General features: G+C 44.4%; 51 protein-coding genes (2 of these 51 cut by a window edge). 20 read left to right on the top strand and 31 right to left on the bottom strand.

What is annotated here, in order from left to right; all coding sequences use genetic code 11:
* Positions 1-2,817: the 5' portion of an FAD-binding and (Fe-S)-binding domain-containing protein gene (locus L1D60_RS08765; RefSeq protein ID WP_239840737.1), read on the bottom strand. 219 nt of this gene lie to the left of the window's left edge; 2,817 of the gene's 3,036 nt are visible here — the first part of the coding sequence; its start codon is at positions 2,815-2,817; its stop codon lies beyond the left edge, outside the window.
* Positions 2,818-3,037: 220 nt separating this feature from the next.
* Here L1D60_RS08765 and L1D60_RS08760 point away from each other — a divergent pair, with 220 nt between their 5' ends.
* The 7 genes from L1D60_RS08760 to L1D60_RS08730 all read left to right on the top strand — a co-directional run bounded on the left by L1D60_RS08760 (position 3,038) and on the right by L1D60_RS08730 (position 9,025).
* Positions 3,038-3,721, top strand: coding sequence for a DUF3334 family protein (locus L1D60_RS08760; protein WP_239840736.1), 684 nt, complete (start codon positions 3,038-3,040; stop codon positions 3,719-3,721).
* 178 nt (positions 3,722-3,899) lie between these two features.
* Positions 3,900-4,589: a DUF2786 domain-containing protein gene (locus L1D60_RS08755; RefSeq protein WP_032549226.1), complete on the top strand. Its 690-nt coding sequence runs from the start codon at positions 3,900-3,902 to the stop codon at positions 4,587-4,589.
* A gap of 118 nt (positions 4,590-4,707) precedes the next feature.
* Positions 4,708-5,376, top strand: a complete 669-nt coding sequence (locus L1D60_RS08750) for an OmpA family protein (protein WP_239840735.1) — start codon at positions 4,708-4,710, stop codon at positions 5,374-5,376.
* 63 nt (positions 5,377-5,439) lie between these two features.
* The gene (locus L1D60_RS08745) at positions 5,440-6,474 is read left to right on the top strand and encodes a hypothetical protein (protein WP_239840734.1); all 1,035 of its coding nucleotides are present in this window, start codon (positions 5,440-5,442) and stop codon (positions 6,472-6,474) included.
* A gap of 165 nt (positions 6,475-6,639) precedes the next feature.
* Entirely contained in the window at positions 6,640-6,828 is a 189-nt protein-coding gene (locus tag L1D60_RS08740; protein ID WP_032549228.1) for a hypothetical protein, read from the top strand.
* Positions 6,829-7,250: 422 nt separating this feature from the next.
* Complete coding sequence (locus L1D60_RS08735; RefSeq protein WP_239840733.1) at positions 7,251-7,673, top strand: SulA-like leucine-rich domain-containing protein; 423 nt, start codon at positions 7,251-7,253, stop codon at positions 7,671-7,673.
* 248 nt (positions 7,674-7,921) lie between these two features.
* On the top strand, positions 7,922-9,025 hold the full coding sequence (locus L1D60_RS08730) for a phosphoribosylaminoimidazolesuccinocarboxamide synthase (RefSeq protein WP_239840732.1): 1,104 nt from the start codon (positions 7,922-7,924) through the stop codon (positions 9,023-9,025).
* A gap of 154 nt (positions 9,026-9,179) precedes the next feature.
* On the opposite strand, the gene L1D60_RS08725 is transcribed toward L1D60_RS08730, so the two are convergent.
* Both L1D60_RS08725 and L1D60_RS08720 read right to left on the bottom strand, forming a co-directional pair.
* Positions 9,180-9,557, bottom strand: a complete 378-nt coding sequence (locus L1D60_RS08725; RefSeq protein WP_239840731.1) for a transporter — start codon at positions 9,555-9,557, stop codon at positions 9,180-9,182.
* 206 nt (positions 9,558-9,763) lie between these two features.
* Positions 9,764-12,154 (bottom strand): helicase-related protein, encoded by a 2,391-nt coding sequence (locus tag L1D60_RS08720; protein WP_239840730.1) that lies wholly within the window; start codon positions 12,152-12,154, stop codon positions 9,764-9,766.
* A gap of 185 nt (positions 12,155-12,339) precedes the next feature.
* Between L1D60_RS08720 and L1D60_RS08715 the strand changes: the two genes are divergently transcribed.
* From L1D60_RS08715 to L1D60_RS08705, 3 genes are all read left to right on the top strand, one after another.
* Positions 12,340-14,028 carry an NAD-dependent malic enzyme gene (locus L1D60_RS08715; RefSeq protein WP_239840729.1) on the top strand — a complete coding sequence of 563 codons (1,689 nt, stop codon included), beginning with the start codon at positions 12,340-12,342 and terminating at the stop codon, positions 14,026-14,028.
* A 146-nt stretch (positions 14,029-14,174) separates the two neighbouring features.
* The gene (locus tag L1D60_RS08710) at positions 14,175-14,903 is read left to right on the top strand and encodes an ElyC/SanA/YdcF family protein (RefSeq protein WP_239840728.1); all 729 of its coding nucleotides are present in this window, start codon (positions 14,175-14,177) and stop codon (positions 14,901-14,903) included.
* Between the two features lie 198 nt (positions 14,904-15,101).
* On the top strand, positions 15,102-16,472 hold the full coding sequence (locus tag L1D60_RS08705) for a DASS family sodium-coupled anion symporter (protein ID WP_239840727.1): 1,371 nt from the start codon (positions 15,102-15,104) through the stop codon (positions 16,470-16,472).
* Between the two features lie 195 nt (positions 16,473-16,667).
* Here the strand turns inward: L1D60_RS08705 and L1D60_RS08700 are convergent, their stop codons facing one another.
* A complete protein-coding gene (locus tag L1D60_RS08700; protein WP_239840726.1) occupies positions 16,668-17,963 on the bottom strand; it encodes a GGDEF domain-containing protein in 1,296 nt (431 codons plus the stop codon).
* Between the two features lie 279 nt (positions 17,964-18,242).
* Here L1D60_RS08700 and L1D60_RS08695 point away from each other — a divergent pair, with 279 nt between their 5' ends.
* Positions 18,243-19,070 (top strand): DUF2797 domain-containing protein, encoded by an 828-nt coding sequence (locus tag L1D60_RS08695; protein WP_239840725.1) that lies wholly within the window; start codon positions 18,243-18,245, stop codon positions 19,068-19,070.
* Positions 19,071-19,134: 64 nt separating this feature from the next.
* On the opposite strand, the gene L1D60_RS08690 is transcribed toward L1D60_RS08695, so the two are convergent.
* Together L1D60_RS08690 and L1D60_RS08685 are read right to left on the bottom strand one after the other, a co-directional pair.
* Positions 19,135-19,434 carry a DUF3861 domain-containing protein gene (locus tag L1D60_RS08690; protein WP_239840724.1) on the bottom strand — a complete coding sequence of 100 codons (300 nt, stop codon included), beginning with the start codon at positions 19,432-19,434 and terminating at the stop codon, positions 19,135-19,137.
* A gap of 63 nt (positions 19,435-19,497) precedes the next feature.
* Positions 19,498-19,989 (bottom strand): DUF2798 domain-containing protein, encoded by a 492-nt coding sequence (locus L1D60_RS08685; RefSeq protein WP_239840723.1) that lies wholly within the window; start codon positions 19,987-19,989, stop codon positions 19,498-19,500.
* 99 nt (positions 19,990-20,088) lie between these two features.
* Here L1D60_RS08685 and L1D60_RS08680 point away from each other — a divergent pair, with 99 nt between their 5' ends.
* Positions 20,089-20,520, top strand: coding sequence for a MarR family transcriptional regulator (locus L1D60_RS08680; protein WP_239840722.1), 432 nt, complete (start codon positions 20,089-20,091; stop codon positions 20,518-20,520).
* A 56-nt stretch (positions 20,521-20,576) separates the two neighbouring features.
* Here the strand turns inward: L1D60_RS08680 and L1D60_RS08675 are convergent, their stop codons facing one another.
* A complete protein-coding gene (locus L1D60_RS08675; protein WP_239840721.1) occupies positions 20,577-21,812 on the bottom strand; it encodes a cysteine desulfurase-like protein in 1,236 nt (411 codons plus the stop codon).
* Entirely contained in the window at positions 21,796-22,452 is a 657-nt protein-coding gene (locus L1D60_RS08670) for a 2OG-Fe dioxygenase family protein (protein WP_239840720.1), read from the bottom strand. The genes L1D60_RS08675 and L1D60_RS08670 overlap by 17 nt, the downstream gene beginning before the upstream one ends.
* A 1,085-nt stretch (positions 22,453-23,537) precedes the next feature.
* Between L1D60_RS08670 and L1D60_RS23595 the strand changes: the two genes are divergently transcribed.
* From L1D60_RS23595 to azu, 7 genes are all read left to right on the top strand, one after another.
* Positions 23,538-24,185: an SEC-C domain-containing protein gene (locus L1D60_RS23595; RefSeq protein WP_239840719.1), complete on the top strand. Its 648-nt coding sequence runs from the start codon at positions 23,538-23,540 to the stop codon at positions 24,183-24,185.
* A 154-nt stretch (positions 24,186-24,339) separates the two neighbouring features.
* Positions 24,340-24,810, top strand: a complete 471-nt coding sequence (locus L1D60_RS08660) for a hypothetical protein (RefSeq protein WP_239840718.1) — start codon at positions 24,340-24,342, stop codon at positions 24,808-24,810.
* Between the two features lie 376 nt (positions 24,811-25,186).
* Positions 25,187-26,146 (top strand): thioredoxin-disulfide reductase, encoded by a 960-nt coding sequence (trxB, locus tag L1D60_RS08655; protein ID WP_032549248.1) that lies wholly within the window; start codon positions 25,187-25,189, stop codon positions 26,144-26,146.
* A gap of 154 nt (positions 26,147-26,300) precedes the next feature.
* On the top strand, positions 26,301-28,085 hold the full coding sequence (gene cydD / locus L1D60_RS08650; protein WP_239840717.1) for a cysteine/glutathione ABC transporter permease/ATP-binding protein CydD: 1,785 nt from the start codon (positions 26,301-26,303) through the stop codon (positions 28,083-28,085).
* Positions 28,078-29,799 (top strand): cysteine/glutathione ABC transporter ATP-binding protein/permease CydC, encoded by a 1,722-nt coding sequence (gene cydC / locus L1D60_RS08645; RefSeq protein ID WP_239840716.1) that lies wholly within the window; start codon positions 28,078-28,080, stop codon positions 29,797-29,799. Before cydD ends, cydC begins: the two co-directional genes overlap by 8 nt.
* A gap of 776 nt (positions 29,800-30,575) precedes the next feature.
* On the top strand, positions 30,576-31,268 hold the full coding sequence (locus L1D60_RS08640) for a redoxin family protein (RefSeq protein ID WP_239840715.1): 693 nt from the start codon (positions 30,576-30,578) through the stop codon (positions 31,266-31,268).
* A 336-nt stretch (positions 31,269-31,604) separates the two neighbouring features.
* Positions 31,605-32,054, top strand: a complete 450-nt coding sequence (gene azu, locus L1D60_RS08635; protein ID WP_032549254.1) for an azurin — start codon at positions 31,605-31,607, stop codon at positions 32,052-32,054.
* An 87-nt stretch (positions 32,055-32,141) separates the two neighbouring features.
* Here the strand turns inward: azu and L1D60_RS08630 are convergent, their stop codons facing one another.
* The 8 genes from L1D60_RS08630 to L1D60_RS08595 form a co-directional block, all read right to left on the bottom strand.
* A complete protein-coding gene (locus L1D60_RS08630) occupies positions 32,142-34,025 on the bottom strand; it encodes a methyl-accepting chemotaxis protein (protein ID WP_239840714.1) in 1,884 nt (627 codons plus the stop codon).
* A gap of 280 nt (positions 34,026-34,305) precedes the next feature.
* Positions 34,306-35,877, bottom strand: coding sequence for a BCCT family transporter (locus tag L1D60_RS08625; RefSeq protein ID WP_239840713.1), 1,572 nt, complete (start codon positions 35,875-35,877; stop codon positions 34,306-34,308).
* Between the two features lie 328 nt (positions 35,878-36,205).
* A complete protein-coding gene (locus L1D60_RS08620; RefSeq protein ID WP_239840712.1) occupies positions 36,206-36,844 on the bottom strand; it encodes a response regulator transcription factor in 639 nt (212 codons plus the stop codon).
* Positions 36,837-38,192 carry a cache domain-containing protein gene (locus L1D60_RS08615; RefSeq protein ID WP_239840711.1) on the bottom strand — a complete coding sequence of 452 codons (1,356 nt, stop codon included), beginning with the start codon at positions 38,190-38,192 and terminating at the stop codon, positions 36,837-36,839. Before L1D60_RS08615 ends, L1D60_RS08620 begins: the two co-directional genes overlap by 8 nt.
* Before the next feature lie 151 nt (positions 38,193-38,343).
* Positions 38,344-39,627, bottom strand: coding sequence for a TRAP transporter large permease subunit (locus tag L1D60_RS08610; protein ID WP_239840710.1), 1,284 nt, complete (start codon positions 39,625-39,627; stop codon positions 38,344-38,346).
* 10 nt (positions 39,628-39,637) lie between these two features.
* On the bottom strand, positions 39,638-40,171 hold the full coding sequence (locus L1D60_RS08605; RefSeq protein WP_239840709.1) for a TRAP transporter small permease subunit: 534 nt from the start codon (positions 40,169-40,171) through the stop codon (positions 39,638-39,640).
* A gap of 181 nt (positions 40,172-40,352) precedes the next feature.
* Positions 40,353-41,447, bottom strand: coding sequence for a TRAP transporter substrate-binding protein (locus L1D60_RS08600; RefSeq protein ID WP_239840708.1), 1,095 nt, complete (start codon positions 41,445-41,447; stop codon positions 40,353-40,355).
* Between the two features lie 513 nt (positions 41,448-41,960).
* A complete protein-coding gene (locus L1D60_RS08595) occupies positions 41,961-42,353 on the bottom strand; it encodes a MarR family transcriptional regulator (protein WP_239840707.1) in 393 nt (130 codons plus the stop codon).
* 220 nt (positions 42,354-42,573) lie between these two features.
* On the opposite strand from L1D60_RS08595, the gene L1D60_RS08590 reads away from it, so the two are divergent.
* The gene (locus L1D60_RS08590) at positions 42,574-43,332 is read left to right on the top strand and encodes a DUF2982 domain-containing protein (RefSeq protein ID WP_239840706.1); all 759 of its coding nucleotides are present in this window, start codon (positions 42,574-42,576) and stop codon (positions 43,330-43,332) included.
* A gap of 48 nt (positions 43,333-43,380) precedes the next feature.
* Here L1D60_RS08590 and L1D60_RS08585 read toward each other — a convergent pair whose 3' ends face one another.
* From L1D60_RS08585 to nrfB, 15 genes are all read right to left on the bottom strand, one after another.
* Positions 43,381-44,034, bottom strand: coding sequence for an MBL fold metallo-hydrolase (locus tag L1D60_RS08585; RefSeq protein WP_239840705.1), 654 nt, complete (start codon positions 44,032-44,034; stop codon positions 43,381-43,383).
* 148 nt (positions 44,035-44,182) lie between these two features.
* Positions 44,183-44,731 carry a YcbK family protein gene (locus L1D60_RS08580; protein WP_239840704.1) on the bottom strand — a complete coding sequence of 183 codons (549 nt, stop codon included), beginning with the start codon at positions 44,729-44,731 and terminating at the stop codon, positions 44,183-44,185.
* Between the two features lie 173 nt (positions 44,732-44,904).
* Positions 44,905-46,449, bottom strand: coding sequence for a L,D-transpeptidase family protein (locus L1D60_RS08575; RefSeq protein WP_239840703.1), 1,545 nt, complete (start codon positions 46,447-46,449; stop codon positions 44,905-44,907).
* Positions 46,450-46,530: 81 nt separating this feature from the next.
* The gene (locus L1D60_RS08570; protein ID WP_239840702.1) at positions 46,531-47,622 is read right to left on the bottom strand and encodes a DUF1513 domain-containing protein; all 1,092 of its coding nucleotides are present in this window, start codon (positions 47,620-47,622) and stop codon (positions 46,531-46,533) included.
* Positions 47,612-48,670 carry an imelysin family protein gene (locus L1D60_RS08565; protein WP_239840986.1) on the bottom strand — a complete coding sequence of 353 codons (1,059 nt, stop codon included), beginning with the start codon at positions 48,668-48,670 and terminating at the stop codon, positions 47,612-47,614. The genes L1D60_RS08570 and L1D60_RS08565 overlap by 11 nt, the downstream gene beginning before the upstream one ends.
* A 147-nt stretch (positions 48,671-48,817) precedes the next feature.
* The gene (locus L1D60_RS08560) at positions 48,818-50,206 is read right to left on the bottom strand and encodes a di-heme oxidoredictase family protein (protein WP_239840701.1); all 1,389 of its coding nucleotides are present in this window, start codon (positions 50,204-50,206) and stop codon (positions 48,818-48,820) included.
* Between the two features lie 211 nt (positions 50,207-50,417).
* Positions 50,418-51,677 (bottom strand): imelysin family protein, encoded by a 1,260-nt coding sequence (locus L1D60_RS08555; RefSeq protein ID WP_239840700.1) that lies wholly within the window; start codon positions 51,675-51,677, stop codon positions 50,418-50,420.
* Positions 51,678-51,849: 172 nt separating this feature from the next.
* Positions 51,850-52,449 carry a GTP cyclohydrolase II gene (ribA, locus tag L1D60_RS08550; protein WP_239840699.1) on the bottom strand — a complete coding sequence of 200 codons (600 nt, stop codon included), beginning with the start codon at positions 52,447-52,449 and terminating at the stop codon, positions 51,850-51,852.
* 227 nt (positions 52,450-52,676) lie between these two features.
* Positions 52,677-52,853 (bottom strand): hypothetical protein, encoded by a 177-nt coding sequence (locus tag L1D60_RS08545; protein WP_239840698.1) that lies wholly within the window; start codon positions 52,851-52,853, stop codon positions 52,677-52,679.
* Positions 52,854-52,943: 90 nt separating this feature from the next.
* Positions 52,944-53,378, bottom strand: a complete 435-nt coding sequence (gene nrfF, locus L1D60_RS08540) for a heme lyase NrfEFG subunit NrfF (protein ID WP_239840697.1) — start codon at positions 53,376-53,378, stop codon at positions 52,944-52,946.
* Positions 53,375-53,962 (bottom strand): DsbE family thiol:disulfide interchange protein, encoded by a 588-nt coding sequence (locus L1D60_RS08535; protein WP_239840696.1) that lies wholly within the window; start codon positions 53,960-53,962, stop codon positions 53,375-53,377. Before L1D60_RS08535 ends, nrfF begins: the two co-directional genes overlap by 4 nt.
* Positions 53,940-55,874 carry a heme lyase CcmF/NrfE family subunit gene (locus L1D60_RS08530; protein ID WP_239840695.1) on the bottom strand — a complete coding sequence of 645 codons (1,935 nt, stop codon included), beginning with the start codon at positions 55,872-55,874 and terminating at the stop codon, positions 53,940-53,942. The genes L1D60_RS08535 and L1D60_RS08530 overlap by 23 nt, the downstream gene beginning before the upstream one ends.
* Before the next feature lie 54 nt (positions 55,875-55,928).
* Positions 55,929-56,903, bottom strand: a complete 975-nt coding sequence (gene nrfD, locus L1D60_RS08525) for a cytochrome c nitrite reductase subunit NrfD (protein ID WP_239840694.1) — start codon at positions 56,901-56,903, stop codon at positions 55,929-55,931.
* Between the two features lie 2 nt (positions 56,904-56,905).
* On the bottom strand, positions 56,906-57,592 hold the full coding sequence (gene nrfC / locus L1D60_RS08520; RefSeq protein WP_239840693.1) for a cytochrome c nitrite reductase Fe-S protein: 687 nt from the start codon (positions 57,590-57,592) through the stop codon (positions 56,906-56,908).
* Positions 57,593-57,595: 3 nt separating this feature from the next.
* Positions 57,596-57,671, bottom strand: the final stretch of a protein-coding gene (nrfB, locus tag L1D60_RS08515) for a cytochrome c nitrite reductase pentaheme subunit (RefSeq protein WP_239840692.1). The gene runs 509 nt beyond the window's last position; the window shows 76 of its 585 coding nt (coding positions 510-585); its start codon lies beyond the right edge, outside the window; it ends in the stop codon at positions 57,596-57,598.

The following is a 57,671-nucleotide window of genomic DNA, read 5'->3' as shown; positions in this document are numbered from 1 at the left end:
CGTAGTTAACCCGGCACCAAAGTGAGCAAATATTGCACCCCACTCTTTCTCTGCGTTTGGCATTTTGGTCTTTTCAGTACAGTGAGCGAACAGATACCACATCTCTTGGTTAGATTCACGAGCAGTAAACTCCTCAAGACGTGGCAGCATCCACTCATGTACCGTGAGTACATCAAAATCACCACGCTTATCACCTAACACTTCTAAGTACTCATCTCGGTAACAGAGAACCAAAGCAGGATCGACACCCACCAGCGGGATACCGATATCAGCGATAAGTGATAGGAAATCTGCAGTCGATTTAGCGTTCTTAGCAAACTTACTTAGGAAGCCCTTAATATGCTGAGCCTTACCATTCGGTTTGAATGGTAGAACGACTGGTGTTTTCCCAAGCTTGATAAGTAGGGAAACAAAGTCTTCAACTACTTCTGCATCGTAGTAACTGGTAAATGGGTCTTGAACAATCAGAACGTGTTGTTGTTTTTGTTCATTCGACAAACCTTCCAAATACTGCAAGTCGAACGCCTTGAGCTGCTTCTCAGCCAGTCGCTTATCGAGCGTAGGCACTGACATGAGAGGCGCATCAACATAACCCACGGTCTTTGCTGTCGCGCTTTGCACCCACTTTTGAGACAGAGCGGCATTGACAACTTTTGGCGCTTTGGCCATTAACGGCAACATAGTTTCAATGTTTGCCACCAAGTAGTCTTTGGCTGGGCGTTGGTAACGAGAGTAGTAAATGTTTAAGAAACGAGAACGGAAGCTCGGAACGTCAACTTTAATCGGACACTGGCTCGCACACGCTTTACAGGCAAGACAGCCATTCATCGCTTCGTGCACTTCATGAGAGAAGTCGTATTCATGACGCTTGTTCAGAGAGTTACGAACACGCTCAATCATCGTTTTCACAGGTGTTGAATCGTTAAGAGCTTGCTGCTCCAAATCTAGAATATCGACACCTTGTTCAGTTAACTGGCGTAACCACTCACGCACTAAGCCCGCTCGACCCTTCGGAGAATGGCGACGGTCCGCCGTCACCTTCATTGATGGACACATCGGTGAGCTTGTGTCGTAATTAAAGCATAAGCCGTTACCGTTACATTCCATCGCTTGCTTGAAGCTATCACGGACTTGTACGTCAATCTGACGGTCGTAGTAACCGCGCTTAGTGTCGGTAACTTTAACCAGCTCTGCGTCACTATCCAGCGGGGTACAGATCTTGCCTGGGTTCATCTTGTTATGTGGGTCAAATGCCGCCTTAACTCGACGAAGCTCTGTGAACAGCTCCTGACCAAAGAAATCAGGTCCGTACTCAGAGCGGAAGCCCTTGCCGTGCTCCCCCCACATCAGGCCGCCATATTTGGCAACCAGCTTAACAACCTCGTCAGAAACTTCGTGCATTAAAGCTTCTTGCTGCGGATCGCAAAGATCCAGCGCTGGACGCACGTGTAGAACACCCGCATCAACGTGACCAAACATGCCATAGTTGAGAGATTTAGCATCAAGCAATTCGCGGAACTCAGCAATAAAGTCAGCCAAGTTTTCAGGCGGCACACAAGTATCTTCAGCGAACGCGACCGGCTTAGCGCGCCCTTTTGCTGCGCCAAGTAGGCCTACAGCTTTTTTACGCATGTTATAGATACGACCGATACTCGCTAAATCGCTGCACACCTGAAATCCGATGATGCCGGCTTCTTCCGCTTCAAGCATTTGACTCAAGCGTTCGGTTAAGGCGCTGACTTGCGCTTCTACTTCAGCTTCATCTTGACCTGCAAACTCAACCATATTAATGCCGAGCATCTCTTTATTCGGCACATCGGTCAGCAAGTCACTTACTGTGTGCCAGACAATATCTTGCTTAGCGAGATTCAATACACGTGAGTCAACGGTTTCGACAGATAGAGCATTCGCTTCCACCATAAACGGTGCATTACGCAATGCAGAGTCAAACGAATTGTACTTCACGTTGACCAGTGTTCGTGCTTTTGGAATAGGAGTCAGATTTAGCTTAGCTTCCGTAATAAAAGCCAATGACCCTTCAGCACCACACAGCACGCGAGTGATATCAAAACGATCGTTTTCTTCATTCAACGCGTTCTTTAGGTCGTAACCAGTAAGAAAACGGTTCAATGGTGGGAATTTTACTAGGATTTGTTGGCGCTTTTCACGACAAACAGATTCCGTTACCTCTAACGCTTCATGTGCGAACTCGCCAACGTTAGGTAACCCATTTGAAAGATCAGATTCCAGAACAGAACCGTCGGCAAACACCGCTTCCAGTGACAATACGTGGTCGGAAGTTTTGCCGTACTTCAATGAACCTTGACCTGAAGCATCCGTATTAATCATGCCGCCTAGGGTGGCGCGGTTACTGGTTGAAAGGTCTGGAGAGAAGAAATAGCCATAAGGGCGAACTGCATCGTTTAGCTGATCTTTAACGATACCGGCTTGAACACGAACCCAACCCTCCTTCTCATTTATCTCAATCACTTGATTCATGTAACGGGAGAGGTCAACAACCACACCTTTCGTCAAAGATTGACCATTAGTACCAGTGCCGCCACCACGAGGGGAAAAGGTTACCCTTTCATACGTGGATTTCGCGCTGATTTTTCCGACTAATGAAACATCGTGAGTGGTTTTAGGGAGTACCACCGCCTGTGGCAGCTGTTGATAAACACTGTTATCGGTCGCGACGGCTAAACGGCTTGAATAATGAGATTCGATGTCACCAGTAAAACCGGCCGCTTTTAACTCTTCTAAAAAGCGAACAACAACTGGATCGACATCAGCATTGAGTTGAAGTCTTGGTAACATTTGCTTCCTGCCCCTACTTCGCTGATCCTATCAGCAATGGGTTAAATTAGAATTTTAATAATTTTCTTTGAATTTCGTCACTTTACTACTAATAAGTTCATATAAAAAGGTGATCAAATAAGAATCTCAATGCAAGAATGCAATAATAGTCACTTTTCTATTCTTTCAGTAGTAACATACTGGATATCATTTTGTTAAAGATACCCATGAGCACAATATAATGAGAAAAAATAAAACAGTCACAACGGAAGACATTCTTCTAAAACTATGCCAATCGGTATCGAGTGTACTGACTTCTGCAACAGCTTCTTCTGTTCAATACTCAGCGATGGTCCAAAAGATCAGTAAGACCAGCCTTAAGCCAGATTTTGGTTGTTTTGTTCTATTCGACGGCGGTTTTTCTGGCCTAGTTGTTATCAACTTCACTTCAAAAGCGGCTCTAGAGATCTACACCAACTACATGCGCAACATGGGCATGCCAGAAGATGAGCTTGCTGTACTGCACACCTCTGATGAAGTGGGCGATGTTTTGGGTGAACTAATGAACCAACTGGTTGGCGATTTCACCAACAAAGTACGCAAAGAGCTGCAAACCAATATTACTCAGAACCAACCTAAAATGCTGGCGCTGAACAAACAAGTTAACCTGTCTGTCGACACCAACCTAGATCGCCCACAAGCGCGCCGTGTTACATTCTCTACTGAAAAGAACAACATTTTCTACCTAGAGCTGGCGATGGACAAAACTGAGTTTATTCAGCTTGAGGAATTTGAAATTTCTGAAGACGAATGCCCAGACAGCATCTTAGAAGCAACTCAAAAGAAAATGAACGATGAAAAATCAGACAACAAACCGTCTGACAACGACGCAGCCGCAGACCTACTTGACGAGCTAGGCATCTAAGCGAAATGTCATTTTCATACACTAAACACCATCATACATTTGATGGTGTTTTTCGTTTCTATCCCCCAAATCCATACTTCCCCTTCCAATTACTGACACGAGTTTTACTTTCTGTTACTCGCTAAAACGGGTAAAATGTCGGACTTTTAAAAAAATGTGGTAATGATTAAGTCAGTCGATGGATAAGAAAAGAGCCCTCAAAAAAATTGCCAAGTGCCTAGAGCTTGGAAACTCAGCCAACGTTAACGAAGCCGCTAACGCAATCAAAATGGCGCATAACTTGATGCTCAAATACGGCCTCGAGAAGGACGATATTGAATTCATCAAGATGGGGAAAACTCAATCAACACATCTGCTTCCGGCTAACATTAGCTCGACTCTTTTGCGTGTCATCCGTGGTATCAATACTAAATTTGGAGTAGAAGCCGTTCTACTTAACCACAAAGGTCTTAAACGCGCTGAATTCATCGGTGAAGCGGATCGTGCAATTTTCGCAGCTTTCGCCTTCGACATCATCTATCGTGAAATGAATGAGCATACTGGCCAATTCCGTAACAGTTTCGCAGGTTCTGGAACCAGTTCGACGGAAGTGACGCGCCGAGTAAACTCATTTGTTTCTGGCTGGGTTGAGGGTGCGCTTGAAAAACTACCTACGATCACACCCGATGACGAGTCAAATAACAAAATTAACAACTATATTGATAAAGAGTTTAAAAACATCGACCGCGAAACTTTTAAGCAGCAACTGAAAGAAGCAATGAAGAATCTCACTGCTGATTATGAAGTAGGCTTAAAGAAAGGTCGTAAGCTGTCTGTAAACCGCCCTGTAGCGGGTGCTCAGGCAGCAAAACGGATTACCAAATCCTAATACCGGCTTTACTTAACAGTAAATCGCTGATAAATATTTCCTTCGACGGATATACAGAACAATATGTTTGTCATACACATCGACTGTTATGACTGAAGTACAACATGGAGACAACACGTTGAAAAAAATCACATTAGCACTTGCGCTGACTATCGCTCTAACTGGCTGTCAGGCGACTCAGCGTCAAAACGCAACAACGGGTGAAACTGAAACAAACTCTGCGACACAAGGTGCACTTATTGGTGCTATCGCTGGTGCCGTAGCGGGCGCTGCAACGGGTGATGACTCTAAAGATCGTCGTAAGCGTGCACTGATTGGTGCAGCAGGTGGCGCGGCTGTCGGTGGTGGTATTGGCTACTACTTCGACCAGCAAGAAGCAGCTTTACGTCAAGAACTACTGAATTCAGGTGTTCAAGTAGAGCGTGTTGGCGAAAACCAACTGCTACTTCGCCTAGAGAACGGCATCGGTTTTGAATCTGGCTCTTACGCTCTTGAGTCAAGTATTCACAACACATTGCGTGGCGTTGCGCGTATCCTAGTTGAATACCCAGACACAAGCCTAGTGATCGATGGCCACACTGATAGCACAGGTAGCGAGTCTACTAACCAAATCCTATCTGAGCGTCGTGCTGAATCTGTACGTGCATTCTTGATCTCTCAAGATGTTGCTGCAGGCCGTGCAATTGCTCGTGGTAACGGTGAACGCTACCCAATCTGTGACAACGGTACATCTCAAGGTCGAGCATGTAACCGCCGCGTAGAGATTCAAATTCTACCGCTGAAATAATCTCGATTAAGCCCAGCCAAATCGCTGGGCTTTTTTATAGGAACAACCGAGAAAGATGGATGTATGTTGCATAAGCTCCCTTTAATCCCCCTACTTTTTTGTCTTTTTAGCCCCCAGTCATTTGCAGAGATTACACAGCAAGAGCTTATTCAGCTTCAAGAGAAAGCCAACCTAGGCAATTCAGAAGACGAATTTCGTTTAGCGGATAGCTACTTGGCTGAATCTAGCATCAGAAACGAAGAGGAAGCCTTCTATTGGTTTTCGCGTGCCGCAGAGCAAGGTCACCAACAAGCTCAACTGCAAACCGCTGATATGCTAGTCAAGGGACAAGGTACTCAAAAGGACATCAATGCAGCTGCACTTTGGTATACGCAACTGGCTATAGAAGGTAATTCTCACGCCGCATACAAGTTGGGAGAGCTCTACGAGCTAGAAACAGGGTCATTTGATGCACTTGACCAAGCAGAACTTTGGTACCGCTTAGCCAGCTCCCAGCTGCCTCAAGCACAACAGGCTTATGAGCGAGTTCTGCAAGCACAATTTAATAAGCGCCGCTCCGAGCAAGTCTCATCATTTAAGGCGCTTGATGAACAATATAGTGAGCAAACGACAACTCAAGCACCCGCTTCGTCTATCGTAACCACTACACTACCCTCACAAGCCACGCTTCAATCCGATCAAGAAAACAAAGTTTCTCAGAACATAATCATCGGCTTGGCGATTGTTATCATGCTACTGATTGGCTTCTCTGGCTTTCTAATCGCAAAGCTTCGTAAAGGTACTCAAACCAAGACTGAAGATATCAGCCGAGAACAGATCAAACTTAAAGATATCCAACTATCACAACAAAAACACCAAATCGCGACACTCTATAAGGAGTTGAAGAAGCGCCAAAACAGCAAGAGTAACCATAACCTACAATTGGCGTGTGCTGTATTTGGGTATAAAAGCTCGGCCATCCCTGAACAAAAACAGATCAAAATTCGTTATAAGCAACTGTCTAAAATCTATCACCCCGATGGCCAAGGAAGTGATGAAGAGATGAAAAGACTGAATGCTGCCCTGAAAACAATTTTACAAAATGTTACCAAAACGTAACAAATAAAATCTAGCAGGAACGACTTAGTGCACGGAAACCCATTTTTATTGGTGTCGCAAACGATCTCCCTCTCAAAAACAGGTAACAAACAATTAACTTTTTAGTCCTACTTGTGTCATAATCCACGCCGAAAATACACCTGACGATACAGGTGAGGAGAGAATATGTTCACAATTGAAGGCGTATGTGATTGGTGTAAAAAGCCAAGCCTAGTAAAAAAACATGACTACCTTGATGGTAAGTCTCATTGTTCATGTGAAGAATGCAATGACATTGCAACCATGGACGTTCGCCAGTTCAATATCGGCGAAATGGAAATGAGAGCAAAACTCTCCGAGGCAACAAGAAGATAATAGTTACCTCAACACGGAAGTAAAAAAGCGCCAATCGAGGCGCTTTTTTGATCGCCACGAATAACGCCTACCTAACCACTTTTTATTCGACAAGCGATTAGCAATAATCTCCTTTCCCCTTCAAAACACCCGTTACTTAGAATCCCCGGTCTATCTAAACCCACTTTCTCCCCTATACAGTACTTTTAGAAAACCACTGTATAAACCTGTATAGAAACAGTGCTGTAGATCTCAAACCTTCCTAATCATGAGAAATTTTGCGATTTCATTCAAATTTAAAAACACAAACAAAAACAATATCTTAACTGTAAGTATCAATTAAAATCAGGTTTTCTGTACATAATTCCCCCAAAAAATTGCTTGATCTTATGCACCACAAAAACTACTGTATACACATACAGCATGTATATAAGGACAGCAAAATGATTCCAGCTCACGTAAAAGCACAACACTCTAGCCCGCTAGTTCAATGCGCATTTTCTGCGGCATCGCATCTGCCGCAAAGCTCTAATCAATCTCGCCATCAAGCCGACTTGCTAGCGCGTATGGCTTTGCTGTCCAATCAAGAGCAATGGTTGCTATTCACAGCACAAACCCCTCGCCCTTCGGCAAAAGAACTCTCTCAGTTCAATATTTGTTGTGAGCGCATCATTCATATGAAGCCTTCTCGTCAAATGAGCGAAATGGAGACGGTAGAGAAAGCGATTCGCTCTCGAAACGCCAGTGCAATTGTCGCGAGTAACCAGATCGATGCATTTGGTCAACAGTACTTACGTGAGCTCGCTATTCAATATCAATGTGAAGTCTTCTTTGTTGAGTCCAGCACTACTCATCACATTCACTAATCGAACACTGCCTACCCCGCTCTTTTCTGTCGAAACCAACGACAGCATTGAGCGGGGTTTTATTTTTTGTAAAGAACGAGTAAGCGCAAAGAATATAGCGGATAGAAAAGAAACAGCGGATTAAAAAGAAATAGGCAAACGTTTGCTTTTTCTCTGGAAGCAGAATTTAGATTGGGTATAATGCCCACCTAATCGAGTGTGTTATGCACTTCTCTGTATGACGTTTGATAAAAGATAGGAATGTCTAAATGAGCCTCGCTGATCAAGTTCTAGCCGTAAATGATGATCTACCCATCCGTACTGATAAACCTGTCCATAGTGGCAAAGTTCGCTCAGTTTACTGGTTAACCGAAGAAGATAGTCAAAGACTAATTAAAGAGAAAGGCTACGATGTCGCACCTGATGCGCCGTTAGCAATCATGGTTATTAGTGACCGTATCTCTGCGTTTGACTGTATTTGGCATGGCAAAGGCGGCTTAAAAGGTGTTCCTGGTAAAGGCGCTGCACTCAACGCTATCTCTAACCACTGGTTTAAGCTGTTTAAAGATAACGGTCTGGCTGACAGTCACATTCTAGATATCCCTCACCCATTCGTTTGGATTGTACAAAAAGCACGTCCTGTGATGATTGAAGCGATTTGTCGCCAATACATTACTGGTTCAATGTGGCGTGCATACGCAAATGGTGAACGCGAGTTCTGTGGCATCGAAATGCCAGAAGGACTAGAGAAAGACAAGAAGCTTCCAGAGCTACTGATAACACCATCGACTAAGGGTATTCTTAAGGGCATTCCTGGCGTACCAGAAGCAGATGATGTCAACATCACTCGTCAGAACATCGAGCAGAACTTCGCAGCATTTAACTTCACAAAAGAGAGCGATATTGCTCACTACGAAAAGCTACTAAAAGAAGGCTTTGGCGTGATTAGTGAAGCATTGAACAAGGTTGATCAAACCTTCGTTGATACCAAGTTTGAGTTTGGTTACGTCAACGATGCTCAAGGTAATGAAAAACTCATCTACATGGATGAAGTTGGCACGCCAGATTCATCACGTATTTGGGATACCGAAGAGTACAACAAAGGCAACATCGTCGAGAACTCCAAAGAAGGCTTCCGCCAGTTCTTGCTGAACCACTTCCCAGATGCTGACATTCTACTTAACAAAGAGCGCATGCCTGAACGTGAAGCGTTAGCTCGTGATAACGAACTGCCGCTTGATGCGTTAATGTCACTGTCTCGTACCTACCTTGATATTGCTGAAAAGATTACAGGTAGCAAAATTGAGTTGAGCGATAATCCTAAGCAAGAGATCGTTGACATCTTACGTGCTAAGTACGACCTAATCGACTAACACTCCTTTTTATCAATAAGGTCTGTTACTCAAAGGGCCGCTTATCACTTTATTAATCAGTAAATCGATTAACGAAGTTGATAAGCGGCCCTTTGTTGTTATTCAACTTGGCGTCGAGATAATACTCACTTTGGTTGGTACAACGCCTCGCTATCTATAACTTTATTGTGAACTCTTCCGCTGAGCTTCCCGTGATCACCAAGTGGCTTCGTGATTCGATATACTCGATCTGTTCATCCTCCAACGAGTACGGCATGACTACTTTTAGTTCATTAATGCCTTCCAACTTTGCCAACTTCAGTAATGTCACGATGTTCGACTCATCACTCTTTCGCGTAGAGAGCGACTTGAGTGCTTTTTCCCATAAACGATCTTCCGGAGTCGCCAGATCTTTGATGCTATCTTTCCAAACCGTACCGAACACAGGGGCAAATGTGGTGAGTGCTTCTAGAAAAGTCCATTTTTTGTCGCATGACGCGCCAAGAAAGTTTGTGTAATCAAATTCTACACAGGTTTCTTTTTGTTTATCCATGATGTCCCCCGACACATTGGCAACACAATATACTTTTAATATCTACTAACTCTTTCTTTATAGCAATAGGATATAGAAGAATGGTCTTTTATGACCTTTTGATTGGTTAAAAAGGCATATAAAAATCAATTTTGTAACAAAAGACGCACTGAAAACTCATATATGCGTCTATTTGATTAATATTTTACAAATTGAAGTAATTCGTCTTATTTTACGTCCAAAACTCGGCTCGCTTTCTTGTACTGGATACGCCAACCTGACCAAACGGGCAGCTCCCAGCGCTTGGGCGGAGTTTTGCGTCCACCGCTTGAATAATGAACATACACTAGCTTTCTCTGAGGAAGATATTCGACATCGAGCTGGAGGTTGGCCAATAGTAAATGAAATGGGTATTTTTCTGCAAACTCCGCGTACTCCCAATATGGAATACCATCAAATGGGATATCTTCTGCATCAAACATCTCTAACTCATCCACTTGACTCACGCCCAACTCTTCTAGCTGCGCTGCAAACCAATCGACAAAGTTGAGCGCTTCGATTTCTCGTGAGTACTCGTGACTTTCACTCAGCCCCATTCGCACATACAGTTGCCAATGCTTGATCTCTTGAGTTCTCTGTCTCGCAAATCCTTCCAAATATTGGTCATTAAGAACCATATCAATGACAGGTTTAAGTGAAAGCTGACCTTGAGCCTCAATCAATTTGGTATCAATCACGCGGCCTGCGTAAATCAATGACATGGTTGTGAATACCTGACCAGCGTTATCTGATGATCCTTCTACAACGGTTTCTCCTTGTTGCCACTCGCCCAACTCTTGTTCGACAAGCAACTGAATTGGAATCGGAGCCACCGTCGTGGCTAACGTCAACGTCTGTTTTACGCCTCGCCCGGGTAAACTATAGGTATCAAGGACGAGCAGAGCTTCACTGCTGTCTGGAACTCGATTTTCTCTACCTAACATGACTTCGAGCTCCCCATTGGCAAATGCCTCTCGCCGCTTAGTTCTACGAACAAATGCAAGCTCTGGGTGCAGGCGTAAAATCTCTTTGAGTAAATCGACCCTATTATATCGAGACGCGACTTCCAGTTGAGGTAACTCAAACAGCACGCGCATCTGCTCAGCTAAACCTTGAGCTTCTAACAATGCTTGCTTATCGATTACAAGATGAGGGTATTCTTTACCACGGACGACACCGATTAATAGCGTAAGATCGCAGCCCTCTTTATCTTCTTTGAACAGAGCATCTAACTGTTCTGGGTTATTCGGTAGCTGATAAAGCCGAGCAGGCACGGAGAGTGCTGCGGTAAGATCAATCATCGCTTCTTTAAGCGCTTTGGCCTTAATTCGGGTCACGATATCTGCATGCAAGGCATCGATAGGTAACGGATACATGCGTTTACCATGTTCTGTCGCCTTCCCTTCACTATCTATCGCTTCCATCAAAAGCAAAGTCTGCTTAGCTTTTAACAGTGACTTTTCCGGTAACTCATCTAATAGGTCTAAATCTTCAAACCTCATCTGACAGCAAGCCGCCGCTAACATCGGCTCAATCAACTCTTCACGTTGCATCTCAGGTGGCGTCACGAGCTCAAGTGCAGCATGCTCACCGAATAGACGAACACACTTACCGTCCATAACGCGCCCCGCACGCCCTGCTCGCTGTTTCGCACTGGCTTGTGATATAGCCTTCAATGTCAGAGTCGTTCTACCATTACGCTGAACCGTTCTTCGCTCCAAACCAGAATCAATCACTACTGCAATGTTCGGAATAGTCAAGGAGGTCTCGGCCACGTTGGTTGCCAGAATCACTTTGGTTTTTCGCTGTGGTGTATCTAGCGGGATATCCGACAATGCGCGATTACGTTCGCCATCTGAAACCGATGCATAAAGCGGGCATACGTCAATCCCGTCTATGGCGTTCAGTGTCTGAGCAGTTTGTAGAATCTCTTTTTTACCCGGCAGGAAAACAAGAATATCGCCACTGCACGCTTCTAACTGTAGCTTCACTTCATCAGCAACGCGTCGCTCTATATTACGACTATCTGGTAAATGACGAGAGTCTGACGCTCGATGCTCAATAGCGACATGGTAGTTTCGACCTTCACAAGTGATGCGCTTTGCATTGAGATAGTGCGCAAGCTTCGCACCTTCGATTGTCGCCGACGTTACGACTAGTCGATGTTGGCTACGCGCTTTTAAGATCGCAACCAACAAATCAATATCCCAGCGACGCTCATGAAATTCATCAACCACTACAATATCGAACGTCTTCAACCCATCTTCTACTAACCAGCGCAACGCAACACCCGGGGTAACAAATGTCACCTGAGTCGATTCGTTGTACTTAGCTTCGAGCTTAATTGCATAACCCACCTCTTCTCCAAGTGGCTTACCTGATGACGTCGCTAAGAACTCAGCCAGCGAAGTACACGCAATACGTCTTGGCTCTATCACTAATACTCGACCATGTTTTGCTGCCCAAACCGGTAAACGCGTCGACTTACCAGAGCCGGTTTCGGCTTCTACAACGAGGTGGCTTGATGGGAGGAGTTCATGAAGTGCATGTTGATAAGAATCGATGGGTAGTAGAGACATAAAAGGTGTCAATAGATGAAAAATGTGAGCTAAGTATACCTAAATCTTGGCTCGATATTCGAGAAGTGTGGCAAAGCAGTGAGATCGTCATTTTGTTTGGTTATATAGGGGATAAACAGTTTACAATTGAATAACTAAACCGTTATCATTTTTTCCGTTTTTCTTTCTCCCATATTAGGCTTCCAATGAACAACGACAAACGTCCTCTGTACATCCCATATTCAGGCCCTGCGCTACTAAGTACTCCTCTTCTAAATAAAGGCAGTGCATTCACCGCTGAAGAGCGTTCTTCTTTTAACTTAGAAGGCCTTCTGCCTGAAAATACAGAAACGATTCAAGAGCAAGTTGGTCGTGCTTACAAGCAGTACTGCAACTTCGAAAGCGACATGGATAAGCACATTTACCTGCGCAACATCCAAGATACTAACGAAACACTCTTCTATCGTTTAGTTCAGAATCATATCTCTGAAATGATGCCAATCATCTACACACCAACAGTAGGTGCGGCATGTGAAAACTTTTCTAACATCTACCGTCGTGGTCGTGGTCTGTTTATCTCTTACCCGAACCGCGATCGTATCGATGACCTACTGAACAATGCGACTAACCACAATGTAAAAGTAATCGTGGTAACGGACGGTGAGCGTATTCTTGGTTTGGGAGACCAAGGTATCGGTGGTATGGGTATTCCAATTGGTAAGCTTTCTCTATACACAGCATGTGGCGGCATCAGCCCAGCTTACATGCTACCTATCGTTCTTGATGTTGGTACCAACAACCCGCAACGTCTAGCAGACCCAATGTACATGGGTTGGCGTCATCCTCGTATTACAGGTGCGGATTACGACGCATTTGTTGAAGAGTTCATTCAAGCCGTTCAACGTCGTTGGCCAGATGCATTAGTTCAATTTGAGGATTTCGCTCAGAAGAACGCAATGCCACTACTTGAGCGCTACAAAAACCGCATCTGTTGTTTCAACGATGATATTCAAGGTACAGCTGCAGTAACCGTTGGTTCACTATTGGCGGCATGTAAAGCTGCGGGCAGCAAACTATCTGAGCAACGCGTGACATTCTTAGGTGCAGGCTCTGCAGGCTGTGGTATCGCAGAAGCGATCATCGCTCAAATGGTGTCTGAAGGCATCAGCGACGAGCAAGCTCGCTCACAAGTTTACATGGTTGACCGTTGGGGTCTGCTACAAGAAGGCATGCCAAACCTACTGGACTTCCAACAACGTCTAGTTCAAACCAATAAGAACACTGAAGGTTGGGAAACAGAAGGTACTGGTTTCTCACTATTGGATGTTGTACGTAACGCGAAACCTACAGTACTTGTGGGTGTTTCGGGCGCGCCGGGTCTGTTCAGTAAAGAAGTTATCCAAGAGATGAACCTTCACTGTGAACGCCCAATCGTGTTCCCTCTATCTAACCCAACAAGCCGTGTTGAAGCGACGCCAAACGACATCATTCGTTGGACAGAAGGCCAAGCACTTGTTGCAACAGGTAGTCCGTTCGAGCCAGTGACTCACAAAGGCACAACTTACCCAATCGCACAATGTAACAACAGCTACATCTTCCCGGGTATCGGTCTTGGTGTTCTAGCGGTTAACGCTTCTCGTATTACCGACGAAATGTTGATGGAATCAAGCCGTGCCCTAGCGACTTGTTCTCCACTAGCAATCAATGGCTCTGGTGCTCTTCTACCACCATTGGAAGAGATCCACACTGTATCTAAGAAGATTGCTTTTGCCGTTGGTAAGAAAGCGATCGAGCAAGGTGTTGCGCTAGAAATTACAGAAGAAGCGCTACAACAAGCTATCGACCAGCACTTCTGGCAGCCAGTGTACCGCCGCTATAAGCGTACTGCTTTCTAAGCCAGATTAACGACTGTCTCTAAAGCCTCTGCCTAGCAGGGGCTTTTTTTTCATTTCGACATCAGTTAATCGTTCATTTTTATAAGATATTTTTGTTACTATCGACAATTCGTTAATGATGCTCAGGCGCAAGGACCCTACCTCGAGTGAAATTCAGTTCTTCAAATTTGACCGCTCTTTTTAAGAAGGCGAGCAAAAAAATCCACACCATCCTGTTCTCCCTGTTCATCATTGTATTGATTGGGGCGGCATCGGTTATTGGTATTGATTACTGGGTTTCTTGGCAAGCTAAAGGGCGCATCATTACGCAGATTGACGACGTTCCACAACGTGAAGTGGCGGTTGTTTTAGGAACCAGTAAGTACCTAGGTCGTACTCTGAATGAATACTATAAACACCGAATCGATGCCGCTATCGAACTGTATAATCAAGGCACCATAAATCAGTTTCTACTGAGTGGTGATAACGCACATCGCTCTTATAACGAGCCTTGGACCATGAAACGTGACCTTCTTAAAGCCGGTGTACCTGAAGAGCGTATCAATCTCGATTACGCGGGTTTCCGAACACTCGACTCCATCGTTCGCGCCAAAAAGATTTTTGATACGGATAACTTCTTAATCATCACTCAAAAGTTTCACTGTGAGCGGGCGTTATTTATCGCGAGCTCTTACGATATCCACGCGCAGTGTTTAGCGGTTTCAGGCCCAACTAAACACTCAGGTTTCTCTATTCGATTACGTGAAGTTTTTGCACGAACCAAGGCATTTTTAGACCTCTACATCATAGGTACCGCACCTAAATTCTTGGGCCCTAAAGAACCGATTCAACCTAGCGCAACCCCTGAAAACAGTAATCCACAACCCGATGTGTAGAAATCTACACATTTTCGATTTGTCGCCTCACACTTTGCTACACCAAGAACAAAACACACCAACACTCCTTTATTAACTTGAGTAACATTCTGTCAACAAAGTCTGACCCTACATCAAGTCAAACACCTCAAACACAATAAGCGCCACATAAAAAAATAGGCGCACCTAATAACTGAGGTGAAACAAAAGGAGCGCCATATGACGGCACTTGTTACTACACTGAAACACTGGTTGTTCACCCGCAACAGCATGATCCTAATCGGGAATTTCTTGTTGTTTGCGACCTTGATTAATACCCTACCCTTCGAATCGCAGGTCAACACTGGTCTAAGTATTTTGATCTTTGTTGCCGTACTTTGGCTTACAGAGGCGATTCACGTCAGCATCACGGCACTGCTTGTTCCGTTGCTCGCTGTTGTATTTGGTGTCTTTAATACCCCTGCGGCACTGGCAAACTTCTCCAACCCAATTATCTTTCTTTTTCTAGGTGGGTTTGCATTAGCAGCGGCATTAAACAAGCAAGAGCTCGACAAAGCGATCGCCGATAAAGTACTTCTTATCGCTAAGGGTAAAATGTCGGTTGCGATCTTCATGCTATTCGGTGTGAGTGCAGGTCTATCAATGTGGATTTCAAACACCGCAACGACAGCAATGATGCTACCTCTGGTTTTGGGTGTTATGAACAAAGTCGACCAACGTGAAGACCGCAATACTTATGTATTCGTTCTACTTGGTATCGCTTACTGTGCGTCAATCGGTGGTATCGCAACGCTAGTAGGTAGCCCACCAAACGCAATCGCAGCGGCAGAAGTTGGCTTAAGCTTTACAGAGTGGATGGCGCTAGGTCTTCCTATCTCTTTGATTCTTCTACCTATTGCGATGGTTATTCTATACGCGATGACTAAACCACAGCTGAACCACACTTTTGAGCTAGACCATAAGCCAGTTGAGTGGACAAACAGCAAAAAAATCACTCTATCGATCTTCTTACTAACGGTTACTTTGTGGATTTTCGGCAAACCAATCAACGCAATGATCGGTGGTTTCTCGAAGTTCGATAGCCTGGTTGCTATTGGCGCTATCGTCCTGCTTGGTGCATCTCGCGCAGTAGAGTGGAAAGACGTTGAGAAAACAACTGACTGGGGCGTATTGATCCTATTTGGTGGCGGTATCTGTCTAAGTAACATTCTTAAAGCGACGGGCACCAGTGTTTTCCTAGCTCACTCTCTAAGTGGTTTCCTAGAGCAGGCTGGCGTGCTTCTGACTATCTTAGCGGTTGTTGCTTTCGTGGTATTCCTAACAGAATTCGCAAGTAACACCGCAAGTGCAGCGCTGCTGGTTCCTGTATTCGCAACGATTGCTGAAGCACTAGGTATGTCACCAGTTATCTTGTCTGCACTGATTGCTGTAGCAGCGTCGTGTGCCTTCATGCTTCCTGTTGCGACACCACCAAACGCTATTGTATTTGGCTCTGGCCACATCAAGCAGAAAGAGATGATGCGTATCGGTATGGTGCTTAACATTGTATGTATTATGGCACTAACACTATTCGCGTGGATCTTCTGGTAATCAACACTCCTTGCTCCACAAAAACGGGTTGTGATTCCCCCTAACAACCCGTTTCAATAATCAAGAGTGTAATCATAGCCTGGCACCTACTAACAACAACACAGGCATACTTTCCCTTTGGTGGCCTCACGCGCCACCTTTTTTTCTTAAAGCTCTCTTTCGATACAGAAACGTAGACCTTCGAACTCTAATCTACTATTGACTCACCACCACTTGGTTTCTGCCTGAATGCTTCGCCTGATAGAGCGCTTCGTCTGCTCTAGCGATGGTTTCTGTCATCCGTTCCTGCTTCATTTGAGCAACACCAATACTGCAGGTTAGAGGATCGCCATGAATCCATAGATGCTGACTCACGATGTTTCGGATTTTCTCCGCCTTGGCTTGTGCTTCCACAATGGACGTTTCTGGGCAAAAAACAATGAACTCTTCCCCTCCCCATCGCACCAACTTGTCGGTTGAGCTAATTAGACTCCCCACCACCATAGAAAACTCGCGCAGTATGTGGTCACCCATTTGATGGCCGTACTGATCGTTCACCGACTTGAAGTGGTCAATATCGAAATAGAGCATACTAAACACACCATAGCCCTGCTTTACGTCTTGAGATTGCGCTTTAAGCCAATCACGGACAGCGTGACGATTCAGTGTTCCAGTTAGCTCATCACGATTGGCAAGCTCTGAAAATTCAAAATTCTGTTCACGAAGAGATTTATTGACGTTCTTTAGGTGTGCATGACGCTTTTCTGCAATCACCATTCGCTTGCGCGAGTTATGTAACTCCGATATTAAGAAAACAGTCCCTGTTCCTACCCAAACAAACAGCAAGATAAGAAACAAACTTTCCGCACTGAAGTAAGAGCCTTCGAATTCGATGCTCTTAATAACAATCTGATGTTTACCAAGTTTCGCGCCTGAGCCAGTGGCGAATTCAACAAAGTTCACGTTTGAGTATTCAGGAGCAGAGTGTTCCATGGCAATATCATTATCTGCAAGCCACCATGTCATCACTTGTAAGTTTGCGATTGGGATTTCAATAACACCACCGTCAACACCTGGCTGGAACTCCATTCCATTGTATTTAAAGGAGTATTCATCATCTGGCGTTGAATAAGCAGGGTTATAATTGCGTAAGTAAGTTCTCAATCGACCACTAGACTCTTCACTGGTGTGGTAGTCGATATTGACTCGAAAAGTATGATATTGAGACAGGTCGATCCCGATAGTTGGATCAGAGTTGATTTTGATAGACAGCCCGCAATAAGGCCAAGGGTATTCAGACTTTATTAATTCACAATCCAAAACATAATGGCCGTCTTTGAAACTCAAAACCGAAGTACTGACGCCATTATCGACCTTATCGCTGGTTGCGATAAATTCAAACTTATTTGGGGTAATTTCCGTGATGACCCGATTGCCGCTCACTTGATATAGCTGAACAATTGCCAAAGTCGCCACAACCAAAAATATGACAACCTTATGTATCCATTTCACTGATTATGTTTCCAATCTTACGCGCACAATCGGCGTTTTGTACAAACAAGACTCTGCGAACTATGCCAAACGCTCATACCTCGCTTTCCATCGTTATAGCACGGCTTTTCAAAATGTCATACTATAATTTAGAGAGTGCTCAATAAAAGTTCGAACGCCTTATCAATCATCAATATTACGTACTTAGAGTATCTGTATTTGGTATACTGACTAAATAATCAATGCGGCAAAGGCTACGGCTAGATCGCAAAATATAATCAAAAACGCACGAGTAATGTCATGTCTTTATTAGCGAAAGGAACACTCAAAAAGATGAGTGCTTCTCTTGATGGTACGGTTACGTATCATCTACCGGTCGGCGAAGAGTTTGTAGAACTTAACCCTTTGATTGGCAAAACCATTAACCTCACGCACACAGGCAACATCTTCTGCTGCTCTTGCGGTAAGAAAACCAAGAAAAGCTACTCACAAGGCCACTGCTTTGTATGTATGAAGAAGCTAGCAAGCTGCGATATGTGCATCATGAAACCAGAAACTTGTCACTACGATCAAGGCACCTGTCGTGAGCCTCAATGGGGCGAAGAGAACTGCATGGTTGATCACTTCGTGTACCTATCAAATACCTCAAGCCTTAAAGTGGGTATTACTCGTCATACTCAGATCCCAACACGTTGGATTGATCAAGGTGCCACTCAAGGCTTGCCTATCTTAAAAGTGAAGACTCGTCAGATCTCAGGTCTGATTGAAGTTGAACTGGCAAAGCACATCGCAGATAAAACCAACTGGCGTACCCTATTAAAAGGCGATGGTGATGACATCGAATTGGTTGAGCGCGCGAAAGAGTTGCTGCCTCTTGTGGAAGACAAGATTCAGGAAATCAAAGCTCAATTTGGTGATGACGCAATTGAAGTTCTTAATGAAAACATCACGCCACTTAGCTACCCAGTTGAGCAACATCCTGTGAAGATAACGTCACATAACTTCGATAAGAATCCAGAAGTAGCGGGTGTACTGCAAGGCATTAAAGGCCAATACCTTATCCTTGATACGGGTGTAATCAACATTCGCAAATTTGGCTCTTACGAAGTAGAAGTGTCTGCTGAGTAATGCTTCAATTTAGATAAAAATAACGGCGCTATATTGCGCCGTTATTTTTAAGAGCTCAGCCTACTTAGAGCCTCTCTTTGACAGTGCTTTTAAGGTTCTGCATGAACGTTTTAAAATGCGGCATGAAATCCAAAAACAGAGGATGCTTGCGGTCTTTCATCATCACAGGGCCAAGCAAACGAAGAGCTACCGCCACTTTCGTTGCCATTTCAGGTTCAAGCCCACTGCCCTTTTTCAAACTGTCGACAACGTTGAATAGGTCTTCACGATCTTGGTAATCAAACTCTAGTGTTCTTGCTTGTTCGACACCGACTTCTTCAATTGTGATGCGGTACTGTTTATCTTTGCGAATTGTAGGAATCATTTTATGGCCTCTAATGCATTTAAGTTGGTCGTTAATAACGTTAGGAAATGACGATGATTTGGGTTAGCTCTTTAGGAACTTCTCCACCTTCGGCTTAATCGTCATCGACACCGTTATCATGAGCACTAACGCCACAGGCAATGCTCCTAGTACTCCATTCATCCATGCTTCTATAAAGTCAGTGCGATTGCTCAACCCCACATTGTGATACGCACTTGTTAGCGCCATCCCCGATTCCATTACTAGCGCCATAATGATGCCAACAAGCGCGTCTCTCGCTTTTGCTGCCATATTAGGAAGTAGCTTTTGTGCGCCTTTGGTTAACAGCGCCATCAAGGTGAAACCCATTGGGATCACTGTAACTAGTGCGGTAAAAAAGTTAGTTGCCCAATCGGCAAAGAAAGTCTCCGTAAAACCTAGGTTAAGGTACGTCATTGTTCCGGTGATCGTGCCACCCATTAGGCTAACCATGCCCAACATAACCAAGACTTTTTGGATAAGCGGCGTTTTCTGTGGCTTGATTACTGATTCATTCATCACAGCTTGTACAGTCATTCTCTTCTCCAGTCTTGAATTAGCTTTGAATTAAGTTGATAATGTCAACTATAGTTTAATTTGATTGATAATGTCAACTAGTTTGACTAAGGCGTTTTTATGTCTGAAGGTAAATCACTGGATAGCCTGTTTAAATTGGTACATGCCGTAAAAAGAAATGTGCATGAAAAGATAGAGGCGTTGGATCTCGATATTGCACCTATGCACGTGCGTGTATTAAAGATCATCACCAAGAAGCCGCAGTGTACTGCTGTTGATATCGCGAACTTTTTGGACCGAGATAAGGCGCAAGTGACTCGCTTGCTCAGTGCCCTAATTAAACAAGAATTGATCGTTAAAGAGCCCAACCCCGAAGACAAACGCAGTCAATGTTTGGCTATCACCGAGCGCGGTAAAGCCATTGTTGATCAGCTAAGTGAGGTTGATAGCGAGATGTTTGAGAAGATGAAGATAGGCATTGATAGTGTTGAGCTCGCAACCTTTGAGCGAGTGGCTAAAAAGATGGCTCAAAATCTCAATTCGAAAGGATGAAAAACAAAGAGCGCACTATTTCGAGTGCGCTCTTTTCGTTTGATTGTGAGTCCGGATTAGTCTTTACGAAGAATGCCTTCCAACACATTGAACAGTAAGTCGATCTCTTCAATTGAGTTGTAGTGCATACAACCAATGCGAACCACACCTGTCTCTTCTATGCCTAGCTGTTTCACTAAGCCAAGCGCGTAAAAATGACCATTCCAAACACAAATATTGTGCTCGCCTAGCGCTTTAGCTATCGATTCTGGTGAGTGTTCATCAAACGTGATGGCAAACGTCGGCGTACGCAAGTTCGAGTCATGGGTTGTTTTACCGTAAAGTCGAACACCGCTTAGCTCGTTCAACCTTTGCAAGAAATACTCACTCAGCTGACTCTCATGGCGATTGTACAGCTTGTAACTCTGCTCTAAACGCGTTCTTAGATCGTCTGCCGGATCGCCGCACTGCGCAAGGTAATCAACCGCTGCAATCACACCCGCTAAGCCTTCAAAACTCTGAGTACCGGTTTCAAAACGACCAGGGCCAACATTCGTTGCAGGCTCAACTTTGTAAGGCTTCAACGTATGTAACCACTGAGGTGCAACATAAGCGATACCAACATGAGGCCCGAAGAACTTGTATGCGGAACACGCTAGGAAATCACAATTCAGCTTCTGCACATCAATCAAGTGATGAGGTGCGTAATGAACGGCATCAACGTAAACCTGCGCACCTTTGCTGTGTGCCAGCTCTACGACTTTCTCTACATCAACAATCGAGCCTGTGGTATTGGAAGCGAAAGTGACGGCGACCAATCGCGTCTTATCACTCAATAGAGACTCTAAATGCGCCATGTCTAGGCTGCAGTCTTCCTCATCTACACGAACTTGATGTACTACAACACCTTTGTCTTCCGCCGCTTGCTGCCAACTTGATACGTTAGAGTAGTGATCGAGTGCAGTAACAATGATTTCATCGCCCTCGTTCCAATCGCGGCTAATTGCTCGGCTTAATTGGAACGTCAACGAAGTCATGTTGGCACCAAAAACGATGTTGCCAGAAGATTCTGCATTCAGTAATGCTTGAACCGACTCTCTCGCCTGCTGCATTAACCCTGTCGTTTTCTGGCTCGAAAAGTAGTGTCCACCTAGATTTGAATTAAAATGGCCAAGGTACTCAGTCATTGAGGCTAGGACATTTTCAGGGACTTGCGAACCACCAGGCCCATCAAAAAAAGTAACAGGCTTGCCATTATGATATTGGCTTAATGCGCTAAATTGCTGGCGAACTTCATTAAGAGTGAAGGACATTACGCTCATCCTTTGCTGTTAGTACGAATACATCCATATGACCCACTTCATCGTGGTCAATCGTGCGAATCGGTTGAGCATTGTGCCAAAGCTTACTGTCTGCGAGCATCGCCACTTCGCCATCTTCAAGTACTTTTCTAAAGAATGGTGCTTCGTGAGAATCTTGGTAAAGCATAATCTCACCACCAACAATGTTGTGACGGTTCATACCGATCAGTGCGATGTGGTCAAAACCATCTTGGTGTACACCTTCAGGGGCTACTTGCGTCTCTTCGTAAATTGCCGAGATACGAATTTGGTGAATTTCGATCTCTTGACCGTCTTTCAAACCGTTTGTCTCGATGAAGAGTTCACACATCTCTTTCATGCCTTCACTCTTTAGAATGTTAGCTTCAACAGGTTCAAATTCGCGTACTACGTCGCCTTGAAAGTGATTAATGTCTTCTGATTGAACAAAGTTGTGCTTGTCCTGTTCCACAACCTGACCACCGCAAAAACGAATTACCGAGTATCTTCTTAAACGAAACTTACCATCTGCATGTTCTGTGCTTGGTAGCTTTTCAAACGAAGGTGACAACTCTTCAACGGCATGGTTGCTGAGGTGGGTAATATGTAGGGTGTTTTCGTGAGCATGTAACATCATCGACTCCTTAATGAATGTCCACTTTACTTATTTTATTTAACCTTTTGTTTACATAAATGATACGTGAAGATCTGGTTAAATCAACTTTAAACAACCATTTATTCTGCTGTAGAGATAAATTTAAAACTTAATGCCAACTTGAATTCAAAAACCAGTGATTAAAACCAGTTCAAAAGTTGGGCACCTTTAAAATTCAGCACACTTCACTGGCTAGTTTTATTCACTATTTTTAATTAAAAAGGCAATGTTTAATTTGGCACGCTATTCTCTAATTTTCTGCGCAGCTTTGTGTTTTGAAAGGAATGAATGAGGAATTAAGAGGAGTCGAATTGAACAAACATGATAATGATTGCCAACAAAAACGGTTACAGACTGAAATGCGACACACCTAATGAACCCGCAACTATTGACCATTTACACAGTGGTCGCACATTGGTTAATTTATCAACTGAAAAGTATCCAAACGCCTTTGCTTGCGCGTCTGGAACAGGTCGAGTTCGGGGGGAACTCGGCCGCCCCAGTTTCATTTGCTTTCTTTTGAGGTTCGGAGGGGATCACTTTCCAATCTCGTTAGTAATGAGCGGAACTTCTACGTAAATAGCACGGTTTCACAAGCGCCGAGAGTCACTTCCAAACTCATTAATAACCTATTTTGAGTTTTCTGCCATTTTTCACGTAACAGTTTTCCTCAATTTTTTGATCATGTAGTTAGTTGAGTATCAATGTAATCAATTTACAGTCGAAGGTGTTGGTGCAAGTCAGTGAACAAGCTAACAAACTACTCAGATGAACAAAGTTGTGAGTTACTCTTGATTTCGGTTTGCTTCTGACATTTTGGTTGTTCAGGTTGAGGGCAATTGCTTGACTGGATTAATTCACTGAAAAATAATAATAAATCCATCCGATGCATAAATAGTAACTATCAGTTAGTAATTTGAGGAACGCAAGGTATGCATTATCTGAACAACTCGACGAAACAATTTAGACCGCCTAATTCCGTGCCGATAAAGTGTACTAACCTAGAATGTGGTTATGAGTTCTATGCTGCAAACTTTATTCGGTCAGTAAATTCAGAGGTTGTAGTGAAGAATACCACTACAACCTGCCCGCAATGTAATTCAGTCGCGAAATATGCTGATTTTAAAATAGATCGCAGCGGGAAAATTCACATATCTGACATATTCAAGGATTTGAAAAAAATTAGCTCCAATGAAAAGTTGGAAGCTATTAAAGAAAAGCTAGCAGCAAATGATGATATTGGTGCAAATGAGTTTGTCGACGCACTTGTAAATGTAGATCCAAGTTTTAACAAATATCGTCAAGCGGTACTTAATTTATCCTTACCCTCATTAGAATTTTTAGTTACAACAATTATTTCTCTAATAGCACTTGTCCTTACATTAAGAGCTAACACTCTTACCGAAGATGGCAATGAAATCATGAGGCAGCAAATTGAATTGAGTAAGCAACAATTTGAGTATCAAAAACTTCAAGATCTAAAAGCGGAAGAGGCAGTTAATGCAAAACAAAAAGAACTCGCAGAAAGTAAACAGCAGATAGATGCTCTGAAAGCACAAGTTGATGCCTTGTTGCAAGAGTTGCTATCCGAGGAGCCACCAAAAGAAATGAAAAAACCAAAACCGTTACTAAAGGCTTCTTTAAGGAATAAACTGTGCCTTTGTGGTAGCGGGAAAAAAGCCAAAAAATGTCACCCAAGAGGAATTGCATAAGCTAAATTGGAACTGTCCAGCATTGTGCAAATCAACCACGACCGACAACGGTGAACTTAATATTTGGAATATTAGAAGTTATCAAAAAAAGGACTGCGTGAAGCGACTCTGAGAAGGTTTGTCCAATACTGGCGTTATGCTTATTAGGAGTTCTATGTACCAGTTAGAAGTAAAGTATCATTTAGTAAAACATCACTTTCCGCCTAGTGAAGGATGGAAGGTTTTAGTTAATGTCGATGCCATGGAAAGAGCAAAAGGGCCTCAGCACCCAACAGAGAAGAAAGCTCGGGTCGAAAAAGCGGAAGAGAAACTATTGGCTCTTGGAGCGGATATTGGTGCCCACCCTATATATGGTCGTGTAGATGTGTGTGCAATTCACCCTACAAAAGGTACTTATTTAGTCGAAGTAGAAGGACAGTCATCTAAACAAAAAGAGCAAGCCATGTACTCAGCATTAGGACAAACATTGTTGCAAATGAACGAGCGTAACGCAGTTAAATACTGTATCGCAGTCCCCGATGAGGATAAATGGCAAATTCAACTTGAAAAAATACCTCGTTATGTCAGATCATTACTGAATTTATCATGTTTGCTAGTTTCGGTTTGTGGAGTTCGTGAAGCCTAAGCATAGCAAGCTATATAAGAGCGCGTTAGAGTTTAACTCTAGCGTGTTTCTATCCAACGCTCCACAACCCACATGCTCCATGAACTCTCAAACGTTCGGGCTCCCTACTTCGCTTTTGTAGCCCTGTCGCAAACAATAGTTTGGCGTGCGGAATGCCAATCCAGTTAACGTGCTGCCAATGTTGTACTCCCCCAACACACCTTAACCTTGCGACGTTCTTGCTGCCTTTCCAGCCACGAGAACGTTTGTCTCGGTTAAGTTCTAACCTATAACGATTAATTACATTTGCGCCCTTGTTAAAACTTTAATTGCCCTCATATTTTCCATACAATCATCAACGATTATAAATAAAAACGAATTCTATCTCGGAGTCCTCATGAGCGACGTAAAGCATTGTAATTTATTGATTCTTGGTTCTGGCCCTGCCGGCTACACTGCTGCTGTTTACGCAGCTCGTGCTAACCTAAATCCAGTTCTTGTTACCGGTATGCAGCAAGGTGGTCAATTAACAACAACCACTGAAGTTGAAAACTGGCCTGGCGATGCAGAAGGCCTAACGGGTCCGGGTCTTATGGAGCGTATGAAAGAGCACGCCGAGCGATTTGAAACTGAAATCCTGTTCGACCACATTAACGAAGTTGATCTATCGAAGCGTCCTTTCACACTGAAAGGTGACTCAGGTGAGTACACATGTGATGCACTGATCATCTCAACGGGTGCTTCAGCGAAATACCTAGGTCTTGAATCTGAAGAAGCATTCAAAGGTCGTGGCGTATCAGCATGTGCTACGTGTGATGGTTTCTTCTACCGTAACCAGAAAGTTGCAGTCGTGGGTGGCGGTAACACAGCGGTTGAGGAGGCGCTTTACCTTTCAAACATCGCGTCTGAAGTTCACCTAATCCACCGTCGTGACACATTCCGCGCTGAGAAGATCTTGGTTAAGCGTTTAATGGACAAAGTTGAGAACGGTAACATCGTACTTCACACAGACCGCACGCTAGACGAAGTTCTTGGTGACGATATGGGTGTAACAGGCGTTCGCATTAAAGATACTCAGTCTGATAAGACAGAAGATATCGACGTAATGGGCGCGTTTATCGCTATCGGCCACCAGCCAAATACTGGCATCTTCAAAGGCCAACTAGAAATGAAAGACGACTACATCATCGTACAATCTGGTCTGGAAGGTAACGCAACGCAAACCAGTATTGAAGGTGTATTTGCTGCGGGCGACGTAATGGATCACAACTACCGTCAAGCGATCACATCTGCGGGTACAGGCTGTATGGCGGCACTTGATGCGGAACGTTTCCTAGACGGACTGACCGATAAGTAAAACCTCAGTTTTCAATTTTGCCGATTGGCACGCTAAATACTGAGTTTAAATACACTTTGTTATAATTCCCTAGAACCCCGTGGTATATCCACGGGGTTTTCTTTTGTATACTAACCGCCCTCAACCGAATAATAATTATCATTAAGCCTTCATAATGGATAAGAAAAAACAACGCAGCTTGAATAAATGGCTTAAGCAACAAAGCAGCCTCGCAAAGCGCTGGCTCATGATTGCTATTGGCCTTGGCGTACTTTCAAGCGTGTTCTTGGTGGCTCAAGCTGCCCTTCTCGCCTCTATTCTTCATCAACTGATTATCGAAAATGTCGATAAATCTGAGTTAGTCGGTCATTTTGCAGGCCTAGCTCTTTCGGTTGTTGGTCGAGCTGGTTGTACTTGGGGGCGAGAGATCGCCGGTTACCGTTGTGGTGAGCAAGTTCGTGTTTACATCCGCCAGTTGATTCTGGATAAACTTCGCGACCTTGGTCCTGCCTACATCAAGGGCAAGCCAGCAGGTACATGGGCAACGCTGCTTCTAGAACAAGTCGAAGACATGCAAGACTTCTTCTCGCGTTACCTGCCTCAGATGTCGCTTTCGGTAATGATTCCGTTTGTTATCTTGGTGGTAGTTTTCCCAGTGAACTGGGCAGCCGGTCTTATCTTCCTTATCACTGCACCACTGGTTCCTATCTTTATGGCACTGGTGGGAATGAAAGCAGCCGATGCCAACCGCAAAAACTTTAAGGCGCTGCAACGATTGTCTGGTCACTTCTACGACCGTCTACAGTCAATGACCACGATTCGTCTGTTTGACCGCACATCGGCAGAGACAGAAGTGCTGCATGGGGCATCGGAAGTGTTCCGTTCTCGCACCATGGATGTATTGAAGATCGCTTTCCTATCTTCTGCGGTTCTAGAATTCTTCACCTCGCTTTCTATCGCAATGACTGCGGTTTACTTCGGTTTCACTTACATCGGTGAGTTGAACTTCGGTCACTATGGCGCTGGGGTTACTCTGTTCGCAGGTTTGTTTATTTTGATTCTAGCGCCTGAGTTTTACCAACCTCTGCGTGATCTGGGTACTTTCTACCACGCTAAGCAACAGGCTGTAGGCGCTGCAGAAAGCATTGTTGAGTTTCTAGAAACAGACATCAACAAAGTAAAATCAGGTGATACGCAACTCAACAGTGACGCTGGAATATCCATTGAAGCTCAAGACCTTAAAGTGTTGAGCCCAGAAGGTGTTCAGTTAGTTGGCCCTATTAGCTTTGCGCTTAATACTCAGCAATCCACTGCCCTTGTTGGCCCAAGTGGTGCGGGTAAAACAAGTTTAATCAATGCCATTCTTGGTTTCATGCCTTATGAAGGAAGCCTGAAAATCAATGGTGTTGAGTTAAGAGAGCTTGATCTTGCCTCTTGGCGTAAAGCTATCAGCTGGGTTGGTCAAAACCCGCTGCTACTGCACGGCACCATCCGTGACAATGTCACGCTAGGTAAACAGGACATCAGTGATCAAACTGTTCAACAAGCGCTAGAGCAATCTTTCGCAGATGAGTTTGTTCAAGAGCACGGGCTGGATTACATGATCTCAGATCGCTCAGGCGGCTTGTCTGTCGGTCAATCACAACGTTTGGCGCTGGCTCGCGCGATGATTCAAAATGGTCAATTCTGGCTACTGGATGAACCAACTGCCAGCCTAGATACACGCAGTGAAAAACTAGTGATGCAGGGTATCAATAATCGCATCCAAAACAACACTGCCCTACTCGTGACGCACCAACTTGCGCCGCTGCAATCGGTAGACAACATTCTGGTTCTGCGCGACGGTACGCTCGTAGAGCAAGGCAACTTCAATGAACTGTCTCAGTCCGGCGGTCTATTTGAAGAGATGCTAAACGCAAACTTAGCTCAACAAGATAATAAGGGTAATTTAGATGCGTGATTTACTGCCTTACCTGAAACTGTATAAGAAACATTGGTTTGGGCTATCTTTGGGTATGCTACTTGCGTTCCTGACATTAGCCGCATCTATCGGTTTATTGACCCTGTCTGGTTGGTTCATTTCTGCTTCTGCGGTTGCTGGCCTGACGATTGCTCGTGAAACCTTTAACTACATGCTGCCGGGTGGTGGTGTACGTGGCTTAGCGATGAGCCGTACCGCTGGCCGTTGGGGTGAGCGTGTAGTAAGCCACAATGCGACCTTCAAGCTGTTGACTGATCTTCGTATCTTCTTCTTCAAAAAGCTCGCACCGCTTATCCCAGGTCGTATTTCAAATCTGCGTGATGCTGACCTGCTAAACCGCTTGGTTGCGGATGTGGATGCGATGGACCATGTATACCTACGACTGGTAAGCCCAGTAACGGTGGGTGTACTCGGTATCTTCTTCCTAACAGCATTTTTGATGTGGTTTGATAGCTATCTAGGATTAATCTTAGGCTCTATCCTATTGATCATGTTAATCATCTGGCCTGTATTGTTCTACAAGCTGGGTAAACGCAACGGCGGTGAGTTAACCCAGAACAAAGCCGATCTACGTGTTACCACACTGGATTGGATTGAAGGCTACAGCGAGCTAACTCTGTTTGGCGCTGAAGAACGCTACCGCAACGCGATTCTAAACACGCAACAAAAGCTGATGGCGAACCAGTTCGTTAATGCCAGCCTAACGGGCATGGCGTCAGCGGCATTGATGCTGTTCAACGGTTTAACTTTAGTGTTGATGTTGTGGCTTGCTGCAGACGGTGTTGGCGGTAATGCCCCTGACCCACTGATCGCATTGATGGCATTCGCAACGATGGCGAGCTTCGAGCTACTAATGCCTATCGCGGGCGCGTTCCAGCACTTAGGTCAAACACTAACTTCAGCGCGTCGCTTGAATGAAGTGATCCTATCGGAGCCAGAAGTCCAGTTTAGCGATAGTAAACTTGATATTGACCAACCGCTGGATATTCAATTCAACGCGGTTTCATTCCAATATCCGGACTCTGAACGCTCGGTACTGAATGCGGTTGACCTATCAATCCCAGCGAACAACAAGGTGGCGATTGTCGGCCAAACAGGTTCTGGTAAATCGACCTTGATTCAGTTGCTGACTCGCTATTGGGATCCAAAGCGTGGTGTAATTTCTATTGCGGGTATCGACCTAACACAGTGGAATGAGGGCCAACTGCGTGAATCCATCAGTGTGGTAAGTCAGCGTGTTGATATCCTAAACGGTAGCCTGCGTGACAACCTACTTATTGCCAAGCCACAAGCTAGCGACGAAAAACTGCAAAGCATTTTGTCGAACGTGGGCCTTGAGAAGTTGCTTGAGGACAACGCACTAGACGCATGGTTAGGTGATGGTGGTCGTCAATTATCTGGTGGTGAAAAACGTCGTATTGGCATTGCACGTGCCATTCTTCATGACGCCCCTATCCTACTGTTAGACGAGCCTACCGAAGGCTTAGATAAGCAGACAGAGAAAAGCATCATGGCACTGTTTGAACAGCACTTCGAAGGCAAGACGGTTATCTTCATTACTCACCGCTTGATTGGACTAGAGAAGATGGATTCCATCGTCTTGATTGAGCAAGGTGAGATTGTAGAACATGGCTCTCATGCAGAGCTGCTGTCGAGTGAAGGTCGTTACTTCCAGCTTCGACAAGCCATATAAGAAGCGTCTCTTCCATCAAGATAAAACGACAAAGCCCGAGTACAGTCTACTCGGGCTTTTTGTTGTTTCTCAACTGTCCATTCTAGGTTGTTGTCTTCGCTCCCTATTTGTTGTTCTACGTTTAAGAGAAAATATAGAGGTGCTTCTTAAAACACTGGCTACAACGACATCGCCAAGAATTGGGGTAACGCAATCTCTGTATTGCCGTTCGTCTCACTCTTCTCAGCACTGTCTCCAATTGACACTTTTCACACACCCTTACGATATACATACTATGTTGATAAGGTCTCAAATCACTCTTTCTCACTTGTATCTAAAGTCTTTCTACACTGTTTTTTTAGTTATCACTTTAGGTACTCAAGGCAAGGGGTTCTATTCAGACTCAGTCACACTAGGCTTCGTTGATGACTGTTTCTGTTGCTGAGTAAATTACATCTACGTATTTCCCAAGTCCTAACAAAAACGACACCAATATAAAAAGTCTTTGGTCACTGAACATCACCACCAAGCGTGATGTTCTAGAAAAGGTAATCAATGAACTGATTCAGAGAAGAGCGCTGATATTCGACTATTTGATGGCGCTCGTTAACAAACAAGATATTAATAATTAGAACAATACGTTAGATATCTAACCGACAAAAAGAAACACGCCTAATCCCACTTTAAAACCACATGATATGAATTGTTTGGAATCGATTATGTTTTTGTTTATATCGAAATCTACGCTCTCACTACACTGGTGTTCTTTACTGTTTATTAACTGAAGGATACTCATTGTGAAATTCAACCGAACAACGATTGCCAACCTAAGCGACTTATTTAAATCATCAAAGAACAAGCTGAAACTCACGAAGCACAACGCATTGTTTTTAATGAGTGCACTGGCTATATCATCGACGGTCGAAGCTGCGCAGTTCTCAACAACCGACGACAACGCGCCAACAGGCAGCAACCAAACTCTAACTATGTTCCAAGACACCACATTCAACCTAGTGGGTGAATCACTGTCTGTTGGTGACAAATTGCCTTCAGTCGCGCTAATGACTAACGAAAATCAAGCGTACGACACCTCTGCTGAGAACAAAAATGTTCGTATTGTTAGTGTGTTGGCTTCTGTAGATACACCTGTTTGTGATCAACAAATTCAAGATCTTTCCAAATTCGTTGAAAACAACAAGCAACTGCTTGCCGACATTGATTTCGTTGGGTTAAGTGCGGACACCACTTTCGCTCTAGACCGTTTCAAAAAAGAGAAGAAACTATCTAATGACTTGGTGCTGCTTTCAGATGCCAAAGATCATGCCTTTGGATTTAAGACAGGTACGCAAATTAGTGAGTTGGGACTGCTTACCAGAACAACGTTTGTTGTAGATAAAAACAACACCATCGTTTACTTGCAACGTGTTCCTGAGTTAACAACCATTCCTGACTTAGAGAAAGCTGTTGAGGTTGCTAAGAAGCACCTATAAACGTAAGAACAGTTAGTTTGGCTAGCTCACTCTTATGTTGAGCTGGCCATTTTTGCTGACGTTTAGCCACGTCGTCTTTAAGTTCCTCCCATCTAAATTTCCCAACCCTTCTGCTAACTTGTCATCTGGCCTTTTAACTTTGAGTCGCTGTTCAGCAACTTCAGACATGAAGAGATCTCTACTCTCTCATCAAATATTATTTGCTAACAATTATCACTCAATGAGTTGCGTATAATTTCGGCTGTAGCACATTTCTATGATCATCTTTCGACGATAATACGTATCGATCGTTCTTAAGGAATAAACTCCCCCAAAAACTATAATGGAGAACAACGTATGTCTTTACGATTAATCGCAACCACCGTCGCTCTTATCGGTGCGAGTTTTACTGCTCAAGCGTCTGAGTGTGAAGTATCAATTGATGCTAGCGACCAAATGAAGTTTTCAACGGATACCCTAAGCGTTCCAGCGAGCTGTAAAGAAGTGACGCTTACGCTAAACCACACAGGTTCTATGCCTGCACAATCCATGGGGCACAATGTTGTCATCACAGATACAGCGTCAGTCCAAGCCGTAGGTATTGATGGTATGTCAGCGGGCTTAGACAACAACTACGTAAAACCGGGCGACGACCGCGTGTACGCATTCACACGAATCATTGGTGGTGGTGAGTCAGCGTCTGTGACGTTTAGCACCGAGAAAATGCAAGCCGGCGGCGATTACTCGTTTATCTGTTCTTTCCCGGGCCACTGGGCAATCATGAAAGGCAAATTTGAGTTTAAGTAATCAGCTCAGTCATTGATTCAAATAGCGGATATAAAAAAGCCCCAGCCTAAGTCTAGGCTGGGGCTTTGTTTTATTTATTCAACTCGATTACAGCTTGAATCGGCTGATCTCGTTCTCTAGCTCATGAGAAAGTTCAGACAGCTGAGCTGCTTGTTCTGCAGCTTGGTGCGCTTCGTCAGCTAGCTCGTTAGATACGTCACGGATGCCTTCGGTGTTGCGAGTAATCTCAGACGTTACTGACGCTTGCTCTTCCGCAGCAGAAGCGATTTGTGTCGCCATATCGCTGATACGTTCAACCGCAGCATGAATCTGCGTTAGGCTCGCTGCCGCAGAGTTTGCGTCGTCTACGCTGGTTTCAGCAAGAGAGCGGCTATCGTTCATGATGCTAACTGCTTTACCTGTAGTACCTTGAAGTAACTCGATAGTTTGCTGGATCTCTTGTGTAGAACCATGAGTGCGTTGGCTAAGAACACGAACTTCATCTGCTACAACGGCAAAGCCACGACCTTGCTCACCTGCACGTGCTGCTTCAATAGCAGCATTCAGTGCTAGAAGGTTAGTCTGCTCTGCGATGCCTTGGATATTTGAAAGAATCGCGTTGATGCTGTTACCGTGCTCTTCCAACTCAAGAATAACGTTTGTTGCAACTTGAACTTCTTGTGCAAGGTTTTGAATAGAGCTTTGAGTTTGAGTCACTTGACCCGTGCCGTGCTCACAAGCACCTACTGCTTCTGATGAGTTCTGTGCAGTGTGGTCTGCGTTGCCTGCAATCTCTTGTGTCGCAGCTGCCATCTCATTTACAGCCGTTGCAACCATGTTGATCTCGTCTTGCTGCATCTGGATACGTGCACTACGCTCTTCCGCTTGCGAAGCCGTTTGACGAGCTTGGTTCGCCAAAGAAGCTGATACTTCACTTAGCTTAAGCACCATTGTGTGCATGTTGCCCACAAAGCGGTTGAAGTTTTCAGCCAGTTGGCCGATCTCGTCATCGCTCTTAGGCTCAAGGCGTTGAGTTAGATCGCCTTCACCTGATGCAATCTCTTCTAGTGCAACCGATACTCGGTTTAGATCGCGGAACAAGAAGCTCACTAACCAAGATACGAGTGCGATAACCACCAATGTTATTACAACAGCCGTCATGATTAGCTGAGTAAGAAGTGTCGAGTGGCTCGCTTCTTCTGTTGCACGGTCCATTTGAACACCGAAGATCCAGTTCGTGTCTGGTACCTTAGTGAAGTAAAGTAGTTTCTCTTTACCACGCTCGTTGATGATCTCGATGCTACCAGTGCGTACTGCATTCTCAATAACTGGCATTGAAATGTCATTAGACAGTTGGCTTACAGGCTTCAAGCTTAGTGCTGAATCAGGGTGAGCCAAGAATGTACCATCGGTCGCATCGATTAGCATTGCGTATGCGTTGTCACCCACATCTAGGCTGATCACATCACTAACCAGTTGATCAATCAGTACGTCAGCTCCAACAACACCGACAAATTGACCATTCTTACGTACTGGTTCCGCAATCGTCACTAGAAGCGCTTTCGTGATTGCATCTGTGTAAGCGGTTGTAATGATTTGCTTACCTGCTGCGTTTGCTTCTTGGTACCAAGGGCGCTGACGCGGGTCGTAGCCTGCGCGGTTACGCTCTGGGTGAGAACGGTACATACCGCCCTCTGGTGTGCCAAGGAAGATATCATCGAAGCCACCCGCAATACGAGCTTGCTTTAGATATGGAACTACATCGCTCTCTTGCGAAAAATCATTAAATGCAGATGCAATGTCTCTACGAATATCAATCCAATTTTTAATACCTTCAGAAGCCGCTTCCGATACGCTTTCTGCTCGCATGTAAATTCCGCTGCGAGTTTGTTCAAATAGTTGGTTTGCAGAGAGCCATGTCAACGCTGTTGCCATAACTACCACTGCCGATAAGCTAGCGCCTATCAACTTTTGCTTTAATGTTAATTTCATTATGAGTACACAAGTGGTTGGAAAACCCGCGCATACTAACCAAATTAATATCCAAATTCGAGTGCTTTTGACAAATAAATGCGCAATATAACGTCGCGAAATTCATAACTTTATTTAATGACAAAAGCTTGTCACTTCGCCAAATTTACAACGCTCTTATTGGCCTAATTGTGCCCATAAAGACCCTAGTTTTTGTATATAAAAAAAGCGAAAGAGCATGACTCTTTCGCTTTATATCAACCTTATGAATCTATAAATATTTCAAGACTCACCAGAGCAATTAGCGTTTCTCAGTACGCATACCCATCAACAAACTCATACACATCAACAATAAGATAATTGTGAATGGTAGAGCCGTAGAAATCGCACCAGCTTGCAGTGCCTGTACCGCTTCTGTGCCGCCAACCCATAGCAGTGCCACTGCGATTGCACCCTCGAGGAACGCCCAGAACACACGTTGTGGTACTGGTGTATCAACTTTACCACCAGCAGTAATGCTATCGATAACTAAAGAGCCTGAGTCTGATGAAGTAATAAAGAACACAAGCACTAGAACAACCGCAATAATTGACAGCAACGTACCAAACGGCAGCACGTCAAACATCTGGAACATCGCCAGTGAAATGTCCGTTAGGCCATCAGTACCAAGTTGACCAATACCATTGGTAATTTGGTCAATCGCTAGGCCACCGAATACTGACATCCAAATGATGGTTACTGTTGTCGGTACAATCAGTACTGCAGTGATAAATTCACGAACGGTACGACCTTTAGAAACACGTGCGATAAACATACCTACGAATGGTGACCAAGAGATCCACCAAGCCCAATAGAATACCGTCCAACCGTGTAGCCAAGCCTCATCTTCACGACCGTGCGGGTTACTCAGCGGAATAATGTTCTCAATGTAGGCCATCAATGTGGTTGGGATTGAACCAAGAGTCACTGCATAACCAATCAGACCAACCAAGATCAGTAGCAAGAACGCCACCAGCATGTTGATGTTACTGATGACCTTTACGCCACCGTCGATACCGCGTAGTACCGAAACAACAGCAAGTAGAGTCACGACACTGATAACAATTACTTGCAGTGACAAACCAGCTTCAATACCGAACACGTGCTGGATACCCGATGCCGCTTGCTGCGCCCCTAAACCAAGAGATGTTGCCAAGCCAAACAGTGTTGCCAATACCGCTAGGATATCAACCACGTGACCCGCCCAGCCCCACGCTCTGTCACCCAAGATTGGGTAGAAGATAGAACGAATAGAAAGCGGAAGGCCTTTGTTGTACGTAAAGAACGCCAAAGACAAAGCAACCACACCGTAAATAGCCCAAGGGTGTAGACCCCAGTGGTACATTGTTGCACCCATTGCCAAGCGTGCCGCTTCTGGTGTGTTAGGCTCAACACCAAGTGGCGTCTCATACCAACCAGTGAAATATGCTGCAGGTTCAGCAACACTCCAGAACATTAGACCAATACCCATACCCGCGGCAAACAGCATTGCCAACCAAGACATGAACGAGTAATCAGCCGTTGCGTCATTACCACCTAGACGAATCTTACCGAAAGGAGAAACGATCAAACCTAAGCAGAAAATAACGAAAATGTTACCAGACCAGATGAATAGCCAATCAAACGAGTTGATGATTTGCCATTTAACACCATCCAGTACCGCCTTAGCAGACGCGGTATCCGTCACCAATACCCCAATTAAAAACAGCGCAATCAGACCTGCACTGATACCAAAAACAGGGTTGTGAACATCAAAGCCCCATTTTTGTACATTATCTTGACCTACCGTGTAATCGGTACTGTCGATACTGTATTTATCTATACCTTTAGTCATTATCCCTCTCTACGGGACATTACTTATTTAGTAACATCCCTAATCATATTTGTGACTAAAAAAACAAACCAGAACATTCAATCCAAGCAAAACAAGTTCGTTGTCACAGCAATTCACATACTTGGATGCATGAAGTTTAGCAGGTTAACTTATTGTTTTCAGTAAACTGAAGGTGGTTCGCTTAGTTTTCAACCAAATACGACTGAATTACTCGAATTTATGACTAAAAAAAGACCGAGCACGTCGGTCTAATTAATTAAATTACTTTTAGGTCAAAGTATTTTTATACTTCAAAAGCACTTTTTCGATAGCGGTAACTAGAGATTAATCATTCAACAAGACCTGAGTTAACCGCGAATTTCGCCAGCTCAGCGGTCGAATGAATGTCCAATTTGTGCTTTATATTTTGCCTGTGCGTTTCGACCGTTCGGTAGCTAATATCCAATGTCTTAGCAATCGCCTTACTGCTCTCCCCTTTAGCCACCAATTTCAACACCGCTTCCTCACGTCTGCTTAGCGGATTCTTCGCCGTTTGAGTTGGCGTAATTGGCTGTGTAAACAAAGTTTGAGTGACCTTTTCGCAGAAATAAGTAGAGCCTTGATTAACGGTCTTAATCGCCTGCACCATTTTCTCTGCCGAGATCTCCTTAAGCATGTACCCCACAGCCCCCGACTGCATCACTTTCATGATGTATTCACGGTTATCATGCATGGTGAGCATTAAGACTTTGATATCTGGCGCTTCTTCTTTGATCAATCGAGTGGCATCGATGCCATTCATGATCGGCATACTGACGTCCATCAAGACGACATCAGGTTGCAGATCTTTCACCACTTCGACGGCTTCTAAGCCATTGCTTGCTGAGCCAATCACTTCGATTTTGGGCTCTAAATGCAAGCGCGCGATAAATCCATCTAATACCACTTGGTGATCATCGACGATCACCACTTTAATTGGTTTATCCATAAACTAATCCATCTAACCTTAATAATACGGTGATCTCTGTTCCGAACCCCGGTTCACTTTCCAATTCAAACTCACCACCGATAAACTCGACGCGCTCTCGCATGTTGCGTAGCCCAATACCCGATTTGCGTAACGTTGCACTGACATCAAAGCCAACGCCATCATCTCGTATAATCAGCTGCAGCATATTCCCTAAGGGCTGAAGCGCCACACTCACACTATGAGCACTTGCGTGTTTTTCGATATTAGTGAGTGACTCCTGAGCAACACGATACAGCGTCGTACTCACTTCGGATTTCAACTTCAAATTGTTCAAACTGATCGCCGCTTCAGTCTCTATCTGCGAGTGTGATTTAAAATCAATTAACAGCGAATTCAAAGCCGCTTCAAGTCCTAAATCATCCAATGCGCTAGGGCGCAGATTATGGGAAATATGCCTCACTTCATTAATGGCCGTCATTAACGAGTTCTGACATTTCTCCAAATGTTGTTTTTGAGTGTCATCATCCAGTTTAGTCCCTAACAGCTCTAGGTGACATTTACTGGACACAAGTAACTGATTAATCCCGTCGTGCAGCTCGCGAGCTAAGTGCTTTTTCTCATCTTCTTGGAACATCACCGTTTTATGGGCAAGCTCTTTTAGGCTCTTATCCGCGATGCGGTGTTCATGTAGGTTTACCGCTAACGTCAACACCACAATCACGGCGACCGTTACCGTTACAATAACCACCATAGTAAAAAATGTCGTTTCAATATTATTGTTGACCGCCGACTGCATATTGGCCACTTCTTGAGAGACATCTTCGATATAGAGCCCTGTCCCTATCATCCAGTTCCACTTACTCAGCCATGATGCGTAGCTCAGTTTAGGTACTATTTCATCCGTTGATGGCTTCTGCCAAAGATAATGGTGAAAACCCCCGCCACTTTTGGCTTGAGTGAGCAGAGATTCAATCAGGTAGTTCCCGTTTTCATCTTGGATATGCAGCAAGTTCTCGCCCTGCAGCTCAGGCATGATCGGGTGAACTAAGTTAGTCCCGAACTCATCGTACACAAAGAAGTAACCATCGGTGCCATAGCGCAATTTGCTGATAACAGCCTTAACCGCGTGCTGAGCTTCCGCTTCATCCATGTCGGGATCGTTGTAGATGTGAGAGATTGCGTCAAATGCTAGATCAACCAGATCTTTTAACGCCAACTCTTTGGATTTAATCAAACTAGAATGGAACAGCTCGACCTCTTTTTCACCCAAGGTTTTGGCTTGGAAAACAGAGATCCAGCTGGTAAGCGCCATTACCAATAACAACGGTAATAGACTTAACAGAATCAGTTTCGCTTTTAGAGGCATTTCCACTCCTTGGATACGTCAGCTCTATATGCTTTCATTATTTCGCTCTTTGGCCGAAACAGCCAGTTTCCTTACAGCTTAGTAAAAATAAAGCTGCCCCTAAGAGCAGCTTTACTTTATCAAGACTTGTTAATTTTATGTAATCAGGCGATCACATTCCGTAGAATTCAGGGAATACCAACAGTGATGCAAGTACCAGTATCTGAATCCCGATAAACGGCATTACACCACGGTAAATATCACGAGTGGTTACGCCTTTCGGTGCCACACCTTTCAGGTAGAACAGGCTAAATCCAAACGGTGGCGTTAAGAAAGAGGTTTGTAGGTTCATTGCGATCAAGATTGCAAACCAAGTCATGTTGATACCCATAATCTCTGCGACTGGTGCAATAATTGGTACGATGATGAAACAGATCTCAACGAAATCAATGAAGAAGCCAAGAATCAAAATCACCAACATGGTAATGATCAGGAAGCCCCACTTCTCACCTGGGATTTGCAGCATCCACTCTTCAACAAGGTAATCACCCCCAGTGTAAGTAAATGCCATTGAGAAAGCGGTCGCGCCCAGTAGGATCGCAAATACCATTGCCGTCACTTTAACGGTCTCTTTCGATGCCTCGTAAACCATTCCCCAGCTAAACTGACGGTACAGCAGTGCAAGAACGATAGCACCAGCGCCACCAAGAGCAGCAGACTCAGTTGGTGTCGCTACACCAGCAAAGATTGAACCTAGTACCACAACAATCAAAGCGAGAGGTGGAATCACCGCTTTTAGCGCTGTAATCACTTCTTGCTTACGACTGATGTTATCGTCACTTGGGATCGCTTGAGCCGCTTCTGGGTTCATTTTTGCGTAGATAAGGATATACAACACATAAGCGCCAACCAATACCAAGCCCGGCCAAACTGCCGCTTGGAAAAGATCACCCACTGGTACACCAAGCACATCACCTAACAAGATAAGAACGATAGAAGGTGGGATGATCTGGCCTAGGGTACCTGACGCACAAATGGTGCCGCATGCTAAGCCTTTGTCGTAGTTGTACTTAAGCATAACAGGTAGCGAGATAAGACCCATAGCAACAACCGAAGCACCTACTACACCTGTAGAAGCCGCTAGCAACGCGCCTACCAGTACCGTTGAAATAGCGATACCGCCTCGGACACCACCAAACAGCTTACCCATTGATTCAAGTAACTGCTCAGCCAGTCGAGTCTTTTGCAATACCAAACCCATGAAAACGAACAGCGGAACCGCCATCAATACCGTGTTTTCCATAATGGATTGGATTCGATAAGGCATGAAGGCAAACATATCCATGCCTTCGGCCCACACACCAAAAATCAAAGCGATACCACCAAAGGTAAACGCAACTGGGAAGCCAAGTAGCAACGCAAACAAGGCTACAAAAAACATTACAATACCGATCATTTTTGTCTCCTTACTTTTGCTCGTGTGACTGAATCAGGTGCGGGTTAAATATCTTGTTCAGTGAGTGGAGCATCAAGCCAACACCACTGATTGCCATAAATAGGAATGACAATGGGATCATCGCTTTAATTATCCAGCGGTAAGGCAAGCCGCCCGGATCTCCTGATGTTTCGCCTAATGAGTAACTCTCTTTGGCAAAATCAATACCGTACCAAGCTACAAGTAGACAGAATGGGAACAGGAAGAACACTGTTCCTAACAAATCGATGATAGCTTGAGCGCGATTGGAAAGGCGCTCATAGAACAGGTCTACACGTACGTGACCACCCGCTTTAACGGCATAAGGAACGCCTAGTAGGAATACGGCCGAGAATAGGTGCCATTCCATCTCCTGAAACGCAATCGACACGTCGTTAAACACATAACGCATCACAACGTCGTACACCACGTTGGCGAGCAACAAAATGAACAGGATGCTGGATAACCAGCCAAGGAAATCACCAAAACGATTAAATGCTCGTTCGATATAAATTAGACTTCTCATTCCCTACTCCATGGAATTTGAAATTGCTCCGCTCATTGAAACAACGGAGCATTATTGTGGGCTCTTAGCGTTTCTTTATTATTTAAGGTGAAACTGCAAAGAGGTTTTCTTGGGCTTCTCGGTAGCTTAAGACTTACCCAAGCTACCGATTTTTTCGATTACGCTTTAGCGCGTAAGCTGATTATTGTGCTTGGCTGTTTAGGTAAGCACGGTGTGAAATGTTTGACCATGGACGAACTTGCTCGATGTAAGCTGCTTGCGAAGCTTGAATCTCTTTCGCTGTTGCGTCTTTTTCTGCATGTTCTTTTAGTAGGCGGTCATTCGCTTCACGAAGTGCAGTCATTACTTCAACTGGGAAATCTTTTACCTGAACATTTGGGTATTCAGATTGGATAGAAGCCCAGTTCTTGCCACTCTCGTGCTTAGATTGCGTGTACATGTCGTAAGCCGCAGTCTTCATCGCCACTTGTAGAATTGCTTTAAGGTCGTCAGGTAACTTGTTCCAAGTACGCTTGTTAACTAGGAACTGAAGCTCTGTACCTGGCTCATGCCAACCTGTGTAGTAGTAAGGCGCGATTTTGTGGAAACCCATACGTAAATCAAGAGATGGACCTACCCACTCCAATGCATCAATCGTACGACGCTCTAGAGACGTATACAGTTCACCCGGTGCAATGTTCGTAGGTTTCGCACCTAGCTCTGCCAAGATCTCACCAGCGAACCCTGGGATACGCATTTTCAGACCTTGTAGATCTTCCACTGAATTGATCTCTTTCTGGAACCAGCCACCCATTTGAGTATCCGTGTTACCACCTGGGAACGAAAGTAGGTTGTGTGGAGAGTACACTTTCTCCATCAGCTCCATACCGCCACCGTAGTAGAACCAAGCGTATTGCTCTGTTGGTAGCATGCCGAACGGCATCGAAGTAAAGTAAAGTGTGTTTGGCACCTTACCCTTCCAGTAATACGATGCAGAGTGTCCCATATCGTATTGACCAGATTTCACCATATCGAAAACACCAAGAGGTGCTTTGTGTTTATTCGAAGAGTCGATACGAATCTGTAGACGACCGTTAGACATCTCTTCAGCCATCTTGGCCATGTTCTTCGTTGCATCACCGAAAATTGGGAAGTTTGGACCCCAAGTTTCCGCCAATTTTAAACGATAGACTTTTTCAGCAGCTGTAGCACCTGTTGCAACCATTGCTAAACAAGCTGTCGCAGTTATCGCAACGTTTTTAAACACTCGAGTGAGGGAGTTAGAAATAAGACTCATGTTCACGTCCTTTGTTGGGTTTCAATACTCTTTCTATGAGTACTTTTATGATTCAACAAAAGAATGCATCGACATCTGTTAATAAGAAATGGGAATGAGCACGCAGGCTACGCAGCCTGAAAACTCAGTATTAGACTAAAGAATTAAGTATTAGTACGTAGGACATTAACTCCTATTACCTTATACAGAGAGGTAACAAAAAATAAAAAGTGAGATCTCAAAGAAAACTTCGTACGTAGTAATCTAGGGGTAAAGTTAATAACATTTTACGAGAACGTGACGAGCATCGTGTAGAGAGTAAATTAAATATGAACACAAGCTCTTATAAAACAACGATAAAAGGTGCGGCAACGCCGATGAAACATCGGTAATGCCAGTGAAATAACAGCAAAGCCAGCGAAATAACAGCGAAGACGTGAAACGACAGCAGGTGTGGTACAAAACGCCAGATACAAAAAAGCCTCGAACAGTTCGAGGCTTAAAACTTAGATAAGCGAGTTATTCCAAAAGGAATTAGATAGCTTTGTAGATAACCTTGTTACCTGCTAGTTGCTCTTTCGCTACTAGGTTTTCTTCAAGAAGTTTTTTCAATGCGCCTGTTGCCCATGAACCAGCTTTCGCATCTTCTTGACCCGCTGCTAGGCCGATACCTTTAGGGTTGATGCCGTCAGCATTGCTCGCAACGATGTCTAGAACTTGTTGCTGTTTAGGAGTCAGTGATACAGACACTGTCTTTGGTGCTGCTACTGTTTTCTCTACCGCTGGTTTTGCTGCTACAGTTTTTTCTGCTACAACTTTCTCTGCGACAGGCTTTGCTGTTTTTGGCGTTGCTTCTACTTTTGCTACAGCCGCTTTAATGCGCTTTTGCAGCTTCGCCTGCACCTTACGCTTATGAGCAAGTCTCATTGAATATTTCTCCAGTTCACTGCTCTTACTCGCAGTGGTGAAAATTTGAAGCGCGATTTATACCAAAAAACAGGAGCTATTTGTAGAGTGAAGCGTCGAAAGTCGACGAAAAATAACGATATTGTCTATCAACGTCTATTATTTAGACATAGCATTATTAATTTGAGGTCATATCTACTGGTTATCCATCCAGACCAAAATATGAAACTTGGTGAACCCCATGGAAACACGTCATATTGCAAACTTTTCACTGCCGAAGTTCAAAAGCGCCTATCGTTATGTCGCTGTAATTTTGGGCTTCATATGCTTATTCGTTGCACTCTACTATGACGCTCCTCGACTCCTTTTTGTTGGTGCTTTTCTGGTTATCGTGTTACTTGTCGCTGGTTACTATTTAATGCTGCGAAGCCGAGTTCTATTTACGTTAACGCCCACCCACTTTCAGCAACACTTTTACAAAGGTGGCTGGGTACTAAAATGGTCAAACATAGAGAAAATCGGTTTATGCACCTATCAACAAGATGGCTGGCACCAACCACTCCCTTGGATAGGGGTAAAGATTCGTGATTACGCCCCTTACCTAGATTCAATCTGTCCTAAGATCACGTGTGAGTTGCTGTTGAATCAAAGGGCACTGCTCTACCTTGGTGCTAAGCAGGCCGGGCAAGAGTCTAAGTTTGAAGATATTGTTTTGGATTCATCACAATTCAACGGAAAAATGCGCTTCAACGACGATGAAGCTTCTATTTTCATCGACCAAGACGCCCTCAGTGCGTCAAAAGCACAAGCCCTAGCTAAAGAGAAAGACAAGCGTTGGCACTATTCAGGTTTACAAGCGATGTTGGCTAACAGGATGCGTTATCAAAGAGGTTATCACGGCTACGATATCTTCATATCTACCAATGACTTAAAAATGAGTGGAGAGGAGTTCGTAGGATTAGCTCGACGCTATCTTGCAGCAGCAGAGCGTGAGCAATAAACAGCTCTAGCGTGAGCTGTTTATTAAGTAGAGGCTGAAAATATCGAATTAGTAAAGTGGCATTTCATCCGCAACAAATGGGTTCGAAGCACGCTCGCGACCAAAGGTCGATTCAGGGCCGTGACCCGGTACAAACGTTACGTCGTTACCTAGCGGCCAAAGCTTAGTCTTGATTGAAGAGATTAGCGTGTTGAAGTCACCTTGAGGGAAGTCTGTACGACCGATCGCACCATTGAACAACACATCGCCTACAAAGGCTAAACGCGCTTCTTCACTGAACAACACGACATGTCCTGGTGTGTGACCCGGAGTATGAATTACGTCCATCACTTGGTTGCCGAACGTGATCTTATCGCCTTGCTCTAACCATTTGTTGGGTTCAAAAGCTTCACAACGTGGGAAACCAAACATTTGGCTCTGGCCTTCCAAACCTTGCAACCAGAAATTATCGGCTTTATGTGGGCCAACGATTTCTACTTTTAGAATATCAGCTAACGGTTCTGTACCACCAACATGATCTAAGTGACCATGAGTCAGTACCAAATTCACCACTTTAACACCTAACTCTTCGATGATTGCAGCTAGTTGTTTTACGTCACCACCTGGGTCAACAACAACGCCCTCCATGGTTTCATCACACCACACAATCGAACAGTTTTGGGAGAAAGAGGTAACCGGTACAACTTGATACTTAAGAGACATATACAAACCTTAGAAAGCAAACTTAATAATGGCTAATTTAGCGTTCCATTACATAATCTGGCGCAAACTATGACATTGGATGTCTATTTTGACAAGTTTTGAGCTAGGGATGTCCAAACACATAAAGCCATACTTTGGCTATCTGTCATTACCAGCTGCGTACAGGGCCTGTATCAATATGAATGAAATTACTGCGAGCGTAATAACCCACACCGCCCGCTTTCAAGCTCTTCGCGACGTCACGCAACTCTTTTAGGTTCACACCATCGATGCGAAAATCGATCGCTTTACCCAGCATGTGGTAGCTCTTTTTCGCCACGCCACTTGAATTAGAACGTAGTGCTTCATTGGTTGCTGGAGAGCGGTAGCCTGAAATAATCTGTACTTCTTTTTGAATACCAAGGATATTTTGGATCTGCGTAATCTGATCAAACAGGTTCTTATCCATCGGGTGGATTTCATTACGACGGAAATCACGACACAGCTTACTCAAGCGAGCCATTTCATCACCAACGTAGTTCTTGCCATCGAAGTAGCAGCTTTCCAAGCTTTCACCAGTATGAAGATTATTCATGCTAATGACTCTTGGTTGGTCTGGGTATGAAGCAAACGCGAGTGAAGGTGTGAGAGAAGCCGCGACCACAGAACCACCAGCAATAGTGAGAAACTGACGGCGAGAGAATACATTTTGAGACATACAGCAAAAAATCCCATTAAATCGAACAAAAAACGCACGATACATAATGGGTATTGCAACGTCAATGAGCAAAATTTGCTCAAGAACGCTATTTTTGATGCCTTAAAACTCTTAGTTATTGATAGGCATTATAATTTCATCAATAAAGTTTTGTTTGTAAATTTTGGTCAAGATCACCCTTCTCCGCCTTCCTTGTCATATTGGTAGACATCTCCGCGATATTGAATCCCTTCCTCTTCAAACAGTACGGTTTGATAAATGATATGCACTGGAATTCGTTTTTTTAGCCTCACTTTGGTGTTCGGTGCCAACGAACCGTCTTGTCGTGGCGCTTTTCTCGCTTTCGTCTCGAACAACAGCTCTGCCAGCTCTTCCGCATGCTCTACACGTATACAACCTGAGCTGTAGGCACGAAAATCATCATTGAACAGTCCTTTACTCGGGGTGTCGTGTAAGTAGATTGCGCGATTGTTTGGTGTATTAAACTTATACAAGCCTAAAGCGTTGCTTGAACCAGCTTCTTGTCTCATGCGATAAGGAAAAGAATTAAAGTTAATGCTTTGCCAATCAATCAGTTCTGGATCGATGGTCTCCATCGTTCTCCAACCATCGATCACTCGAAAGTTGTTGCTGGTTAAATAGCTCTCGTCTGCGCGAACCTTAGGCAAAATGTCTTTCACCATGATCTTCCAAGGAACGTTCCAGGTTGGATTAAGAATCACCGAATCAAGATTGATCTCTAATAGAGGTGTTTTGCGAGATTTTCGCCCTACCACCACCTTAGATTCAAAGACTTCTTTACCCCCTTCCCAATACTTCATCTCGAAACTAGGCACATTGACGACAATAAGAGAGTCTCTGTCTTTGGGCCATAAACGCGCACGCTCAGCATTTAGTGCGATCGCTCGCAAGCGATCTTCAAATGACATATTGATCCATTTCATCGTATCTGGACCAATAATCCCGTCTGACTTTATTCCATGGATCTTCTGAAAAGATTTGACCGCTATTTCAAGCTCTAGATCGAAAACAGGAATATTCGGATCGACATGAGAAATATCGACACCCACTAAAGCCATCCTTTCTAATAAGATCGGTTTTTGTGTGATCTCGTCTTCCAAGCGTTTTAGACCAAGTTGATCATAGAGAGGAAAGGTTTCATCCATCGCCTGAGAGAGCACGGCGTAAGACTCTTTAAACTGGTCAAAGTTACCCACCGGTGGAGCGTGAGAAAGAACTAGCTCCAATAAATAGCCATTATCAATGCTGTCTTGCACACGAACTATGGTTTCAGGGGCGGGCTCAGGTAATCGGTCTTGAAGTTTCTCAGAGAAGTACCACTCTTTACCGATTAGTGGTGCATTCTCTACATAACTTAGATAATGCAGAAGCGCATCTGTGGTTAGGATATCGACCTTATCCCACTCACCAGAGGCTTTATACCTCTCAATTTGTTTAAATTGCTCACTGAACAGCGGAGAAAACTGCGCTTTATCGATCAGCGATAGTTGAAACTCAAATGCATTAAAAGCGGTAGATGACTCCCAAACTACAGGATAAGAAGCATCTTGATAGATACGCTGCGTTAACTCTGGATATAGGAGCGAAAATGATAGGTCAGAACCAGGCTTAATATCCTGTCTTATCTGATGACTGGCAGAACCCCACGAATGTGTGGAGACCACCAGTAATATGGCGAAAATATACTTCACTAACATGCGATGCTCCTATGCCAAATCATCTTTTAAGTATGGCAAAGAATTGGAGCAAGCATGTTATTTTTTAACGATTTTTAAGCATCAAGTTGCACTCCAGTGGTTATCCCATTGAATACCCGATTGAAGTGTAGACTTATCATGAGGAACAGACTGGCTTATGACGCCACCAGCACCTGAACTTAGTCGAAATTCATCTGCAAGTAGTACCACACCAGAAGCATCGGCAAGGTAGGAGAGCTCAACAAGATCGCGCGTCGCTTTAGACCATATTCCGTAGCAATTGCCTCTCGGAGAGGTCGCCAGTATCCACTCATCCGAAGCAGCAATACTCGCGATATAGTGATTAAACCTCGCCCACTGCTCCGGCTCAGCATTCAAGCTTTCAAATTCACCGCCCTTGGTGTGCATCGCAAGCAACGAAGGATACTCGTCAGGTTCGCCGCGATACTGCTGTCCGCATAACACGGTTTGAGCCCCATCGTGCGCAAGGTGTCGAATACTCAACTTCTTATCTGGCAACCCCACTTGATCAATAATCTGCCCCGTAGGAGAGAGATAAGTCAGGCTTGGTTTCATGGTATCTAGGTTTTTCGGTGTTCGCCCATCAGTGTGCACGCCGCCCACGCCAATCGCCAAATCACCACTTGGCATGATGATCACTTCATGTGGACCAATTCCGAAACCGCTAAACTCCTCTACTTTGATGTAGTTTTGCTGGACATCGTAGACTCCGATTACGCCTTCACTGGTGTCACTTTTACCTTCTGTTGCATAGAGATAACGACCATTTAACGAATACACGCCGTGACCATAAAAGTGTCGATTATTCCCCTTCACGGTCATCTTGATTTGTTGTCCTGTAACGTAATTAAACACAACAAAAAAGTTACCCGGACGGCGAGCAAAGACCACCGCATGATTTTGATTTGGGCTTATCGCGACCCCATGGCCTCGCTCCGGAATAGGCAATTGAGTAAGTGGTTGACCAAATTGGTTCGCAACCACCGCCGAGAAGCGATCTCTTCCATTCAATGCACAACCAATCAGCTTAGGCGAATTATCTGTAAGTGAGGTCTCAGATTGCGTAGCGGCACAGCCAAACGGTAGCACTGGAACAGCGGCGCAACCTAGCGCCGCCTTCAACAGGTTTCTGCGTGTAGAATCAGTCACCATCGGTTGCATTAAATCCTATTACAACACCAAGCTCTATGGCTACTTCTTCATGGATAAGGTATTTCAGTTGCTCTAATTTATTGTATTGCGACAACACAAGGCGATAGCCTTCTTTGCTTTGTAGCAACTCAAACAGGCTCTCTTGCTCTGGCCATGTATCAATGGTGAGTTCAAATTGAGAAAAAACGCGATCGGCAAGATCTTGATGTCCTTGCTCGCGTAAAATCGCATCTAAACCTTTGCCGTCAGCTAAGTAGAGCGCCTCTAAGGCCACAACGTTCGCTTTTAGCTGAGCCATTGACGTTTGCGCACGCCACGACTCCGAAAAGTATGGACGCGGCTTACCAATTTTCGCTAACGGTCGGCTCAATTTCTTCATGCTGTAATCAAGCTGATTCGTCATCAACGCGATGTATTCTGATTCCCACTGTTTCTCATCAAGAGATGTCCATGGGTTCACCTGCCAAGCAGAGGCGATATTTGAAGATTTTAATGCTAGGTTTTGCGCAATCGCAGTGACGCTCTGACAACCTGACGCCTTATCAACCAAAAGTGGAGACGCTTTGTCGTAAAAAGACCACTCAAGCGCACCTAGCCCTTGAACTGTCACACTCTGCATTGCGATATCTTGCTGTGTCCAGAGCTTGTTCTGTTGGTTGAGTTGGCTCATTTTCAGCCCGGTCGTGTTCTTTTTGTCTGGCCAGAACTGGACATTCCAACTCTCTTCAAGCGCTTTAACAGGACCACGCTCCTGCCCCTGCAACGCCATCCAAGCCGTCATTGCTTGTTGCCATTCTGACTTCAGCTGCTCCAACGTCACAGCATCGCTTTGACAGTACGATTCAACTGCCGCTTCGAGCTCTGACGCTTGTGTTGCAAAGTTTACCGCTGAATTGAATTCTGTCAGGTAGACGCTTGTGCTCAAGTGCTGAGCGGTATCGGCCGAAAAGCCTAAGTTGTTTTCATCTGATGAGTTTGATCCACCAGAAGATTGACACCCCGTTACAACCAAAGCTGATAACGGGAGTGCCCACAGTTTGCTTTTCATGAATTGTTTATTTTTCATGTTGTTACCTAATGTTGAGCATGTCTGCGCTTTTGATTATAGATTTACTTAGCGCATAGCAAAGGAAATTCACAAGCTGGTATCGCTATTGTGAATTTCCGATAAAGATATAAAGCCTAAAACATTCAATTATAACGAATTTAGGAATGCGATGAGCGCGTCACGTTCAGACTTATTCAATTTAAGTACCTTCTGTTTTGCGTGCTCAGCCTCACCACCATGCCACAGCACTGCTTCCATCACATTGCGAGCTCGGCCATCATGCAGTAAGAAGGTGTGACCGTTGACTTCTTGCGTATAACCCAAGCCCCAAAGCGGTGTAGTACGCCACTCGCGGCCATTGGCTAAATACTCAGGTCGGTTATCCGCTAAGCCTTCACCCATATCGTGCAAAAGCATATCTGTATAAGGACTAATAAGCTGTTTAGAGAGTGCCGGTAAACCTTCTCGCTCCATGGTGCGAATATTGGTTTGGTGACAGCTTTGACAACCCGACTGTGCAAACAGTGCCTGTCCTTTAATCACTTGCGGATCATCGACATTTCGGCGAATTGGAACCGCCAAGTGTTGAGAGTAGAACTCAACAAAGTCGAGAATATTGTCACTGACTTCTGGTTTACCGCCATCAGGAAACTCGGTACAGGTCGACTGAGCAGATGTGCAGTTTTCATTTGGAAACAGATTGCTTGTTAAGCCTAAATCACCATTAAACGCAGCGGCATTTTGCTGCATGAGATTTGGTTGCCCCGCTTTCCAACCGAAACGGCCTAGAGTCATCTCATTTGTTTGCACATCAAGCACTTGGTTTGCTTTGCCTGACACACCTTGATTCGCTTGTTTTTGTTGTTTAGCAAAACCTAGAATTGTCTCTTCTGGAATACTTTCAAGCAAACCCAGACCAATCATTGGTGGCGCAACACGTGCAGAGAACTGCGTTTTAGGGTGCATATCTCCAAAAGCTAGCTCTGTGATTGTCAGTGTTGGCTTACGAAGTGTCACAACAGTACCATCCGCAAAGGTTACGGGTACATCGGTATAAGAAATGTTGACCTTGCCTTCAGGCTTAACACCTTGAATAGCAAAATCTTGGAGTTGGCCGCCATAAGTAGGCTCTGGTATCACCCCATCACGAATAAAGGCTGTTTTCTGCTCTGGCGTTTCTGCTGGGATGCTCAGTCGTACCAACATTGAAACGGCATTTTCATCACCATTTTCGGGAGCATGTCCGCGTCCATCTTTAATATGACAGTTTTGACAGCCATTGGTATTAAATAGCGGACCTAGGCCATCACGTGCATCGGTGGATGATGGCGCAGGCACCCATGGGTTTCTAAAAAAGCTGTTACCTACGCTGAAATCGAGACGTTTGGTCATCGGTAGATTAGCAGCAGGTAGAGAGAATGCATTCGCTCCTTCTTTTTTAACGGTAGTTTTGCCACCAGAGTAAACATCATGGGCGTGTAATGGAGACACAAAAAACAGAGCGGATAATAACGAGGCGGAAAGATACGACTTCATACATTGCCTTTGCTAAGTTGGTGAGTATTTAGCTTCGTTGTACTTTTTATGGGCTAATACTTAAGTTCATTAGATTGGTTAAGCTTTGACGACCGAGGTGAGCTGTCATCTTTGGTTGGACATAAGAGCATTTCAACTCGTCGCAACCTATTCGACCTCAACAAATAAGGGCTCAAACGAGCCCTTATCAATAGTGAGATATCACAAGAGATTAAAACTCGTGATCAGCCGTGTCTGGGTTTAGGCTATCGATACCGATGATGCCTGCCGCACGCTCGATTGCTGCTGTTTGAGATACCAGAGCAACGATAGTTTTGTTCACTAGTGCGTTACCTGCAGCGTTGTCTGCCGCGATTAGCTGGTCGAAGTACTCATTGTTCTTCTCTGCTGAAGAGACAAGTTGACCCACTTGTGCACGTGCTAGATCAAACTGCTTCTGGATCTCTTTTGCTGCTTGCTTATCTTTTTGCTCAACAAGGTCGTAGATGCTTGGACCAGAAAGCAATGTACCGTCTTCACGCTTGTACAGACCAGTGTAAACGTTGTAGATGCCTTGCTCGTTATAGTAGTGAGAGTTGTGCGTGTTATCAGAGAAACAATCGTGCTCATCTTCAGTAGAGTTCGCTTCTAGTGCTACCTTCATACGCTCACCAGCAAGTTCACCCAGAGACAGTGAACCCATGCCGAATAGCATCTTACGAAGGCCATTGTCACTAGATTCAGCCAGTAGCTCTTGACGGTAGTTGCCCTTCTCGTCTGCAGACCACTGCTTTTCCATCCACTCTAGATCTTGAACTAGAAGTTCCGCAGCCGCTTTAAGGTAAGCACCACGACGCTCACAGTTGCCATTTGTACACTCAGCACCAACAACGAAGTCAGTGTATGCACGAGCGCCAGCGCCAGCGTTAGTACCGTTTAGATCTTGACCCCAAAGTAGGAATTCAATCGCGTGGTAACCTGATGCAACGTTCGCTTCAGAGCCGCCGATTTCGTTTAGTTCAGCGATTAGCTCTGGTGTGATGTTTGATGCGTCAACTTTAGTTTGACCAATTTGGAAGGTTTCGTTTGCAACGATGTTTGCACTTGCGCCTTCATTACCTAGCTCGTACTGGTAGTTTGTTGAAACGTAGTCGATTAGGCCTTCATCTAGTGGCCATGCGTTCAGTTGACCTTCCCAATCATCAACAACTGCGTTACCGAAACGGAACACTTCTGATTGCTGATAAGGAACACGAGACTCCAGCCAAGCTTGTTTAACTTGTTCGAAGTTGCTCGCTGACGGCGAAGCTAAAAATGTGTCGATAGAAGAGTTAAGCGCTTTCGCTGTGATCACAGAGTCTGCAAATACCGCGTGAGCGATGTCAGCGTAGTGCTCGACAACTTGATCTTGGGTCACTGCTGCAAAAGATGAAGCAGAAGCAAAAATGAGTGACGAAGTAACCGCTTTAGTCACTAAAGATTTAATGGTCATGAAGCATCCTTGTTGAGCTTGAATTATTATTTATATTGGTAGTACAAACCATTATCATTTGCACTACTTGTTGCGATAATACAAAGTTACAATTTATTTGCAAGGCAAATACAAAAAAACCTCACATTTGTGAGGTTTTTGCTTCATTTTGTGTTAGATGCAACACGCTAAACTACTCAATAGTTAAGTTGTGCTTACCGTGAGACACTTTTGCTTTTAAGTAACTTTCGTTACCCGATTTGATATGAGCTGCCGTATTTACAACTTCTTCGATCTCAATACCGTACGATTTCAGCTCATTAATTTTTTTAGGGTTGTTAGTAATAAGACGAATCTTAGTCACATCTAACGCGCGTAACATCTCTGCCGCCTCAGTGAAGTCACGCAGATCATCACCAAAACCTAAGTGGTTATTCGCTTCATAGGTGTTCATACCTTCGCTTTGTAAACGGTATGCATCAATCTTATTGTAAAGACCGATACCACGACCCTCTTGGCGAAGATAAAGAATGATACCGCCCGATTCACCCATGCGACGAATCGTCTCGTCTAGTTGTTCGCCACAATCACAACGTGACGAGTGGAACACATCCCCAGTTAAACACTCAGAGTGCATACGAACCAATGGGATGTCCTGCGTTGTGTCAGCTGCTTTGAAGATCACAGCAACGTGTTCTTTGTCTGTTTTTAAGCCGTGGAATGAAAGAAGCTCCGCATCAATGTTGCTGCTGGCCCCTACTTTAAAATCTACTCTGGCACGAACTTCCGCCATATCTACACTCACTTGCAATTCGTTGTATTTAACAGCGCTACGTTATTCATTTAAGTAATAATTTTGTAGCGAACAATCTAATGATAGACACTATGGCGCCGTTGATCACTTTTTTCAAGGCTCTGAGCCAACAAAATGTTATAATATAACATTTTTTGTTAACAGCATTAAAAAACCCCATGCCAACCAGGTTGACATGGGGTTAAAAATTAGACAGTTAGCTTAACTTAGCCGATCTGTTTCTGCTTCCAGATCACGAGTTGAATCCAGGCATTTTCCAACTCAGCCAACTCTTCTTGCGTCAGAAGAGAGACTGTTGACTTAGCACTGTACTTGTCTGCCCACTGCTCTGACTGGACATGGCTATAAAACTCTTTTTTTAGATTTGAGATTACGTTTTCCACCAATACGTCCTTATATTGAAGTGCTAAGTCATATACGAGTGGGATATGTTACAAAATACCGATCTTCAGGTAAACAATTAATTTAAATTTTTATGGACTCGCCTTAACACTTTTAATTAATAAATATATAAATAGAGACAATAAAAGAAGTGGGAATAGCCAAAGTAACCCGTTTGTCATATTGAACGCAGGCTTATATAGAACAAATTCACCATAGCGCGCTGTCATATATTCAATGATTTGTGTATCGGTTTTTCCAGACTTAACCATTTTAAATACATGAAGTCGTAAATCTTTTGCTATCGGCGAATTTGACTCAATCAAATTTTGATTCTGACATTGAGGACAACGCAATGTTTTAGCTAATGATATTGCCTGTTGCTGCTGAGCTAAATTGTCAAACTCAAATAGCTCTACTTCTATCGCTACCTGTTTGTTATTAGAGACAAATAGTTCATCCGCCTTTAATGATGAACTTATAGTTAATACACTCAAAAAACATAATACTAAGGCTACGTAATTCATAGTGTCGCCTTATTCGTAAAATAGTCAGCAAACTCCTGTTGCCAAATTTCTTGTGTCATAGCGCCCACTAGTTTTTTTATCACTTTACCTTGATGGTCAACTAAATACGTCTCTGGAGTACCAATCACCCCTAGGTCTAACGCCAGCTTTCCGTTCGAGTCACTTATCACTTGGCGGTATGGGTTACCCGCCGTTTGAAGCTCTCTAATCGCCGCTGTGGCCTTGTCGCGATAGTTTAAGCCGATAATAGGAATATTATCGTCGGCAAGCTGTAATAAGACTGAATGCTCCTTCTTACATACGCCACACCATGACGCCCATACGTTCACCAATTGATAAGGGTGTGCGGTGACATCTTCTTTAACCAAAGTTACCGACACCTTATCCGCTATTGATGATTTGTCCCCTAGCGTACTGCCATCAGACAACAATAAACTTGGGAGCGAAAACTCAGGGAAATCTGTTGGGTGTTGCTCAGTCACGCTGACTTTCTGTGTCTTATTCAAGGCTAAGCCAAAGACTGCCACCACTAAGATACTTAATGTAAACAGCAGCACTATTTTATTGCGAACATTGGACTTCATAACTCATCTCCTGTATTCGTCGTTTATACCTTTGTGCTACTAACACTATGCTTCCTAGCATCATCAACAGTGCACCTACCCAGATCCAACGAACATACGCTTTATACTGCACTCTAAATGCGTAACCCTGGCTATCGACTTTCTCTCCCATTGTGATGTAGATATCTCCATGCCAGAACCACTTCATTGCTGGCTCACTCATATTCATCACCCGCACTGGGTAATGGCGACGCTCAGGGGCAATAACAAAACGATTCGTGCCACTTTCAACTTCGATAACGCCGCGCTCAGCAGTGTAGTTGTTCCCAACATACAGCTCAGTCTGTTGATAGTTAAGCGTCCAGTCCATAAATCCAACTTGGCTGATTGGTGCCAAACGATAGCTTGCTTCAAAGGAGTGGAAGCTGTTCATCCCCGCTCCTACCGTAAGCAGAGCCACGCCAAAGTGCGCCATCGACATCCCAAGTAACTTATGTTGATAACGTGTGTTTCGCATTCGCCACAGACTATAACCATGTGTCGTTACTACCCAGCAGGCTAAACACCAAGTGACTAATACCATCCACGACATTGATAACCAGTTGCTCGCGAATACTTGTGACAGGTAGAAGAGTGAGCCACTGAGTATCGAAATCACGGCCAAAACAACCATCAATGTTGCTGTGCATTGAGGCTTACAGATAATCAGTGGAGAAACACCCATCGTCGCCAGAGCGAGTAGCCCCAATGGTGCAATCAGCAGATTAAAATAAGGTGCACCAACAGAAATCGTCCCTAAACCCAGCAGTTCGAAAACCATAGGATAGAAGGTACCAAATAGAACAATCGACATCGCCAATATCAGCATCAATGCAGCAATTAGCACCATAAAGCCTTTGCTCTTGAAGCCTCTAATTGCTTGCGATTCGAATTGCTCACCTTTAATAATTAACAGAGAAAACGAACTCATTAACACGACCACTAAAATCGTCAGTAGCGCCAACCCTTTGCTTGGGTCAACCGCAAACGCATGTACCGATGTAAGGAGTCCAGATCGGACGATAAAGGTGCCTAAAATACTTAAGCTAAACGTGATAAAAGCTAAGCTGAAAGACCATTTCAACAGCTGCTTTTTACCATTAGCTACGCCCAAAATATGCAGGAGTGCGGTCGCGGTCAACCAAGGCAATAAACTCGCATTTTCGACCGGATCCCAGAACCACCAGCCGCCCCAACCCAGTTCGTAATACGCCCACCAAGAGCCAAGCGCAATACCCGCTGTTAAAAAACACCAAGCTACTAAACACCATGTACGACAATGTTTTACCCATTCAAGCTCAATAGGGTTTACCATCAAAGCCGCAACTGAAAATGCCAAAACGACAGAAAATCCGACATACCCTAGATAGAGCAACGGCGGATGAAAAATCAACCCAACATCCTGCAACATAGGGTTAAGATCGCGCCCTTCACTCACGAGCACGGAGTTGAGTTCGAATGGGTTGGAAGCAACTAAGGTAAACCAAGCAAACACCGTCAGAAGCAGGTTCATTACCCAGAGTACAGCGTCGTGATAATCTGTTCGGTAGTGACTTTGCTTAGCGATAAGTCCTGCCCAACAACTTAAGGTCAGTACCCAAAATAACAATGAACCTTCATGCCCAGCCCACACCGCCGCTATTTTGAAGGCGCTCGGCAGTTGAGTATTCGAATGTTCAGCGACATAAAGAATTGAAAAATCATCTTGATAGAAAGCCACCGCAAGCATTAACACGGCAGCAATCGATAACAGAGAACCGGTTTGAGTTGCGCTACGAATGAAGGCAGAGTAACGCTTTGACTGAGTATACAGCCCCGTCAGATATACAACACTCACCAAGCTACTGAGTATTGCGACAGCGATGAGATTGAATAGCCCTAAAGAACCCAGCATATCACCTCGATATGGCCCCAATGAAGGGGCCGAAAAGAACAAACATAACCTACTTTATGCCAAAGTTAATTGACCTGCATAAAGTACAAAGGTACGAAGCATTAAAACACCGGCCAAGCTCAAGCATGTCACAGCGAAAATGTACACTCCGGTATGACGAACCGCTTTAGGAGTAATAGCATTCAGCAGCAATGGTAGAACCATACCCACACCTATCACTCCGTACCAGAACCAACTCGCCCAGAAGCCACTGCCAATTGCATTCCACGCAGCTTGCTCACTTTGACCACCAGCGAAAATCAAGCCCGTAAAGAACGTAACGAGGACGAACAATTCAAACATCACTACCGGACGCTCAAAGCCGTGGATCCAAGAGATACTAGGCCCTTGAGGAGACTCTTTAAAGACCAGAACCCCAAACAAAATACAGGCTGCCGCACCCGACGATAAGCTAGAGAACAAGAACAGTATTGGTAATACCGGGTTGTTCAACATTGGAAACGTGTTTAGCGCTGAGAGTAAGAAACCTGTGTATGCCGCAAGCAGAAGTGCCAACACGGCTAACAGAATTTCTGTCGCGTTTTCAAGAGGTTCAAATTTCCCAATGAGTTTCCCAACAAAGTCTAAGCGTCCTTTAAGCCAAGCCTGTTCACTCAAAAACAGGGTGATTTGATCCCTAAAGATAATTCCGATCCAAACGAATAAGATCGCCATATACACTTGGAATAAAATCACACCCATCGACATCACAGAGGTTGGGTTATAAAAGATCATGATCTTCCAGAAAGAGAGTGGCTTAGTTAGGTGAAACACCAAAATCAGCAAGCCCGAAATGATGCCAAATGGCGCAAGAAATGCGGTCGCTTTTAGCACACCATTCTTCGCAGCATCGCCTTCAATAACCTTCCTCTTAAGGTAGATAGAGATCATCACCGCACCTGCTGACATACCCGCTAAAAACAGATAGATAGCGATGATCCAATCCCATACCACGGTTCCAGATTGGAAAGCTGTATCCCATGCACTCATAATCAAATCTCCCCTTTCTGATGTGGTACTTTGTAAAGCTTAGGCTGAGTGCCTAAATGGACTTTATCTCGGTAAACCACTTCGGATTTCAGCACTTGATTGATCTGACTGTTTGGATCATTAAGATCACCGAATATCAGCGCTGTTGTTGGACAAGATTCCACACAGGCAGGCAGTTTTCCTTGTGCTAAATTAGTATCACGACAGAAATTACACTTATCGGCTGAACCGTCTTTTGGATTGAAAAAGCGAACTTGATAAGGGCAAGCCAACAGACAATAACCACAACCTACACACTTATCTTTGTGTACATCGACAATGCCAGTCTTCTCATCTTTATAAGCAGCACCAGTTGGGCACACCATGACGCACGGTGCGTTGTCGCAGTGTTGACAAGAGTTTCGAGTAAAGCGGTAGTCAACGTCTGGGTACTCCCCTTGTGGCTCGCTGCGCACAATTTCTAACCTTGAAACGCCTTCTGGAACTTTATTCACCTCTCGACACGCTTCGGTACACGCCGTACAACCGATACAAGCCGTTTCATCATGGATCATTCCATAGCGCTTATTGCCATCAGTCTGTACGCTCGCCAATGTTTTTCTACTGGTAACAACAGAGGTACCTGCTATTCCTGTCGTCATAATCACAGCGCCGGCACCAGCTAAAAAGTTTCTTCTAGAGCAGCTCATAGATTACTCCTCCTCTTTCTTCTGGTTAAAGTCTGAGTGACAATCAACGCACAGCTTGATCGTTTGTTTCTTATCTAAA

The organism is Vibrio sp. Isolate30, from assembly GCF_022397975.1.
GTDB lineage: Bacteria > Pseudomonadota > Gammaproteobacteria > Enterobacterales > Vibrionaceae > Vibrio > Vibrio fortis.
The sequence above is the reverse complement of the archived record's forward strand: the minus strand, read 5'-3'. Positions and strand labels throughout refer to the sequence as shown.

Excerpts from the sequence above, each read along its gene's own strand:
- L1D60_RS08760 (WP_239840736.1), top strand. The coding sequence starts at position 3,038 with ATGAGAAAAAATAAAACAGTCACAACGGAAGACATTCTTCTAAAACTA.
- L1D60_RS08755 (WP_032549226.1), top strand. The coding sequence starts at position 3,900 with ATGGATAAGAAAAGAGCCCTCAAAAAAATTGCCAAGTGCCTAGAGCTT.
- L1D60_RS08745 (WP_239840734.1), top strand. The coding sequence starts at position 5,440 with ATGTTGCATAAGCTCCCTTTAATCCCCCTACTTTTTTGTCTTTTTAGC.
- L1D60_RS08740 (WP_032549228.1), top strand. The coding sequence starts at position 6,640 with ATGTTCACAATTGAAGGCGTATGTGATTGGTGTAAAAAGCCAAGCCTA.
- L1D60_RS08735 (WP_239840733.1), top strand. The coding sequence starts at position 7,251 with ATGATTCCAGCTCACGTAAAAGCACAACACTCTAGCCCGCTAGTTCAA.
- L1D60_RS08730 (WP_239840732.1), top strand. The coding sequence starts at position 7,922 with ATGAGCCTCGCTGATCAAGTTCTAGCCGTAAATGATGATCTACCCATC.
- L1D60_RS08725 (WP_239840731.1), bottom strand. The coding sequence starts at position 9,557 with ATGGATAAACAAAAAGAAACCTGTGTAGAATTTGATTACACAAACTTT.
- L1D60_RS08720 (WP_239840730.1), bottom strand. The coding sequence starts at position 12,154 with ATGTCTCTACTACCCATCGATTCTTATCAACATGCACTTCATGAACTC.
- L1D60_RS08715 (WP_239840729.1), top strand. The coding sequence starts at position 12,340 with ATGAACAACGACAAACGTCCTCTGTACATCCCATATTCAGGCCCTGCG.
- L1D60_RS08705 (WP_239840727.1), top strand. The coding sequence starts at position 15,102 with ATGACGGCACTTGTTACTACACTGAAACACTGGTTGTTCACCCGCAAC.
- L1D60_RS08695 (WP_239840725.1), top strand. The coding sequence starts at position 18,243 with ATGTCTTTATTAGCGAAAGGAACACTCAAAAAGATGAGTGCTTCTCTT.
- L1D60_RS08690 (WP_239840724.1), bottom strand. The coding sequence starts at position 19,434 with ATGATTCCTACAATTCGCAAAGATAAACAGTACCGCATCACAATTGAA.
- L1D60_RS08685 (WP_239840723.1), bottom strand. The coding sequence starts at position 19,989 with ATGACTGTACAAGCTGTGATGAATGAATCAGTAATCAAGCCACAGAAA.
- L1D60_RS08680 (WP_239840722.1), top strand. The coding sequence starts at position 20,089 with ATGTCTGAAGGTAAATCACTGGATAGCCTGTTTAAATTGGTACATGCC.
- L1D60_RS08675 (WP_239840721.1), bottom strand. The coding sequence starts at position 21,812 with ATGTCCTTCACTCTTAATGAAGTTCGCCAGCAATTTAGCGCATTAAGC.
- L1D60_RS08670 (WP_239840720.1), bottom strand. The coding sequence starts at position 22,452 with ATGTTACATGCTCACGAAAACACCCTACATATTACCCACCTCAGCAAC.
- L1D60_RS08660 (WP_239840718.1), top strand. The coding sequence starts at position 24,340 with ATGTACCAGTTAGAAGTAAAGTATCATTTAGTAAAACATCACTTTCCG.
- trxB (WP_032549248.1), top strand. The coding sequence starts at position 25,187 with ATGAGCGACGTAAAGCATTGTAATTTATTGATTCTTGGTTCTGGCCCT.
- cydD (WP_239840717.1), top strand. The coding sequence starts at position 26,301 with ATGGATAAGAAAAAACAACGCAGCTTGAATAAATGGCTTAAGCAACAA.
- cydC (WP_239840716.1), top strand. The coding sequence starts at position 28,078 with ATGCGTGATTTACTGCCTTACCTGAAACTGTATAAGAAACATTGGTTT.
- azu (WP_032549254.1), top strand. The coding sequence starts at position 31,605 with ATGTCTTTACGATTAATCGCAACCACCGTCGCTCTTATCGGTGCGAGT.
- L1D60_RS08630 (WP_239840714.1), bottom strand. The coding sequence starts at position 34,025 with ATGAAATTAACATTAAAGCAAAAGTTGATAGGCGCTAGCTTATCGGCA.
- L1D60_RS08625 (WP_239840713.1), bottom strand. The coding sequence starts at position 35,877 with ATGACTAAAGGTATAGATAAATACAGTATCGACAGTACCGATTACACG.
- L1D60_RS08620 (WP_239840712.1), bottom strand. The coding sequence starts at position 36,844 with ATGGATAAACCAATTAAAGTGGTGATCGTCGATGATCACCAAGTGGTA.
- L1D60_RS08615 (WP_239840711.1), bottom strand. The coding sequence starts at position 38,192 with ATGCCTCTAAAAGCGAAACTGATTCTGTTAAGTCTATTACCGTTGTTA.
- L1D60_RS08610 (WP_239840710.1), bottom strand. The coding sequence starts at position 39,627 with ATGATCGGTATTGTAATGTTTTTTGTAGCCTTGTTTGCGTTGCTACTT.
- L1D60_RS08605 (WP_239840709.1), bottom strand. The coding sequence starts at position 40,171 with ATGAGAAGTCTAATTTATATCGAACGAGCATTTAATCGTTTTGGTGAT.
- L1D60_RS08600 (WP_239840708.1), bottom strand. The coding sequence starts at position 41,447 with ATGAGTCTTATTTCTAACTCCCTCACTCGAGTGTTTAAAAACGTTGCG.
- L1D60_RS08595 (WP_239840707.1), bottom strand. The coding sequence starts at position 42,353 with ATGAGACTTGCTCATAAGCGTAAGGTGCAGGCGAAGCTGCAAAAGCGC.
- L1D60_RS08590 (WP_239840706.1), top strand. The coding sequence starts at position 42,574 with ATGGAAACACGTCATATTGCAAACTTTTCACTGCCGAAGTTCAAAAGC.
- L1D60_RS08585 (WP_239840705.1), bottom strand. The coding sequence starts at position 44,034 with ATGTCTCTTAAGTATCAAGTTGTACCGGTTACCTCTTTCTCCCAAAAC.
- L1D60_RS08580 (WP_239840704.1), bottom strand. The coding sequence starts at position 44,731 with ATGTCTCAAAATGTATTCTCTCGCCGTCAGTTTCTCACTATTGCTGGT.
- L1D60_RS08575 (WP_239840703.1), bottom strand. The coding sequence starts at position 46,449 with ATGTTAGTGAAGTATATTTTCGCCATATTACTGGTGGTCTCCACACAT.
- L1D60_RS08570 (WP_239840702.1), bottom strand. The coding sequence starts at position 47,622 with ATGGTGACTGATTCTACACGCAGAAACCTGTTGAAGGCGGCGCTAGGT.
- L1D60_RS08565 (WP_239840986.1), bottom strand. The coding sequence starts at position 48,670 with ATGAAAAGCAAACTGTGGGCACTCCCGTTATCAGCTTTGGTTGTAACG.
- L1D60_RS08560 (WP_239840701.1), bottom strand. The coding sequence starts at position 50,206 with ATGAAGTCGTATCTTTCCGCCTCGTTATTATCCGCTCTGTTTTTTGTG.
- L1D60_RS08555 (WP_239840700.1), bottom strand. The coding sequence starts at position 51,677 with ATGACCATTAAATCTTTAGTGACTAAAGCGGTTACTTCGTCACTCATT.
- ribA (WP_239840699.1), bottom strand. The coding sequence starts at position 52,449 with ATGGCGGAAGTTCGTGCCAGAGTAGATTTTAAAGTAGGGGCCAGCAGC.
- nrfF (WP_239840697.1), bottom strand. The coding sequence starts at position 53,378 with ATGAATTACGTAGCCTTAGTATTATGTTTTTTGAGTGTATTAACTATA.
- L1D60_RS08535 (WP_239840696.1), bottom strand. The coding sequence starts at position 53,962 with ATGAAGTCCAATGTTCGCAATAAAATAGTGCTGCTGTTTACATTAAGT.
- L1D60_RS08530 (WP_239840695.1), bottom strand. The coding sequence starts at position 55,874 with ATGCTGGGTTCTTTAGGGCTATTCAATCTCATCGCTGTCGCAATACTC.
- nrfD (WP_239840694.1), bottom strand. The coding sequence starts at position 56,903 with ATGAGTGCATGGGATACAGCTTTCCAATCTGGAACCGTGGTATGGGAT.
- nrfC (WP_239840693.1), bottom strand. The coding sequence starts at position 57,592 with ATGAGCTGCTCTAGAAGAAACTTTTTAGCTGGTGCCGGCGCTGTGATT.